Raw genomic sequence first — 57671 nt, forward strand, 5'->3', positions numbered from 1 at the left:
CCGGAGGTCGACTTCTCGCGCTACGACATCGTGTACTTCGTCGCCGACCCCGACGCGCCCGGAGTCGACTCCGACGCCACGAAGGTGGTCAACCTGAGCACCCCGATGCACCTGGACGGCGCGGACGTCCGCCGGGTCGTCACCGTCTTCGAGAAGCATCCGCCGGACCGGCTGGTTCTCGCCCATGAGACCGGTCATCTCTTCGACCTCCCCGACCTCTACCACCGTCCGGAGGACGGGAAGGGCGACTGGGACACGTACGTCGGCGACTGGGATCTGATGGGAAGCCAGTTCGGACTGTCCCCGGATCTGTTCGCCTGGCACAAGTGGAAGCTGGGATGGCTGGATCCGCGCCAGGTGGTGTGCGTACGGGGGGCCGGGCCGACCCGGCTGACCCTGGAGCCGCTGTCGGCCGGGCCCGGGGTGCCGGTGCCGGTGCAGGGCGCCGCGGGCGCCCCGGCCTTCGGGCTCGGCAACGGTACGAAGCTGGCGCTGGTGCGCACCGGTGCGGACACCGTGCTGGCCTTCGAGGCGCGCGGCGCGTCCGGCAACGACAGCACCGCCTGCCGGCAGGGCATCCTGGTCTACCGGGTCCGCGGCGAGGCGGCCTCCGGCGGCGGTCCCATCGAGGTGGTCGACGCCCATCCGCGCACCGAGGCCTGCTGGGAGAACTCGGTCTACCCGCCCCTCGCGGACGCCCCGGTCTCCCTCGGCGAGACCTTCACGGTGCCGGGAGACGGCGTGAAGGTGGAGGTGGAGGGGCGGACGGCGACCGGCGCCTGGAATGTGAAGATCACCCCCGGAGAGCCGGACGACCCGGGAGAGTCGGTTGGGCTGGGCTGAGGCCCTGGAAGCGCAAAAACGGTTGGGCCAAGCTCTCAGGAGCTTGGCCCAACCGTCTACTACTTCGCGTGCGCCGCCAGGGACTCGAACCCCGGACCCGCTGATTAAGAGTCAGCTGCTCTAACCAACTGAGCTAGCGGCGCCTGCTGACGTCGTAGACATTAGCATCCTGATCGGCGGGAGGAAAAATCGATATCCGCACGGTCGAGCGGGCCGCCCGTACCGCCGCCCACAGCAGGATCTCGGGGCCCGGCAGCCACGGGTGCCGGGTGTCCGGGGCGACCAGCCAGCGGGAACCGGCCGGGGCGGGGGCGGACCGGTCGCCGCTCGGCGCCGGCACGGTCACCGCGTCGCCGGTGCCGTGGCACAGCAGCGGCGGCACGCCCTGGCCGCGGCCGCCCCACTCCTCCCAGCCCAGCAGCGAGGGCAGCCGCGCGGCGGTGCCGGGAGCGGTGAACAGGAGCATCCGGCCCTGGAACACCGCGACCGGCCCGGAGCCCGGCCCCTCGCCCCACAACCGGTCCAGCATGCGGCGGCCGAACATCGCCGGGGCGTTCACCACGTCGAAGGCGGTACCGCAGGGCAGGACGACCGGGGCGTCCGGCCGCTCCTCCCAGAACGCGAGCGTGCTCCGCGGATACGTTCCTGCCGAGGCGAGCCAGGCGGCTCCGTCGGCGGTGACCCCGGCGGCGTCGCCGAGGTCACCGAGGCCGCGGAGAGGTGTCTCGTACGGGTTGCTGCTCATGGGGAATTGATACCCCCGGTGAGCATCCGCTCTCTGTGAGTTGCCGGAAAACGGGACAGGGCGGAGCGGAGGGGCGTATCTTGCCCGCCTGGCATATGCCGTCCGCCAGGGCCGGACAGCCGCCCGTGCTAGATCTGCTCGGGTCCCTGCCCTTCCGCACCCCTCAGCAGGTCCCGGCCGAACTCGACCATCTTCTTCGCATAGTCCTCGGTCCACTCGGCCCGCTCGGCGATGTCGGCCGGGGTCAGCCGGTCGAAACGCCGCGGGTCGGCGAGTTGCGCGGCCGCCATGGCCTGGAACTCCACCGCCCGGTCGGTGGCCGCCCGGAACGCCTGGGTCAGCTCGGTCGCGCGCGCCAGCAACGCCCGGGGGTCCTCGATGGACTCCAGGTTGAAGAAGTGCTCCGGGTCGGCGACCGCTTCCACGGGCTCGAAGAGCAGGGGCGCGGGGCGTAGCCGCGGTTCGTTCCGACGCGGCGTGGGCTCCGCCATGTCTGGTCCTCCTCGTACGGTTCTACGGTTCGATGGCCACCGACCATTGTCTCGCGCCCGCGCAAGAGCACCCTGAGGCCGACAGCTGACACAGTGCTCGCCCGGCCGCCGAGGCAGTGCTCAGGGTCGCCAGGTCACCCGGTGTTCGGCCAGATGCGCCAGCACCGCGTGGTTCGCCTCCCAGCCGTCCGGGGCTGTGACCATCGGCCGCCTCCGGCGGCGCGCCGGACTCCGTCCGGCGGATGGGGGCGTGGCAGCCGAGGCCGGTCGGGCGGCCGCCGAGGCAGTGCTCAGGGTCGCCAGGTCACCCGGTGTTCGGCCAGATGCGCCAGCACCGCGTGGTTCGCCTCCCAGCCGTCCGGGGCTGTGACCATCGGCCGCCTCCGGCGGCGCGCCGGACTCCGTCCGGCGGATGGGGGCGTGGCAGCCGAGGCCGGTCGCCCGGCCGCCGAGGCAGTGCTCAGGGTCGCCAGGTCACCCGGTGTTCGGCCAGATGCGCCAGCACCGCGTGGTTCGCCTCCCAGCCGTCCGGGGCTGTGACCATCGGCCGCCTCCGGCGGCGCGCCGGACTCCGTCCGGCGGATGGGGGCGTGGTAGCCGAGGCCGGTCGGGCGGCCGCCGAGGCAGTGCTCAGGGTCGCCAGGTCACCCGGTGTTCGGCCAGATGCGCCAGCACCGCGTGGTTCGCCTCCCAGCCGTCCGGGAACTTCACGAGCGTGCCCAGCTGGACCGGTTCCGTCGACGGGTAGTCGTCCAGGAGGTCGGTCACACCGGCCCGGCAGACCACGATGCAGGCGTGGCGGTGGCGGGAGGCCAGGACGCACAGGCGGCCCGTCTCCAGGTGGAAGGCGGTGGCGTCCGGGCGGCCGGAGAGCGGGTGCAGGACCACCGTGACGTCGTACTCGCGCCCCTGGAGCCGATTCGCCGTGTCGACCGTGACATCGCTCACGCCCAGTTCCGCCAGGGCCGCGCGGACCGCCGCCGCCTGGTCCCGGTGGGCCGTGCCGACCGCGATCCGGTCGGGGGTCAGGGGCGCGGGGTCGGGTGAGCGCTCCGAGGTCGCCGCGCCGCCCCGGTCGAGCAGCCGTCGTACGACCGTCGCCACCGCCCGGACCGCCTCCGGGTCGGTGCGCGGGGTGTGCCGGGCGGGCAGCTCCAGCAGGCCCCAGCCGGACTCCGCCGCCTCGTCGATGACCTGGTCGGGTCCCGAGCCGTCGGAGGGGACGGCGAAGGCGAGACTCCGGTCGCCGTGGCCGGTGCCGCTGCGGAACGGGGTGTACGGGTAGAACGCGCCGGAGACGAGCGGGGCCGCGGAGGCCGGCAGGCGCCAGGAGACCGGGAGGCGGTGCTGGGGGAGGCCCGGGTTGTGGGCCAGGAGCGTGGAGACGGCGGAGGCCGAGGGGTCGTACGACAGGCCCGCCCACTGCTCGCTGCCCACGATCGCGAACGGGTCCAGCTGGCCGGGGTCGCCCACGAACAGCGCCCGCTCGAACAGACCGGCCACGGCCAGCAGCGAGTCCGAGCGCATCTGGTACGCCTCGTCGACGATCGCGTGCCGCCAGGGCTCGTCCACCTGGACGTGCGCCCACTTCGCGGCGGTGGACAGCACGACCGACGCCTCTCCGAGATCGGCCGCCTTCGACGACTTGCGGACGTTCGGCAGGTCGTCCAGCGCCTTGTCGTACGGGTCGGCGTCACTGCTGTGCAGCCGGCCGACGGGGAGCTCGGGGTTCTTCTCGGCGAGCCGCAGGACCAGGTCGTCGACCTGTGCGTTCGTCTGCGCGACCACCATCAGCGGGCGGCCCGCGTCGGCGAGTTCGAGCGCCGCGCGGACCACGAGCGTGGACTTGCCGGCACCCGGCGGGGAGTCGACGACCACGCCACGGTCGGTGCCGTGCAGGGTGTCGTGGAGGATCGCGGCGGTGGCCTGCGCGGCGGCCGTGCCGGGGTCGAAATGGGCTTCCTGGGCGCGATCGGTCACAACTTGTGCCATTCGGGTGACAGTTGGTAACGTTGCTGTGTGCTGAGCGAGAACCAAGCCAGCGCAACAATTCCGATTTCTGGGGCAAACCGGGCTGGTTCCAACCCGGCTGGTGCTGATCGTGGAAGACTCGGTTGTTCGCTGAACGATCGAGCGGCGTGAGCCAGGAATCCCTCTCGTCCGCGAGGGGGAGGGTTCAAAGCAGGTCCTCCTCGGTCATGAGGTCGGCGTTTTCGGGCACGGTGGCCGCCTCGCCCGGCGGCCCGCCGTGTGTCCACGGGGTCGCCTCCGGGTCGGGCAGCTTCGCCCCGCCGCGCTGCTCGTGTTCGAACAGGGTGAAGGTGAGCCGGTCGCCCTTCTCCGGGACCGATCCGGGCTCCGGTTCCTTGCCCCGGCCCATCTTGTCCAGCACCCGCAGGACGACGACCCCCTCGGCCTCGTACCCGGCGAACTCCATGGACTGCGGCTTGCCGCCCAGTGAGCGGTAGGCCTTGGCTCGCTCGCCCAGCTGCGGCCGGTCCTCCGTGCGCACCGTCACCAACGGGCGCGGGCTCGGCCGCTTCCCCTCGCTGTACGCCATGACGACATCGAGGACCTCGCCCGCGAACGCCTCCCCGGTCAGCCGCCGCCCCGCCATCACCAGCGGGTCGTCGAGCGCCTCCTGGGCGTCGAGGCGGGCCTGTTCGCGTTCGCGCGTGGCCAGCTTGTTCGCGGCGGTGACCGCGTCGTCGCGGCGCGGCTGCGGCGGCTCGCCGGCCACGACCCGGTCCCGGTGGCCGGTGAACGACCAGCGGTCGCGGGTCCACCGCTCCTCGGCCCGGGCACCCTCCGGCAGCCGGTGCAGCAGGTCGAGGCCGCGCCAGACCGCGTCCCAGGTGGGCCGGGTCCGGCTCTCGACGAGGTCGCGGATCTCCCGCTCGGCGGCGGTGAGGATCGCCAGCCGGTCGTCGGCCTGGAGGCCGTCCTCGGCGGCGGCCAGGGCGGTGCGGGTCCGGTCGTAGCGCTCGAAGGCGGGGGCCAGCAGCTTGTTGTCGAACGCCGGGTCGGTGGCGGGCCCGGCCGGCGGCCACACCAACTGGCCGTCGGAGTCCCGCGCGAGCTCGGCCGTGCGCGCGGCCGCCGCGCCCGTGCTGCCCTCCGGAGGGTCTATCCAGGCGAGCAGCGCGCCCAGGTGCTGGTCCTCGATGCCGGACTGGCCGGTCGCCCAGTGCCGGGACAGCAGGTCCGTCATGGCGAGCAGCAGGGAGGAGCCGGGCACCCGGGCGCGCTCGCCGAAGTGGGTGAGCCAGCGGCCGAGCAACGGCACCCGGGGCGGTGCCGGGTAGGGCGCCTCGGGGTCCTGCTCGGCCGTGCGCCGGAACCGCATCGAGCGGCCCAGCAGCCGTACGTACTCGATGCCCGCGCGGCCCGGCACGATCAGCTGGGGGGCGTCCGCGCACAGTTCGACCTCGACCTTGACCCGCTTGCCGGTCTCCGGGTCGGTCTCGGTGCGCTCGGCGGCCTCGACGTCGTCGGCGAAGGAGTCCAGGTACGGCAGGACGACGTCGGCGAGTTCGGCGAGGAAGGCGAACCGCAGGTCGCGGTCGCGCGGCTGGGGTACGACGAGCAGGCGCGGCGCGTCCCGGTCGGTGCCGACCAGCGCGCCGAGCGGGGCACCGGCCTCACCGGCGGTGGTGAGCGGCACGAGGACGAGCGGGCGCTCGGACAGATGCCGGTGGCGGACGGTCGCGGCGGGCTGTGCGGTGCCCGTGCTCACGGCTTCGAGACGGGCGAGGGTGGTGATCAGGGACACGCGGCCCCCTGAAGTGCCTCCGCCCGCAGGGCCGCCGCCCTTCTCAGGGCCGCTACCGCCGGGTCGTCGGGGTCGCCGCTCTCGCCGCGCGCCGCCGACAGGACGTCCTCGACCGTGGTCAGTCCGCCCAGCTCGGCGCGGACCGCGCGGCCGAGCGCGGTGACCTCGTCGGCCGCCTGGGAGCGCTGCCGGCAGTGGAAGGCCAGCTCGCAGGTGGACAGGCACTCGGGCGCGTAGGTCGCAGGGACGGCCTCCACGGCCGCCGTGAGCTGTTCGGCCGGCAGGTCCGGGGCGAAGCAGGTGCCCTCGGGGAGGGTGTCGGCGATGTCCTGGATGCGGGTGAGCCGGTCCAGCTGACGGGCGGTGACCGCGCGCTGCTTGCGGACGTCCACCGCGGAGGCGGTGGGCAGGTTGGAGAAGTCCTTGGGGCAGACCAGCAGCACGTCGTGGCGCACCCGCGGGGCCGGGTCGAGCCGGACCGCGACCTTCTCCAGGGCCAGCACATACACGGCCGCCTGCCGCGCGGCGGCGCCCACCTTCGCCGGGTCCGCCGAACCGTCCACCATCGGGAAGGACTTGATCTCCACGACCGTCCAGCTGCCGTCGGGGTGCACGACCACCGCGTCCGGCTCCAGGAACGCGGGGGAGCCGGCCACGTCCAGGGCCAGCATCGGGTGGTCGAACAGCGACCAGCCACCCGCTTCGACGGCCTCGCGCAGTGCGAGCGCCGTACGGGCCGTGCGCCCCTCCGGGCCGGTCGCGGACAGGTCGGGCACGGCGGCCCGCTCGGCCGGCTCGGCGCCCGGATCGAGGTGCCTGCGCACCAGCCGCAGCAACTCGGCCCCGCCGTCCGCCTTCACCTTCGCCTCGAAGGCGTTGCCCCGGGTCAGCGCGAACTGCGACTGGCCGAAGGCCGCCGGCGAGCCGAGGGCGCTCGCCAGCGCGGTCTTGTCCACCCCGGCCCCGTCCAGGATCGCCCGCCTGCGGCACCCCGGGTTCGCGGCGAGCGCCGCGAGGGCGCGCGCGTCGAGGGCCTTGGCGGGGACGTCGGGGCCGCGCAGCTCAGCGAGCTGTTGCCGGAGCGCCGTCCCCCGCGTCTGACGGGGAGGCGTCCGGTTCGGCTCCGGAGGCGAGCCGGGACTCGCGCTGCGATGGAATTCGCTCACCCGCCGAAGTCTGGCATCCGCCACTGACAACGGGGGAATCTGCGCCCTGCGAGCGCGCTGCGACGGGGGAGGCGCCCGGGACGATCCGGACCCGGATCGCGTCCGCGACCCGCATCACGTACGGCGCGAGCAGGAGCCCGGCGCCCATCACGGCGACGCCCGCGACCGCGTCCAGGAAGTAGTGGTTGGCGGTGCCCATCACGACGATCGCGGTCAGCAGCGGGTACGCCACGCCGAGCACCTTGGTCAGCCGGGAGTTGCCGTACCGCCACAGCATCACCCCGCACCAAAGCGCCCAGCCGCAGTGCAGGCTCGGCATCGCCGCGTACTGGTTGGTCATGCCGCCCATCCCGCGCGGGGCGCTGGCCTCGCCGCCCCACCAGCCGTACGAGCTGTACTGGGCCATGGTGTCGACGAAGCCGTACTTCGCCTCCAGCAGCCGGGGCGGGCAGGTGGGCAGCAGGGTGAAGCCGATCAGACCGATGAACGTGGACGTCATCAGCCAGGTGCGGGCCTGCCGGTAGATCTCGGAGCGCTTGCGGAACAGCCAGACCAGGATCACCGGCGTGACGATGTAGTGCAGCGAGGCGTACCAGAAGTCGGCGGGTATGCCGAGCCAGGCCTCGCGGGTGAAGAGGCGGTTGAGCGGGTGCTCGGCGTTGAGGCGCAGGGTCTTCTCGACGCGCAGGATCGCCAGACCGTGGTCGACGGCGCCGGAGGTGTCTGTGCGCGCGAGCAGGCGGCCGGCCAGGTAGCAGCCGTACACCAGCAGGATCAGCGGCAGCTCGGTCCACCAGCGCAGTCGGGTGCCCGAAGTCACCTCGGTGCCTGGTTTCTCGGTCTGCGGCATCCGACTGCCTCCCCCTTCTCGTCCCTTGTCTGTGCCGCCCCCGGCGGGCCGACCGTGACACTTTACGGTGTACGCGTGCCCGCCCATGCGGGGTGCTCAGACCTCAAAGACGCGGGGAGTGCCCGCCGGGTTGCCCGTTCCCGGCGCGTTCCCGGCGCGTTCCCGGCGTGGGCGATGATGGAGGTGTCCCGCTTCCGAATTTCTCCCGAGAGGTTCTCCCGCTCATGGCACCGCGCATCCTGCTGGCCCGGCACGGACAGACGGAGTGGTCGCTGTCCGGCAAGCACACCGGCAGGACCGACGTACCGCTCCTGGAGGAGGGCCGGCGGGGGGCCAAGCTGCTGGGCGAGCGACTGCACCGGCCGCCGTTCGACGGCCTGGCCGATGTCGAGGTGCGCACCAGCCCGCTGGCACGCGCGCGTGAGACGTGCGAACTGGCGGGCTTCGGCGACCGGGCCGTGCGGTGGGACACGCTGATGGAGTGGGACTACGGCAGCTACGAGGGTCTGACCCCCGCCGAGATCCAGTCCGGTCGGCCCGGCTGGCTGATCTGGCGCGACGGCGTGCCCGGCGGCGAGACGCTCGCCGAGGTGACCGCGCGGGCGGACGAGGTGGTGTCCTGGGCGCGGTCGGCGGACCGGGACGTACTGGTGTTCGCCCACGGGCACATCCTGCGGTCGATCGGCGCACGGTGGCTGGGCATGCCGCTGGACTTCGCGGCACGGATCCGGCTGAACCCGACGTCGCTGTCGGTGCTGGGGTGGGCCTACGGAGAGCCGGCGATCGAGAGCTGGAACGATCTGGGGCACCTGGCCGGCTGAACGGCAGGGGGCGGCTGGGGCGGGGGGTTTCGCTTACCGGCGCTGGCAGGGTGCCGCTGCGCCCACCCGTGCCGCCCCAGGCGGCACGCATGCCCGCAGCTGTGTGGCTGACGCGACTGCCGCGCCCCTTCAGGGGCGCTGGGGGTACCCCCGGCCGAAGGCTGGGGGAGGAACTGCGCTACCAGCCCCCACCCACCCGCAGTCGAAACACGTCCTCCGCCACCTCGAACTCCACCCACCCGCAGCCGAGACTCATCCTCTCCCACCGAGGAACTCGGCCCTACACACCCCTCGGCGTGGACGCATGCCGGTCCAGGAACTCCTGGACCCCGCTCGCCCGTCGATGCGGCAGCAGCACCCTCGCCGTGCCCGCCAGCATCCCCTGGATCCGCGACGACTGGACCTGGTCCAGCAGATCGAGCACCCGCATGCCGGCCATCGCCGCCTCGTCCGGCCGCCCGCCCCGCGCGAGGTCGTCGGCCAGTTCCGCCGTGTACAGCGCGATGTTCCGGGTGAAGTGCGGGTCCTGCAGGTCGGCCGCCCGGCGGGCGTGGCGCGCGGCCCGCCGCCAGTCGCCCAGTGTGGACCAGCACTGGGCCTCCAGGCCCTCCAGCTCGGCCTCTCCGTAGAAGCTCATCCACTCGGGGTCGGCGTCCGAGTGGCCTCGCTCGAAGAGGGCCTGCGCCCGGGCCAGCGCCTGCTCGCAGCCGGTGCGGTCGGCGAGCCCCGCCCAGCCGCCCGCCTCGCGCAGCGCGAGCAGCGACATGAGCCGGGCCGAGCCCAGCGGGCGGCCGACCCGTTGCGCGGCCTGGGCCGCCCGCACCGCTTCCCGGGGGCGCCCGGCGTCGCGTGCCAGGAACGCCGTGTTGCAGAAGGCGTGCGCCTCCAGCCCCGGATCCCCGGTCATCCGCGCCGTCGCCAGCGCCTCCGCGTAGTGCGAGCGGGCGTCGTCGAAGCGGCCGGAGTCATGGGCCAGCCAGCCCACCGAGATGGCCAGCTCACCGGCGCCCGAGTGCAACCGCTCCGCGGTCGTCTGCCGGGTCGCGCCCGCGTCCAGCAGCGCGTACGCCGCGCGCAGCGGAGCCGCCGCGCGCCGGTACAGGCCGTCCGCGCCGTGCCGGTCGTCGAGCAGCCGGATCCGGCGTACGGCCTCCTCCAGGGCGGCCGCGTGCGAGGACCCGGCACGGCGCACCGGCCGGTCCGCCGCGACGGCGTCGATCGTGAACCCCAGTGGGCCCAGCGTGGCGGCGGCCACGGTGGCGCCCCCGCCGGTCATGAATAGGCGACGCAGCACGTCGCTCTCCTCGTAGTTGTCGTGCGTCTCGTACGGGTCCTGCGGGTCATACGGCTCCACGGCCCCTTGCGTCTCACCCGTGGTGAGGGCGAGGGGCACGTCCTCCGGCGGCCGCGCCGCTCGTCCGCGTACGGACGAGCGGGGCGCGAAGCCGAGGTCGGCGAGCGTGCGGCCGGGGAACATGTGCAGGAACACCCGTTCGTACGCATAGTTCGGGCAGCGGATCTCACCCGCCTCGACCCGGCCGATGTAGCGCGCGTCACAGCTCACCCGCTCGCCGATCTCGCGGGCGGCACGCCGTACCAGCGCGGCGAACTCGGCCGGCGAGTGCCGGCCGCGCAGCTGCCGGAAGGCCAGGTTCGGCCGTACCGGCCGATCGGGCTGCGACGAGGTCGTGGTTGACGACGTCATGGCCGGGTCCTCTCGTGCGAACCGTCGAACCATGCCGGACTCATGGTGAGTTGTCCGTGTGGACCCTTGATTCCGGCGGGCAAGAACGTACCTGCTGTGTCGGACCCGTGACGCTGTGTTTGGCTACAAACCGGATATCTCATGCACGATCTGCCATGAACTGCCATCCTTTGCGGCTGACTTCCGCCGTAGCCGTTGACGCGGTGGCGCGTTGGACGTCACGGACTGCAAGAGGGCTGCGTGGTGGAGGCCGGGATGGAGACCAGCCAGAGCAACGATCCTTGTACGCCGCCGCCGACTTCGGCGGCAGACGACGCGAGATGCGACCTCGTGACGGTGCCGGCCCGGCACGGTCTGGAGGCGGTCGACATCCTGCGCCGGGGGACCGGGGACGCGGTGGGGCCCGTACTCCACGACGACGGGGGCAGCACCCTCGGCTTCGTGGTGCCGGCCGGCACGGCGGCGGCCTGGGACGTCCCCGGCAGCACGTGCACGGAGACCGACGGGCGCGGGCTGCGGTTCAGCCCCGAGCCGCCGGTCGAGGGCTCCGACTGGCTGCTGCCGCCCGGCGAGGCCGACCTCGCGACGGACCCGGCGGTGCTGCGCCGGGCGCTGGGCGAGGCGGCGCGGCTGATCAAGGCGGCGGACAGCTGCCGCTGAATTTCCCGGGCGCCCGCCGCCTGGGAGAATGGCGGCGTGGGCAAGTCCAGGAACTCACGGCGCCGGTCGGCTGCCGCCGCCGAAGCCGTCGTCGAGGCCGTCGACGGCGGCCTCGCCCAGCTCATACCCGACCCCGACCGCGGCCGGGCCTGGACACTGCTCATCGACGGTGCCCCGCAGTCGCACGTCGACCTGGACGACCCGGCGTACCTCTCCTTCGAGTACCAGCGCCGCCTCGGCCATGTGATCGACCTCGTCGCCCCGCCGGGCCGGCCGGTGCAGGTCGTACACCTCGGGGGCGGTGCGTTCACGCTGGCGCGGTACGTGGCGGCGACCCGGCCCCGGTCCACCCAGCAGATAGTGGAACGCGACGCGGCCCTCGTCCAACTGGTACGGCGGGAGTTGCCGTTGGATCCGAACGCGCGGATACGGGTGCGGTCCGTGGACGCCAGGGACGGGCTGGGGAAAGTCCCGGAGGGCTGGGCGGACCTGGTCATCGCGGATGTGTTCAGCGGGGCGCGCACTCCGGCGCATCTGACGTCCACGGAGTTCCTGGACGAGGTGCGCAGGGTGTTGAAGCCGGGGGGCGCGTATGCGGCGAACCTCGCGGACGGGCCGCCGCTCGCGCATCTGAGGGGGCAGATCGCCACCGCGGGGGCACGGTTCGCGGAGCTCGCGGTGGTGGCGGACGCGGGGGTGTGGCGCGGCAAGCGGTTCGGCAACGCGGTGCTGGTCGCGGCCGACGTACAGCTGCCTGTGGGGGAGTTCACCCGGCGTTGCGCTTCCGACCCTCACCCGGGGCGGGTCGAACACGGGCGCTCGCTGAGGGATTTCACCGGCGGGGCTGTTGCCGTGACCGATGCGGTGGCGGTGGCTTCGCCTTCCCCGCCGCCGTCGGTGTTCCGGTAGGAGCGGACAGCACCTCAGTAGGTCTGCACCTGCACCTGCGGCGGGCTGTCGTGCCATGTGCAGAACACCGATACCCGGTCCGTGCTCCTGGCGAACTCGATGCGGATCCAGGTCTCCGTCTTCCACACCTGCATCGACCAGCCGGTTCCGGGGGTGGCGGACACCAGGGTCGCGCTGGTGTCCCCCAGGTCGAAGACCGCCCGGCCGCCGTTGGTGTCGTAGGCCTTCACCTGGCCCGACGTGGTGGCGGAGGACGGGCTCGGGGTGGTGGTCGGGGTCACGGCCGGCGTGGCGGTGGGCGTCCTCGACGGACGGGGGGACGCCGATGGCGACGGACTCGGCGGGCGGGACGTCGGCGATGCCAGCGGCTTCGAACCCTGGGTCGTCGGGGCGTCGTCCGTCGCCGTGATCGGGAGGGCGCGCGGCGGGTCGTAGGCCGTGCCCGCCATCACCGTGTGGACACCCCACCAGGACAGCGTGGCCGCCGCGCTCGTGGCGAGCAGCCAAGCCAGTACATGTACGAGTCCTCTGCGCATCGCGGGCCATACTGCCTCAGGGGAACCGCCGTGCGCACTCGCCCCGAGTTATCCACAGGCCCCGACCGGCAATGGCCGCATGGCGTACGGTGCGGCGCATGGCAAGTGTGCTCGTGGTCGAGGACGACCAGTTCGTACGCTCGGCGCTGATCCGGCAGCTGGCCGACGCCTCGCACACCGTGCGCAGCGTCGGTACGGCACTGGAGGCGCTGCGCGAGGTCGCCCATTTCCGTTTCGACGTGGTCATCCTGGACCTCGGACTGCCGGACCTGGACGGCTCCGAGGCCCTGAAGATGCTGCGCGGCATCACCGACGTGCCCGTCATCATCGCGACCGCCCGCGACGACGAGACGGAGATCGTCCGGCTGCTCAACGCCGGCGCGGACGACTATCTGACCAAGCCGTTCTCCGTCGAGCACCTGTCGGCGCGGATGGCCGCGGTGCTGCGCCGGGCGCGGTCCGGCGGGGGCGAGCCGACGCCGTCCAGCGTGCTGCGGGTGGGTGGGCTGACCGTCGATCCGCTGCGCCGGCAGGCCGAGTTGGACGGGATGCGGCTCGATCTCACCCGGCGCGAGTTCGATCTGCTGGCCTTTCTGGCCCGGCGCCCCGGGGTGGTCGTGCCGCGCAAGGAGCTGCTGGCGGAGGTGTGGCAGCAGTCCTACGGCGACGACCAGACCATCGATGTGCACCTGTCGTGGCTGCGGCGGAAGTTGGGGGAGACGGCGGCTCGGCCGCGTTATCTGCACACCCTGCGCGGGGTCGGCGTGAAGCTGGAGCCGCCGGGTGCGGAAGGGGGGCCGGTCCGATGAGATGGGCACTGGTCAAGGTCTGTCTGGCGGTGACGGCGATGGTCGTGGTCGCCTTCGCCGTTCCGCTCGGTCTGGTCGTCAAGGAGATGGCCCGCGACCGCGCCTTCTCCAACGCCGAGCGGGAGGCGGCCGCCGTCGCCCCGGCCCTGTCCATCACCACCGACCGGGACAAGCTGGAGCGGGTGGTGGCCTCGGCGGGCGCCGACCGGGGCATGGCCGTGCACATACCCGCGACCGGGGGCAGTCCCGCCGTCGACATCGGGCGGCAGCGCGCCGCCGGCCGGGACATCGCGACCGTACGGAAGCTGGGGCGGGCCTCCACGACCGAGGTCGACGGCGGGTCCACCCTGCTGCAGCCGGTCGCGCTCAGCTCCGGCGCCATCGCGGTCGTCGAGGTGTACGTGCCCGAGTCCGAGGTGACCCACGGCCTCTCCACGGCCTGGGCGGTGCTCGCCGGCGTCGGCCTGGCGCTGATCGTCGGCTCGGTCGCCGTCGCCGACCGGCTGGGCGTCCGGATGGTGCAGCCCGCCCAGCGGCTGGTCGAGGGCGCCCACGAACTGGGGGAGGGCAAGCTGGGGGCGCGGGTGCCCGAGGAGGGGCCCACGGAACTGCGGCTGGCGGCGGTGGCGTTCAACTCCATGGCCGATCAGGTCGTACAACTGCTCGCCAACGAGCGGGAGCTGGCGGCGGATCTCTCGCACCGGCTGCGGACCCCGCTCACCGTGCTGCGGCTGAACGCCGCCTCGCTCGGGGACGGGGCCGCCGCCGAGCAGACCCGGGCCGCCGTCGCGCAGCTGGAGCGCGAGGTCGACACCATCATCCGGACCGCGCGGGAGGCCAAGCCACAGACGGCGGCCGTCGGACCGGGTGCCGGGTGTGACGCGGCCGAGGTGGTGCGGGAGCGGATGGGGTTCTGGTCGGCGCTCGCGGAGGACGAGGGCCGCAAGTGGCGGGTGGCCGGAGCCGACCGGCCGGTCCGCATACCCGTCGCCCGGGCCGACCTGGCCGCCGCGCTCGACGCGCTGCTCGGCAACGTCTTCCGGCACACCGCCGAGGGCACCGCCTTCGCGGTCGACGTGCACAACGCGGAGGACGCGGTGATCGTGCTGGTCTCGGACGCGGGGCAGGGCATCCGGGACCCCGAGGCGGCGATGGCGCGCGGGCGGGGGTCCGGGGCGGCCGGGTCGACCGGGCTCGGGCTGGACATCGTGCGCCGGCTCGCCGAGTCCACGGGCGGGGACGTGCGGATCGGCTCGTCGGTGCTCGGCGGGACCGAGGTGCGGATCTGGATCCAGCTGGACGGCGGGAAGCCCGAGCGGAAGGGGCACCGGGGGGCGGTGCGCCGACGCCGTTCGCGCAGGCAGCCGGGGGAGACGGGCAGGAGCGGAACCGGGGAACCACCGGAAGAAATGGTCTCTACCTTTAATCGGTCCCGATCCCTTCCTTAAGCGCACCCTAAGGTCTGCAACGACCGTCCCTATCAAGCCGTTTGTCCGGTTCCCGATCGCTAGCGTGCTGCCTCCCACCCCCTCTCAGCAGGTGAAGGCAGGCAGCGGATGAGCGCGCACCGGCGCAGGATCAGCAACAGGAGCAAGGCGATCGGCGGTCTGGTCGCGGCGGCCGTCGTCGGCGGCGGCGCGATCATGTTCAGCGGCATCGCACAGGCCGCCGGCGTCGGCGCCGTGTACTCGAAGACCAGCGACTGGTCGAGCGGCTACAGCGCGCAGTACGTCGTGACGAACAACAGCGATGCGACGGAGAAGAGCTGGACCCTGGAGTTCGACCTGCCGGCCGGCGCGAAGCTCAGCTCGCTGTGGAACGCCGAGTCGAGCGTCAGCGGTCAGCACGTCACCGTGAAGCCGGCGAAGTGGGACACGGACGGTCTCGCGGTCGGCAAGTCGGTCACCGTCGGCTTCGTCGTCAACGGCAGCGGGGATCCGACGGGCTGTCGTATCGACAACGCGAGCTGTTCGGCGGGCGGCACGTCGACCCCCACCCCCACCCCGACCCCCACCCCCACCCCGACCCCGACGCCCACCCCCACCCCCACTCCGACCCCGACGCCCACCCCGTCCCAGAGCACCGGCACGGGCACCGGATCCGGGTCGGGGTCCGGCACTGCGACCTCCGCCGCCTTCGCCCCGTACGTCGACACCTCCCTCTACCCGGCGTTCGACCTGCTGGCGGCCGCCGACGCGACCGGTGTGAAGAACTACAACCTCGCCTTCATCACCGACGGCGGCGGCTGTACGCCGAAGTGGGGCGGGGTCTCGGACCTGTCCAGCGACGGCGTGGCCTCCCAGATAGGCGCCCTGCGTGCCAAGGGCGGTGACGTCCGGGTCTCCTTCGGCGGCGCCTCCGGCTCCGAGCTCGCCACCACCTGCTCCTCGGCGGACGCGCTGGCGGCGGCGTACGGCAAGGTCGTGGACGCGTACAACCTGACCAAGGTCGACTTCGACGTGGAGGGCGGCGCGCTGCCCAACACCACGGCGAACACCAACCGCGCGAAGGCCATCGCCAAGCTCCAGGCGAGCCATCCGAACCTGAACGTCTCCTTCACCCTCCCGGTGATGCCCGACGGACTCACCCAGGACGGCGTCAACCTGGTCTCCAACGCCAAGGCCAACGGTGTGAAGATCAGCGCCGTCAACATCATGGCGATGGATTACGGCCCCGCGTTCAGCGGCGACATGGGCACCTACGCCATCCAGGCCGCCACCGCCACCCAGGCCCAGGTCAAGAGCGTCCTCGGCCTCTCCGACTCCGCCGCCTGGAAGACGGTCGCGGTCACCCCGATGATCGGCGTCAACGACGTCTCGTCCGAGGTCTTCAAGGTCGACGATGCCGGCCAGCTGGTCGACTTCGCCAAGTCCAAGGGGATCGGCTGGCTGTCGATGTGGTCCGCCACCCGCGACAAGCAGTGCGCCGGCGGCGCCAAGTCCACCGCGGACGCCACCTGCAGCTCGATCGTCCAGGACAAGAACGCCTTCGCCAACGCCTTCAAGACGATCGGCTGACCGCACCGCGGATGCTCCGATGTCACAACCGGCAGGGCTGTCTCGTCCCAGGTCCCGGAGACGGACTTCGGGACCTGGAGGAGAAGCGGACATGACGACCAAGACCGGCATCATCATCGGCAGCACCCGCCCCGGACGCAACGGCGAGAAGGTGGCGCGGTGGGTCCGGGACCTGGCGGCCGAACACGCCGCCGGCCGCGCGGACTTCGGCCTCGTCGACCTGAAGGACTTCGCGCTGCCCCTGCTCGACGAGCCCGTGCCCGCGCTGCGGACACCGGGCGGGCGGCCGCACACCCGGCGCTTTGCCGAGCGGATCGGCGCGTGCGACGCCTTCATAGTCGTCACCCCCGAGTACAACACCGCCCCGCCCGCGTCCCTGACCAACGCCATCGACTACCTCTACGAGGAGTGGGGCGGCAAACCGGTCGGTTACGTCGGCTACGGCGTCTTCGGCGCGGTCATGGCCGTACAGAAGCTGCGCGCGCAGGCGGGAGTGCTGCGGATGGCGGACATCGGGCCGCAGGTGGCGCTGTCGCTGCGCGAGGACTTCGTGGCCTTCACCGACTTCCGGCCGCGGGAGTCGCAGGCGGCGGAGGTGCACGGGCTGGTCGACGAACTGCTGGCCTGGGCACGGGCCCTCGGGCCGCTGCGCGCGACCGCCGGGGCCGCCGCCTGAACGGGACGCATGAGGCCCGCACGCACGGACACGGCGTACGCGGCACCCGTCGCGTACGCCGCCCTCGTTCCCTGTGTGCTCAGAAGAACCCCGGCCCCCCGAAGCCCCCGAACCCGCCGGGTCCGCCCGGGCCGCCGGGGCCGCCCATCGGCGGGCCGTGGTGGTGGAAGCCGTCGAACAGGGCGTCCGCCAGCAGCATGCCGCCGACGCCCGCCGCGCCCGCGACCAGGGCCGTCTGCCACCACGGCGTGCTGTACCAGCCGCCGGGGAGGGTACGGCCGCCGACCGTACCGCCCGGGTAGTAGTACGGCGTTCCGGCGCCGGGGTGGTCCGAGGACGTGTACGTCTGCCCGCACACCGTCACCTGCTGGCCCGCCGTGGCGGTGCCCGCCGGCGGCAGGGCCGGACCGGGGTCCAGGCCCAGGGCGGTGCGGGCCGCCCGTACGTAGTGCAGGCCCTCCACCGCGGTCTGGGTCACCAGCGCGTACTGCGCCGGCGTGTACGCCGTCGCCAGCTGGGCCTGTGCCGCGCGGTGCCGTTCCGCCGCGTCCGCCAGCGCCTGGCGGGCCGCCCGGTCGTCGCCCCCGTCCAGAGTCGCGATGCCGCCGCCGAGCCGGTCCACCCAGCGGGTGGCCTCCGCCCCGGCGTCGGCGGTGAGGTCCTGCCGCGTCAACCGCCCGGCGCCGCCCGCCTGCTGCTGCCGTCGCGTGACGAGTGCCACCACCCCGCCGATGACCAGCGCCAGCATCACCAGCGCGATGAATCCCATGACGTCCTCCGGTGTCCACGAGGTTCGATCACCTCGTACATCCCATGAGACGCCCCGGAGTTGAGAGGCCGCTGATCGTTGTCTGAGCGGTTTCTGTGAAACAGGAGGGGGCGCGGAACCCCCCGGAACCGCGCCCCCGGTCTACCGCGCCCCCGGTCTCAGGCCGCCCCCGGGTCTCAGGCCGCCGCCGGCCGTGCCGCCGGGAGCGTTCCCGTGCGGGCCGCCTCCGCGTACCAGCGCGCGCTCGACTTCGGGGTACGGGCGAGGGTCGCGTAGTCGACGTACACCGCCCCGAACCGCTTGCCGTAGCCGTACGCCCACTCGAAGTTGTCCATCAGTGACCACAGGTAGTAGCCACGGACGTCCGCGCCGTCGGCGATCGCGCGGCGCACCGCCGAGAGGTGGCCGTGCAGGTAGGCGATGCGCTCCGGGTCGTGGACGTTGCCGTCCGGGTCCGGCTTGTCGTCGTAGGCCGCGCCGTTCTCGGTGATGTAGAGCGGCAGCCCCGGGGCCTCCCGCGAGTAGCGCATGATCAGCTCGTGCAGGCCCGTCGGGTCGATCGACCAGCCCATCTCCGTGCGCTCGCCCGGCGTCTGGTGGAAGGCGACGTCGTCGGCGCCCGGCCAGGGCGAGTGGGCGCTGGCGCCGTGGCCGTCCGCACGCGGACCGCTCGCCGTGCCGGACGCCGACGACACGAGTGCGGGCGTGTAGTAGTTCAGCCCGAGGGCGTCCAGCGGCTGTTGGATCGCGGCCAGGTCGCCGTCCAGGACGTACGACCAGTCCGTCAGCGACGCCGTCGCCGCGAACAGCGACTTGGGGTACGCGCCGTGCAGGATCGGGCCGTGGAACACCCCGTTGGCCAGGTCGTCGATGGTGCGGACCGCCACCAGGTCCGCCGGGTCCTGCGAAAGCGGCCGTACGACCGCGGAGTTGAGGCTGATCGCGATCTGGTTGCGGGCCGGCATCACCGAGCGCAGCGCCGAAGTGCCCAGTCCGTGTGCCAGGTTGAGGTGGTGCGCGGCGCGCAGGGCGGCCGCCGGATCGGTCCGGCCGGGGGCGTGCACCCCGGAGCCGTAGCCCAGGAAGGCGCTGCACCAGGGCTCGTTGAGGGTGATCCAGTGCTCGACCCGGTCGCCGAGCGCCTCGCCGACGATCTGCGCGTACTCGGCGAACCGGTACGCCGTGTCCCGCTCCGGCCAGCCCCCCGCGTCCTCCAGCTCCTGCGGCAGATCCCAGTGGTAGAGCGTGACCGCGGGCTTGATGCCCTTCGCCAGCAGCTCGTCCACAAGACGGCGGTAGAAGTCCAGGCCCACCTGGACGGCGGGGCCCCGGCCGGTCGGCTGGACGCGCGACCAGGAGACCGAGAACCGGTAGGCGTTCAGGCCGAGGTCCGCCATCATCGCCACGTCGTCGCGGTAGCGGTGGTAATGGTCGACAGCGATGTCACCGGTCTCGCCGCCGGCGGTCCTGCCCGGCGTATGGCTGAAGGTGTCCCAGATCGAGGGTGTGCGGCCGCCCTCCCGCACCGCCCCCTCGATCTGGTACGCGGAGGTCGCGGCGCCCCAGAGGAAGGCGGGAGGAAAGGCCTCGGTCGGCGAATCGGGCATGGAAGCGCTCCCATGGTCGGCTTGGCGCCATTATGCATGGGAGCGCTCCCATGGCAAAGGGGGGACGCGGGGCCCCGCGGACGCGTCAAGAGGCGCGGGGTGTCCGGTTGGGAGGCGCTCCGGAAAGCTCATCGTTCACCTCTCGGCGTCCCCGGCGAGCGTGCCGCGTCCTGGTCCCGGAAACCCCGAGCGTGTCGCGGTGCGCGGCGCAACTCCCGGGGCGTCAACCGCCGTCGCGCCTGTGACCTGCGTGATTCCTGGATGAGGCGGGCTGATGTCGGGCCGGTGAAACCCCCCGGTGCGACACATTCCCGTGACGTCCGGAACACGCTTAGGCAACAACGCCGTTTTCAAGTCTTGACAGTCGGCCCGGCAGGAACCAGTCTTCCGGCATGCCGCGTGGGAGCGGTTCCACGGTTAGCCGGGGAATCTCTCCCGGGTGGCCCGAACCACCCCATGGCCTTTCCCTCTGTCGTCACCGCACCTAGTTGACCAGCACCTTTTCACCGCACGTCGAGTGCTGTGGGCCGGCCGCTGCTCGCACCGAGAGGGCAGGTCCGGATCGCCGGTCCCCGGCGGTCTGTTTCCTGAGATCCCGTTCCCCACTGGAACAAGGAGTAGTGGAATGCGCATCACCCGTACCGGTCGTCGCGGCCGCAGAGCGGCGGCCCTGACCACAACGGTCCTGACCGCCTCGGCGCTGCTGCTGACCGGTTGCAGCAGCGACAGCGGCTCGGACGCCTCGGACTCCAACGGGAACATCACTCTCACGGTGGCGGACTTCGGGCAGTTCGGCTACAAGGAGGCCGACCTGTTCGCGAAGTACCACAAGCTGCACCCGAAGATCACGGTGAAGGAAGAGACCACCGCCAACGAGCAGGACTACTACCCCAAGCTCCTTCAGCAGCTGAACACGGGCAGTGGCCTGGCGGACGTCACCGGCATCGAGGTGGGCCGCATCAAGGAGGTCGTCGACACCCAGGCGGCCAAGTTCACCGACCTGAGCAAGACGATCAACGTGAGCGACTGGGTCTCCTGGAAGGAGAAGCAGGCCACCGCCTCGGACGGCACGGTCATCGGCGCCGGCACCGACATCGGCCCGATGTCCCTGTGCTACCGCAAGGACCTCTTCCAGCAGGCGGGTCTGCCCAGCGACCGCGACGCCGTCGCCAAGGCCGTCGCCGGCGGCTGGGAGGACTACCTCAAGCTCGGCGAGCAGTACAAGAAGAAGGCCCCGTCGGGCACCTACTTCATGGACTCCGCGAGCGCCATGTACAACGCGGTCGTCAGCTCCTCCGCGCAGCAGTACTACGACGCCTCCGGCAAGCCGATCTACAAGGACAGCCCCTCCGTGCAGCAGGGCTGGAACCTGGCCGCCGAGGCCGCCTCGAAGAAGCTGACCCATGGACTGGCGCAGTTCACCGACGCCTGGACGGCGGCGCTGCGCAAGGGCAGCGTGGCGACCGTGGCCTGCCCCGCCTGGATGGCCGGTCAGATTTCCACCAACTCCGGTGACGCCTTCAAGGGCAAGTGGGACATAGCCAAGGCCCCCGGCTCGACCGCGGCCAACTGGGGCGGCTCCTTCCTCGCCGTGCCCAAGAGTGGCAAGCACGCCAAGGAGGCCGCCGAGCTCGTCAAGTGGCTGACCGCTCCGGAGCAGCAGGCCGAGGTCTTCAAGGCGATCGGCGTCTTCCCGTCGAACAAGGGCGCCTATGACCTGCCCGGCGTGAAGAACGCGACGCTCCCGTACTTCAACAACGCGCCGATCGGCCAGATCTACGCCGACGAGGCCAAGACCATCCCCGAGGCGGTGCTCGGCCCGAAGGACGCGACGATCAAGGACACCATCTCCACGCAGATCAACAACATGGAACAGCGGGGCACCAAGCCCGCCGACGCGTGGAAGGCCGCGACCGAGGCGATCGACAAGGTGATCGGCTGACGCCCCGCGGTGCGGGCGGCCCCGCCGGCCACCCGCACCGCGCGCCGTGCCGTACGAGGTTCCGGTGCCCGGCGCGTGGGTAGGGCGCGCCGGTCACCGGCGCGCCGCGTCCCCCGGCCGGGTCCGGTGCGGTGGGAGACCCCGACGTCGCTGTCCGGCCCCGCCCTGTCCGCCCCTGTCCCCCGGCCGAATCCCCCCAGGAAGGAAATCCCCCGTGGCAACGACGACACCCACACGGGGTGCCCCCACCCCGCCCGCCGGCGGCTCCGGTGCCGTGCCGAACGGACGCGGTACCTGGCGCAGCCGGCTGTGGCGCCTCGACGACCTCGCGTCCCCGTACGCGTACATCGCTCCGTTCTTCCTCGTCTTCGGTGCCTTCGGGCTCTACCCGCTCCTCTACACGGGCTGGATCGCGCTGCACCGGGTGGAGATGACGAGCCTCAGCACCTCGGAGTGGGTCGGCTTCGACAACTTCACCAAGATCCTCCAGGACTCGGAGTTCTGGACGGCCGTCACGAACACCTTCCTGATCGGCGTCATCTCGACCGTCCCGCAGTTGCTCGTGGCCCTCGGCCTCGCCCACCTGCTCAACTACAAGCTGCGCGCCAGCACGTTCTGGCGGACGGTCGTCCTCACCCCGTACGCCACCTCGGTGGCGACCGCGGCCCTGGTCTTCGCCCTGGTGTTCCGGGCCGACGGCGGCATCCTCAACTGGGTGCTGCACTTCGTCGGGATCGGCAACACCGACTGGGGCAACGGCGAGTGGACCTCCAAGATCGCCATCTCGGTGATCGTGATCTGGCGCTGGACCGGCTACAACGCGCTGATCTACCTGGCGGCCATGCAGGCCGTCCCGACCGACCTGTACGAAGCCGCCTCCATCGACGGTGCGACGCGCTGGCAGCAGTTCCGCAAGGTGACCATTCCCTCGCTGCGGCCGACGATCCTGTTCACCATCGTCATCTCGACGATCGGCTCCATGCAGCTGTTCGGTGAGCCGCTGCTGCTCCAGGGCGGCACGCTCGGCTCCACCGGCGGCAACGAGCACCAGTACGAAACCCTCAGCATCTACCTCTACAACTACGGCTGGAAGCTGGGGCATCTCGGTCCGGCCGCGGCGGTGGCCTGGGCCATGCTCGCCCTGCTGCTGCTCATCGCCCTGATCAACCTGATCGTCGGCCGGTTCCTGCGCAAGAGCGCGGCCTGACGGGAGCGACATCGATGACCACGACCAGCCCCACCAACACCGCGCCGGGCCTCGACCCGGTGCCGCCGGTCGCCTCCCCGGCCAGGAACCGCGTCCGTCTCAAGCTCGGCGCCGGGCAGCAGCTCAAGGGCGGCCCCCTCACCTACCTCGCCCTGGTCGTCGTCGGCCTGGGCTCGATCTTCCCGCTGTACTGGACGCTGGTGGCCGCCTCGCACGACCAGCAGCGGGTCCTCGACAGCCCCCCGCCGCTGCTGCCGGGCGGCAGGCTGTGGAGCAACCTCCAGACCGCCTGGGACCAGGCCCATCTGGGCAAGGCCATCGTCAACAGCGTGATCGTGTCGGGCTGCATCACCGCGGCCACCCTGTTCTTCTGCACCCTGGCCGGCTACGCCTTCGCCAAGATGCGGTTCCGCGGCCGGGGCGCCCTGATGACCGCCGTCATCGCCACCCTGACGATCCCGCCTCAGCTCAGCGTGGTCCCGCTGTTCATGATGATGGCGGACATCGGCTGGGGCGGAAAGCTGGAGTCGGTGATCTTCCCGACCCTGGTCGGCGCCTTCGGTGTGTTCTTCATGCGCCAGTACCTGCTGGAGGCCCTGCCCTACGAACTCATCGAGGCGGCCAAGGTGGACGGTGCGACCAACATCCGCATCGTGTGGAACGTGGTCCTGCCCGCGGCCCGGCCGGCGATGATGGTGCTCGGCATGCTCACCTTCGTCCAGGCCTGGAACGACTTCTTCTGGCCCTTCCTCGCCCTGAGCCAGGACAACCCCACCCTCCAGGTGGCGCTCGGACAGCTGAGCGCCTCCTACACCCCCGACCAGAGCATCGTCATGGCCGGCGCGCTGATCAGCACCCTGCCGCTGCTGCTCGTCTTCGTGGTCTTCGGCAAGCAGATCGTCGGAGGCATCATGGCGGGCGCCGTCAAGGGCTGACACCGGGCGGGCCGTCCAACCCGTTTCCGGCGGTCCGCCCCACCGCGTTCCGGCGGTCCGCCCCCGGGCTTCGCGGCGTCCCGCACAGTCCGCCGTCCCGTACGGGTCCGCCCCAGGTGCGGGCCCGTACCCGGCCGGTGCCAGCCTGCGCCCCTCCGCGGCAGGACCGTGTCCGACCCCCCTCTCCGCTTCTCCTCTTCCCCCCTTCTCCACGCCACTTCGGGAGCGTTCTCAGATGACCGCCGTACGAACCGAGACCACTGCCCAGTCGGCCTCAGCCACCTCCTTCCCGCCCGGCTTCGTCTGGGGGACCGCCACCGCCGCGTACCAGGTGGAGGGCGCCGCCGCCGAGGACGGTCGTACGCCGTCGATCTGGGACACCTTCAGCCACACCCCCGGGAGGGTCCGCAACGGCGACACCGGTGACATCGCCGCCGACCACTACCACCGGTACAAGGACGACGTGGCGCTGATGAAGGACCTCGGCCTCAAGGCCTACCGGTTCTCCGTCTCCTGGTCCCGGGTGCAGCCCACCGGACGGGGGCCCGCCGTCGAGCGCGGCCTGGACTTCTACCGGCGGCTCACCGACGAACTCCTGGAAGCGGGCATCACCCCGGTCGCCACCCTCTACCACTGGGACCTGCCCCAGGAACTGGAGGACGCCGGCGGCTGGCCGCAGCGGGACACCGCGCACCGCTTCGCCGACTACGCCGAGATCATGGCCCGCGCCCTGGGCGACCGGGTCGGCGTGTGGACCACCCTCAACGAGCCCTGGTGCAGCGCCTTCCTGGGCTACGGCTCCGGCGTGCACGCCCCGGGGCGTACCGACCCGGCCGCCACCCTGCGTGCCGCGCACCACCTCAACCTGGCCCACGGGCAGGCGATCGGGGCGCTGCGGGAGAACCTGCCGTCGACCGCGCAGACCTCCATCACCCTCAACCTGCACCAGGTGCGCCCGCTGACCGACAGCGCCGCGGACGCCGAGGCCGCCCGCCGTATCGACGCGGTCGGCAACCGGATCTTCACCGGCCCGATCCTGGACGGCGCCTACCCCGAGGACCTGCTCGCCGACACCGCGCACCTCGTGGACTGGGCGGAGCTGGTGCACGACGGCGACCTGGCCGAGATCTCCCGCCCGATCGACCTGCTCGGCGTCAACTACTACTCGCCGACCGTGGTCTCCGCGGCCGTCGAGGGCGGCGCCGGCACCCGCAACGACGGCCACGGCGCGAGCGACCACTCCCCGTGGACGGGCGCCGACGACGTCACCTTCCATCTGGCCAACGACCAGCTCACCGCGATGAACTGGGCCATCGACGCGAGCGGACTGCACACCCTGCTGACCGGCCTGGCCGCCTCGCACCCGGGGCTGCCGCTGATGGTCACCGAGAACGGCGCCGCCTTCGACGACTACGTCTCGCCCGAGGGCCGGGTGAACGACCCGCAGCGGATCGCCTACCTCCACTCCCACCTGGACGCCGTCCGGCAGGCCGTCGCCGACGGAGCGGACGTGCGCGGCTACTTCCTGTGGTCGCTGCTGGACAACTTCGAGTGGTCCTACGGCTACTCCAAGCGCTTCGGCGCCGTCTACGTCGACTACGGCACCCAGCGCCGCATCCCCAAGGCGAGCGCACACTGGTACGCGGAGGTGATCCGCCGGAACGCGCTGCCGAGCGCCGGTGAACAGGGCTGACCCGGTACGGCCCCGGGGGCGTGACGGGGCCCGGAGCGGCCGGGTCACGGCTGTTACATTTCCTGGCCTGAAGGCTGCGAACGGAAGGCGGCGACCATGACGGTCAAGGGTGAGCGGGGCCGGGGCACTCGGCGGCCGACCCTGGAGGAGGTCGCCGCCCGGGCCGGCGTGGGCCGCGGCACGGTGTCGCGGGTGATCAACGGCTCGCCCCGGGTCAGCGACGCGACCCGCGCGGCGGTGGAGGCGGCCGTCAACGAACTCGGCTACGTCCCCAACACCGCCGCCCGCGCGCTGGCCGCCAACCGTACGGACGCGATCGCGCTGGTCGTTCCCGAGCCGGAGACCCGGTTCTTCGCGGAGCCGTACTTCTCCGACATGCTCAGCGGCGTCGGTGCCGAACTCTCCGAAACCGAGATGCAGTTGCTGCTGATCTTCGCGGGCAGCGACCGCGAGCGGCGCCGGCTCGCCCAGTACCTGGCCGCGCACCGGGTGGACGGGGTGCTGCTGGTGTCCGTGCACGCCGACGACCCGCTGCCCGACCTGCTCGCCCAGCTGGAGATCCCGGCCGTGATCAGCGGCCCGCGCTCGGCGGAGGAGACGCTGACCTCGGTGGACTCCGACAACTACGGCGGCGCCCGGTCGGCCGTGGAGCACCTGCTGACCCGCGGCCGCCGCACGATCGCCCACATCACCGGCCGGCTCGACGTGTACGGTGCCCAGCGTCGCGTCGACGGCTACCGTGACGCCCTGCGCGACGCGGGCCGTGCGGCGGAGGAACTCCTCATCGAGCCGGGCGACTTCACCGAGGAGGGCGGCCGGCGGGCGATGGCCCGGCTGCTGGAGCGCGAGCCCGGCCTCGACGCCGTGTTCGCCGGCTCCGACGTGATGGCGGCGGGCGCCCGCCAGGTGCTGCGGGTGGCGGGCCGTCGTATCCCCGAGGACGTGGCGCTGGTCGGGTACGACGACTCGGCCATCGCCCGCCACATGGACCCGCCGCTCACCAGCGTCCGGCAGCCGATCGAGGAGATGGGCCGCGCGATGATCGACCTGCTGCTGGCCGAGATCGCCGACCGGCGTCCGGCCGCCGCCCGGGGGCTGGAGCGCCGGCACGCGGTGCTGCCGACGGCGCTGGTGGCCCGGGCCTCCTCCTAGTTCTCCGGGTTCTTCGGGTTCTCCGGGAGGCAGGTCACTTGGTGGCGTAGACGGCGGTGTAGCCGCCGATGAGGTGACGGGCCTCGACCTTGGCGAAGCCGGCGGCCCGGAGCCACTGGGTGGCGTCCTCGACCGTGTACTCCGACCCGCCCTCGGTGTCGATGAGCATGTTGAGCGACAGCAGCAGGCCGTAGGTGTTGTGGCGGCGCTCGTCGTCGATCATGGCGTCGTAGACGATGAGGGTGCCGCCCTCGGGCAGGGCGTCGTAGGCCTTCTTGAGCAGGAACCGGCGCTGCTCCAGGTTCCAGTCGTGGAGGATCTGCCCCATGACGTAGACGTCGGCCTCGGGCAGCGGGTCGGAGAAGAAGTCCCCGCTGTGGAAGGTGAGGCGGTCGGTTAGGCCGTGGGCGGCGACGAACTCCTCGAACACCGGGCCTACAGGGGGAAGTTCGAAGACGGCTCCGGTGATGTCCGGGTGGGAGCGCAGGACGGCGGCGGGCACGGCGCCGAGGGCTCCGCCGAGGTCGATGACGTGCCGTCGCCCGGTCCAGTCGAAGTCGGCGGCGAGCGCGGCGGCGAGGGGTGTGCTGACGCCGTTCATGCCGTTGAGGAAGGTGCGCCAGGCGACCGGGTCCTGGCTGAGCGTCGCGAAGAACGGGGCACCGCTGTGCGCGACCTCGTTCTGCAGGGCGCCGGTCCGCAGCGCGTCGGTGAGGTTGTTCCAGAAGCCGAAGAGACGTGCGTCGGCCATCTCCAGGATGCCGCCCACGTACGACGGCTTGGCCCGGTCCAGGAACACGTCCGCGGCGGGGCTGTTGCGGTAGGTGCCGTCCTCGTCGCGGGTCAGCACGTCGAGCGAGACCAGGGCGTCGAGGAAGTCGGCGGAGGACCTGGGGTGCAGGCCCACCTCGGAGGCGAGGGACTCACGGTCGCGGCCGCCGCCGGCCAGCGCCGTGAAGATTCCCAACTTCACTGCGCTCAGGAGCGTCTTGGAGGCCATGAAGCCCAGGCCGAGCTGAAGAAGCGGCTCAGGGGTGATCGTGTCGGTGACCGACATTTCTCTCTCTCCACTTGGATTGAAGGTCGAACTTTGAACAGTGGGTGTCGTGTGCGGGTCTCAGAGCGTCTTGGTCTGGCCGCCGTCGATGAGCGTCTCCGTTCCGGTGATGTTCGCGGCGACGGGGGAGGCGAGGAACAGGGTGAGGTCGGCGACTTCGTGCGCCTCGCTGATGCGGCCGGACGTGATGCCCATGCTCTGCGGTACGACGACGTCCAGCGCTTCCTGTGCGGTGGTCCCGGCGGCCTCGGCGGTGGCGTCGGCGAAGCCGCCCGGCGCGGTCCAGAACGGCGTGCGGACCGGGCCCGGGGCGATGGCGTTGACGCGCACGCCCTGAGGCGCGAACTCCTCGGACAGGGACTTGTTGAGGTTGGTCAGCGCGGCCTTGGCCGCCGAGTAGTCGACCACCATGGGGAAGGGCAGCCTGGCGTTGATCGAGCTGATGTTCACGATGGCTGCGTCACCCGCCGCGATCAGATGCGGTAGGGCGGCGCGGCTCGTGCGCACGGCACTGAAGAAGGTCAGGTCGAAGATCCGCTGCCAGGCGGCGTCGTCGACCTTGAGGAACGACTCGCGGGGTTCGGCGGCGCCGACGTTGTTGACCGGGATGTCCAGGCGCTGGTGGCGCTCCACGGCCTGCTGGATCAGGGCCTCCGCCCCCTCTGTGGTGGACAGGTCGACCGGCACGAACGTGACGTCGTGGCCGGCCGCCAGGGCGTCCAGCTCGGGGGTCGAGGTGCGGCTGCCGGCCACGACCTTGACGCCCTCCCGGGCCAGCTTCTCGACCACGGCCAGGCCGATGCCCTTGCTGGCTCCGGTGACGACGGCGACCTTGTCCTTGAGGTGCAGTTCCATGACGGTTCCTTTCTGGATTGATCAATACATAATTAAGGTATGACGAACCGCGGGTGCGGGCGTTGTGCGGGTTTTCCGCGGTGTTCAGTCCAGTATGCGCACCGCCGTGGACAGGGCGTCCTCCATGAACTCCCTCCCCACGCGTGCTCCGCCGACGACGCGGATCCCCTGGATGAACGTGGTCAGGAACCTGGCCAGTTCACCCGGATTCTTCTCCGGGGAGATCTCCCCGCGTGCCTGTGCCCGCTCCAGGGCGCCGGCGAGCGAGGACTCGACCTGCCGGATCGCGGTGTTGACGCGGTCCGCGGCCAAGGGCCGGTCGCCGCACTCCGTGGCGGTGTTGACCACGAGACAGCCACGCGTGGGGTCGGCCAGGTCCGCCTCGATCAGGGAGGTGAGCACCCTGCGGACCACGGGCCGGATCCCGGGCGTCCCGTCGAGGGTCGCCTCCAGGTCGCCGCCCTGGACGGAGATGTAGCGGTCGAGGGAGCGGATGTAGAGCTGCTCCTTCGAGCCGAAGGTCGCGTAGAAGCTGCCGCTGCCTATCGACAGTTCCTTCAGCAGGTCCTGCAGGGAGGTCTCGGCATAGCCCCGGCGCCAGAACAGGTCCACGGCGCGGTCCACCGCCTGGTCCATGTCGAATTCCCTGATGCGTGCCATGGGGACAGCGCAGCGCGCTTTGTGGATTAGTCAACCCACAATGGACGGCTTGGCTTGCTCGACGGTATCCATGCAGGTGAGGGTGCGTGTGACGGGTGTGCGGGGTGAGTCTTGGTCGGTTGTCGACGCGGCCGGCATCGCCCGCACTGCCCGGCCCGCACGGGGCTGCCGGTTCGGCGGCCTCCCGCCCGTTCGACGTACCCGCCACCACGACCAGGCCTTGACCGGCCGCCGTGCGGCGTGACGGCGGTCGTGTGCTCGCGGTGATCCGCGGCCGCGCGGTCAACGCATCGACGATGTGGCGCACAGGCTCGCCTTGTTGAGGTGGCGTAAAGATCCGCTCATGGTTCTCGGGCGAACAGAGACAGTAATCGTCGAGATCTGATAAGAAATGCGCACACTTCGGTTAAGAGGGATGACTCCTGCGCGCCTTGTGACGTGGATGCACCTGTCGGCCCGAGTGACGCTTCGACCACCGTCACGGCCACAGATGTGATGGTGCGTCAGTTTCTAGGAGATTTCTGCATGGCCAAGAAGGTCCACGCCGCGCCGGGACGTCCCGGGCACGCGACAGCCAAGACCGGCAGACGGGCCAGGGCGATCGTCGCGGCCTCCACCGTCGCCGTCGCCCTCATCGCCGCCACCGGCACCGCCATTGGAGCGGTCGGCCAGGGGGGAGCGGCCGGATCGGGCGCACCCAAGCGAATAGGGGCGGCTCCGCATGTCCCGGCGGGTGCGACGATGACCGGCGCGACCGCGTCGGGGACCAAGCTGCACCTCAGCGTGAACCTGGCTCCGCGCGACCCGCAGTCGCTGGCGGACTTCGTCACCGCGGTGTCCACACCGGGGAACGCCCAGTACCACCATTACCTGGCCAAGGGGCAGTTCGCCTCGGTCTTCGGTCCTACGCGGGCCACCATCGCGGGAGTCTCACGGGCGTTGAAGGCAGCAGGCCTCTCTCCCGGCAAGGTCAGCCCGGACGGCCTGTCCATCCCGGTCACCGCCACCGCCGCGCAGGCGTCGCACGCCTTCGGCACCGGCTTTCGCAACGTCCGGCTCAAGGACGGCACCACCGACTACCTCAACACCTCGGCCCCGTCGTTGCCCGCGAACGTGGCGTCCTCGGTGACCGGGATCGTCGGCCTGAGCAGTGTGAACACCGTCAGCGGTCACCACTCTGCGGTGCGTCGCGCAAGCAGGCACAGCTCTGCCACCGCCTCCGTCTCCGGACGCAGTTCGCGCACGGTGACCGCCCACACGTACACCCCGGCACTCTGCGCCGACTTCACCGGCTCGGGTCTGACCGACGGCACCGACTACTACAGCCCCGGCAAGCTGGCCGGCGCCTACGGGATGAGCAGCTCCGCCACCGCCGGTGCGGGGCAGACCGTGGCCGTGTTCGAGTTGGAGAACGTCGACGCCGGCAGCATCGCCGCGTACCAGTCCTGCGTCGGCACCAGCACCTCGGTGTCCAACGTGTACGTCGACACGACGGCAGGGGCCGGCGCGCCGGCCACCGACGGATCGGTCGGCGTGGAATCGGCGCTCGACATCGAGGACCTGATAGGTCTGGTGCCCGGCGCCGCCATCATCGACTACCAAGGGCCGGACGCCGCGTCCGCGACCGACCAGAACGTGCTCGACGTCTACCAGCGGATGGTCACCGACGACCAGGCGCAGGTCATCTCCACCAGCTGGGGCGAATGCGAGGCGGTCGAGAGCAGCGCGACCGCGAATGCCGAGAACACCGTCTTCGCGGAGGCCGCCGCGCAGGGCCAGAGCGTCGTCGCCGCCTCGGGCGACGACGGCTCCAGCGACTGCTACCGCGCGACCGGCTCCACGGCCAAGGCCGTCGACGACCCCGCGAGCCAGCCCTACGTCACCGGTGTCGGTGGCACCACGATGACCACCTCGGGCAGCACCACGACCCAGACGACGTGGGGCAACGCCAACGGTGGTACCGGTGGCGGCGTCTCCTCGCGATGGGCTCCCGTCGTCTACCAGGGCGGTGTCGCCACCACCAGCAAGCGTGCCGTTCCGGATGTCTCCGCTCTGGCGGACCCGGCCGACGGCTATCCGATCTACTTCCAGGACGACAGCCAGTCCGCCACCCCCGTCCCCGGCCTCGTCGGCGGCACCAGCGGTGCGGCTCCGACCTGGGCCGCCGCGATCGTCCAGGCCAACGCCGGCACGGCCTGCCAGGCCAACGGCCAGGTCGGCTTCCTCAACAACGCCCTCTACAAGGCCGCACGGAGCAGCTACCCGACGAACTTCTGGGACGTCACCAGCGGCGACAACTCCGTCTACGCCACCGGCTACACGGCGGCGGCCGGCTACGACGAGGTGACCGGCCTGGGTTCGCCCAAGGAGGCCGGTCTGACCACCGCGCTGTGCGCGGCCAAGGGCACAGCCGCCACGGGCGCCTCCACCTTCCACCCGCTCAGCAGCCCCAAGCGGCTGTTGGACACCCGCAACGGCACCGGCTGGGGCCTCAGTTCCATCCCGACCAAGAAGCCCCTGGTCGCGGGCGGCACCGCCCCGGTCAAGATCGAGGGAGCCGGGGGGATCCCCAGCAGCGGCGTGACCGCTGTCGTGCTCAACCTCACGGTCACCGGCACCACCGGCGCGGGTTCGTTGATCGCCTGGGCCGACGGCACCGCCAAGCCGTCGACCAGCAACCTCAACTGGACCGGCGCGAGCCAGACCATCGCCGCCTCGGCGACCGTCAAGGTGGCAGGCGACGGCGTGGTGGACCTCTACACGAGCAGCACCACCCACCTGATCGCCGATGTCCAGGGCTACTACACCAGCGACACCACCGGCTCGAAGTACACGGCGCTGGCCCCGGCCCGCCTGCTGGACACCCGTTCCAAGGTCGGCATCTCCACCACCAGCAAGATCTCCAACGCGGTGATCAGCCTCAAGGTCCGCGGCCATGGGGGCGTGCCCACCGGCGCCACCTCCGTGGTGCTCAACCTGACGGCCACCCAGACCGTCGGCGGGGGCTACCTGGAGGCCTACCCCGAAGGCGCCACCCGCCCGACCGCGTCCAACGTCAACTGGTCGGCCACCGGGACCACCATCCCCAACCTGGTGGTCGTGCCGATCGGCAGCGACGGCAACGTCAGCATCTACGTCCACGGCACCAGCCATGTGATCGCCGACGTCTCCGGCTACTTCTCCGCCAGCGGCTCGGCCTTCGACACGGTCACCCCGCTGCGCCTGCTGGACACCCGGCAGACGACGGCGCTGGGCGCCGGCAAGACGCTGGCCGTGCAGATCTCGGGGCGCGACACCATCCCGTCCACCGGCGTCAAGGCCGTTGTGCTGACCGTCACCGTCACCGGCACCACCGGCAGCGGATACCTCTCCGCCTGGGCCGACGGCGGCAGCCGTCCGACGGCCTCCAACCTGAACTGGGCGCAGGGCAAGACGATCGCCAACCAGGTCATCGTGCCCGTCGGCTCCGACGGCAAGGTGGACTTCTACGCGAGCAGCACCACCCACGTGATCGCGGACGTCGCCGGCTACATCGGCTGACGCCCGCCGACGACACGACCACGATGCCCCGCCGACCACACCGGACGGCGGGGCATCGTCGCGTTCAGGGATGCGTGTGCCGCGCTCTTCGAGCAGTACCGGGACGACGACTGCGGTCGACCACAGCGCCCCACGGAGGCGTCGGGGAGGGACGGTGGATCGCGCACGCCGTGCACCTGGTGAGCACGTGCGGGTTCACGCCGGTGGTCTCGGTGCGCTGTGCCGCAGTCGGCTTCGCAGTCGGCGGGCGAGCTGCGCCGGCGCCTGGGTGGCAAAGGAGGCGGCCCGTCGGACTCGACCACAAGGAGAGGTGCAGGCGCGGGCTGTCGGCTGTCGCTGTCTCGTAGGGTGAGTGACGGGACTCGAACCTGTTTCGTATCCCTATCGTGACCTGCGCCTTTGCTGTACATGTGGGGAAATCCGGGCATGCGGGTGACGGGTGATGACGCTGGATGACACTGTGCGGCCTCCGGTTCGGCCATGGCCGAACGCTCCAGTCGGGGACGATGGATGCGCATGAGCGTGGAGGTCGTGCCCGTGCGCACCACGTGCCGGATGGAGATCCGGACTCACCCGTGAGCAGGCGGTCCGCAGTCAGGCCGCGGCGGACCTGGCATGGCTGATGTCGCTACGGAACGCGTGACTGAGGCTTCCGGCCGCCGACCTCGCCCGGTAGACGGGCGGCCCGCTCAACGGCCGGCGCTGCCGGGCGGTACGACCCATTCGGCGGGTTGTCGCTGGTCGGGGTACGGCAGACTGGTGCGGATCCGGTGGTGTCCGGCCGGACGTGCACCGGCCGAAACAGGGGAAAAGGGAAGCCTGCGGATCCGTGAGTGACGAGTTCGACGCCTCGGAGCCCGTTGACGAGGGCGCGTTCGGCATCGACGCGTTCTCCGTCGACGACCGGCTGCGGCTGTTCCACTTCGCCGCCGCCGTGGAGTCCCAGTGCGCGACAAACGCAGGCTGTCAGTCGTCATCCTCGTCGTAGTAGGCGGACGCCGCTTTGCGTCCGGCCCACCACGCATAGCCCTCGTACACGCCCGGCGGGGCAGGGTCATCTCGCCGGCCGGCCCCGTGGTCAACTGGTTGACGACGAGGGTGCCGGTCTCGGACTCGATGCTGATCGGGACGTGGCCTTCGGCGTCGGCGGGAGGCCTGGGGGGCAGATGCGGACGGTGACCCGTACGTCGATGTCGGTTGGCGACTGAGCAGGTGCAGGTGGTAGCCGTTGCCTGCTACCACCTGCACCTCCGCGGCTGTCATGGCTGCTTGGTCACCGAGGTAGGCGTCGGTGTCGTAGACCTCGACGACTCGACGGCCGGGGGTTGCGGTGACGCTGCATTCGGCGAGGAGCGGAGCTGACGGTCCATGTCGGCTCCGTCCCGGCACCCAGGGACCGCACTCCGGTGGTTGACGCTGGTCAGGCTGGAAGCGGTCTCGGCGGACGGCAAGAGCTCGGACCCCTCGCACCGGGAGGGCCGAGCCCTGCGGCACCTACCGGGCATGGCCGGCTCCGGCCAGGCGCACCAGTTCCGTCCTGCTGGTCACCCCCAGCGTGCGGCCGACTCGCTCCAGCATGCCGGTCACGTCCTGCGGAGTCAGCAGCAGAGCCTGGGCGACCTGACGGTCACTGTGACCGGCGCCGACCAGTTCCACCACCCGGTGCTCGGTCAGCGACAGGCTCGGATCCACCGCCGGCGCGGCTTTCGGACGCACCCCCAGCTCGGCCAGCATCCGGCGTACCCGGCCGGCCAGGAGGACACTGCCGCAGGTCTCGGCGAGGTCCAGGGCCTGGGTGAGAACTTGGCGGCCCTGGTCGGCCTCTCCCTTGCGCGACAGCGCGGCGCCCAGCTCGTACTGGGCCCGGGCCAGTTCCAGGCGGGCCGGAGACCGCTCCAGCATGGCGACGGCCTCGCGCAGGAGAGCCTCCCCCTCGGAGCCGCCCATGACGACACCCAAGCAACACGACGCCAGGCCGATCACTCGCTCGGTGCCCCAGCGATGAGCCAACTCCAGTTCCTCAGTGGCCAGCTGGAGCGCGTCGGTCCGCTGTCCGAGCGCCAGGTGCAGCCGCGCCGCCTGCGATCGCCAGGGCGCCCCGGCCAGGTTCGCGACCTGCGTCCGCTTCTCCTGTGCACCGTACTCCAGCAGGACCGTGAGGGCAGCGGCCGGATTGCCCCGCCCGGCATACAGCCGGCTGCGTGCGAGGACCACCGGCCCCTGCCACAGCCAGCCGGCCCGATCGGTGTCGGCGTCCGGCGTCAGTACCCGTGCTGCCGCGGCCGGGTCGCACCGCTCGATCAGCGATTCGCCCACCTGGGCCATCAACGCCAGCCGTGCCCGATGCTCCAGGCCTTCGCCGCTCGTGGCGGCGGGATGTCCGAAGTCCGTGGTGAGCGCCAGCTGTTGGCCCCGACGCGCGCGGACCCTGAGCTGCCAGATCATCGCCGACGACACCATGAGGAAGATGCCCCAGCGCGCACCGATGTCGGCGATCTGGTCGAACCGCGCCGCTGCGTCGTCGAGGCGGTCGGTGGTCATGTAGGCCATTCCGGCCAGGCTCACGAGCATCTGTGACTGGTCCATGGCCGCCAGTCCGCCGCGCAGGGCCCGGTCGAGGAGGCTGTTGGTGACCTCGGCACTGGCGGCCGAGGCGGCCAGCGCGGCCAGGACCGCGCACTCACCCGGGGTGTCACCGGCCAGCTTGTGATCCCACAGCCGGCTTGCGAGTCGCCGGGCAGCGGGGAGGGTGGACAGCTGGTCATAACCGATCAGGAGCATCTGGGCCTGTAGAAACCATGACACCTCACGGGCCGTCCCGGTGCCGTCGTCGGCGTGCCGCAAGTCCTCCACCGCTCGGGCGAGCACCTCGACGGCGTCCGCGTGCTCATGGCCGAGGAACAGCGCGTTGGCGAGCAGGTAGGCCGCATGGGCGCGGGAGTACGGGTCCGTCAACACGGCGGAGGCCTGCGTCAGATGATGCCGCGCGGCGCCGATATCGAGCTGTAACTCGTCCTCGCCCAGCTCCAGCAGCAGCGGACCGCGTTCTTTGCCGGTCATCGGCTCCCGCAGGGCCCGGCGGAGGTAGGCCGCGGTGATCTCCGGGGCACCTCGGCCGCGCGTGGCCCGCGCCGCCTGCCGCAGGGTGTCGACCCGCCAGGCCTCACCGCTCGGTTCGGCCAGCAGCAGGTGGGCGGCTACCAGGTCGCCGGCCGCCCCCTCGCGCCGCAGCAGTTCGGCCGCCCGTGCGTGTCCGGCGGCCAGCTCCACCGGTCCGACGACGGTCTCGGCGATCGCGGCGCGGACCAGGGGATGCTCGAACCGTGCGACCTCACCAGGTGCCAGCACACCGATCCGCTGCAACCGGCGGCCGTGCTCCCGGGCCTGCGCCTCGCCCAACTCCGCCAGTTCGGCCGCGAGATGCCAGTCGGCCCCGTCCCCCAGCACCGCCAGGGCCTCGACCAGACGCCGGGTCGGCTCCGGCTGGCCCGTCAGCCGCTTGACCACGGTGTCCGCCAGAATCCGGCCGCGGAACTCCTCGACCAGATGTACCTGGGCGCCGACGGGCCTGACCCCGTTGTCGGCGAGCGTGCGCAGCAACTCGCGCAGCAGCAGGGGGTTGCCCTGGCTCGCCTCTGCGCAGGCGGCGGCGAACCGCGGTTCGGTGCCCTGGCCCAGACTCGCCCGCGTCAGCCCGGTCACGCTGTCGGCGCCCAGCGCCGGCAGCCCGACCGTCAGGCAGTCCGGCTGGGCGGCGATCCGCTCCAGCAACGGCTCGGCCCGGGTCCCGCTGTCCGGCCGTGCCGCCAGCACCAGCAGCACCGGCAGACCGCGCAGACGCCGCGCCAGGTACTCCAGCCACCGTAAGGACGGGCCGTCCGCCCAGTGCGCGTCGTCGACCACCAGAGCGACCGGCCCGTCATCGGTGACATGCACCATCAGCCAGTACAGGCTGTGCAGCAGGCCCTGTGACGCCTCGGGGGACAGCCCTCCGCCCTCGTCGGCTCCGGCCACGAGCAGGGCGTGCGACGCCAGCTCCGCCGGGCCCGACAACAGCCGCTCCCGTCCGGCACTACCGGCTCGACCGAGCAGCGGCTCGACCAGCTGCCGGAGCACGGAGAAGGCGAAGCCCTGTTCCAGCTCTCCCCCGCTGCCCCGCACCACCCTTATGCCCCGCGACTGCTCGGCCGCCGCCCAGGTGTCCACCAGGGAGGTCTTCCCCATCCCCGCGCTCGCCCGCACCAGCACCACCGCGCCCCGGCCGGCCCGAGCCTCGCCGGCCGCGCGCGCGAGTACCGCCAGCTGGCTGCGACGATCGAGCAGACCTGGTCCCGTCGCAGCGTCATCGGCCGGAGGAACGCCCTGCCGGCCGGAACGGCCGGCGGCCAGCAGCGCGGCAGCGTCGGCGTCGGCCAGCCCCAGTGCCGACACCAGCAGCTCCACCGTGCGCCGCTGCGGCCGCTCCCGGCGGCCCCGCTCCAGGTCCCTGATCGACCTGGCCGACAGCCCGGCGGCCTCGGCGAGCGCCTCCTGCGTCAGCCCCGCGGTCCGGCGTAAATCCCGCAACATCTCACCGAACACCACCACACGCCCCCACGGCAGCCCAGGACGCCGACCACCGAGAAAAACGTGACGGTATGTCGTCGTGCCACTACTGATCATCAGTACCGGGTCAGGACCCTACCGGGGGAACGCACAGCGACTACCGCAAGGCCCTGGCGAAGGGCCGGCCTATCGCCAGTGGCGTTGTCGAGGGCACCTGCCGCCACCAGTAGGCGGAGTGTCCCCGGCGCCGAGGCCGTCCTCCTCCTGCGGGCCATGATCAGCAACAACCACGTCGAGGAGTATGGGGCCCTACCACTTTGCACGGGAGATCGAACGCATCCGCGCAGGCAGCCGACCACCTCACCGCATGACCGAGGATCTCACTGCGACAGAGCTGCACGAGCTACACCCGTGCGGGTTGAGTTGGAGATGAGGCGCTGGCCGAGGTGGGTGAGGCTGTGCCGAGCGGTGCCGTGGGGGCGCACGGTGGTGATCAGGCCGCTCGCGCGCAGGGCGTTGAGGTGGTGGCTGGCAGTCGCGGTGGAGATGCCGACGCAGGTGGCGAGTTCGGTGGTGCTGCGGACGGTGGTGAGGGCGGCGAGGGCGGCGGCCCGGGTACGGCCCAACAGGCGGGTGAGGCTGGGATCAGGATGCAGGCCGTCCTCGGGAAGGAGGGCGTGCTTGTGGTGCACTGGAAAGAAGAGCTCGACGGGAGCCTGCTCGTCGTAGTTGTCGAGGCGGGTCGTGGGGGCGCCGAGGAAGAACACGGGTACCAGCAGCAGGCCCCGGCCGGCCAGGTGTAAGTCCACGTTGTGCGGGATGCGGCAGGGGACGGTCAGGACGGGAAACTCCCAGCTGATCGACGGGTGCAGGCCGTTCAGCATGCTCCCGGCCGTAGCCACCGCGCCGCCGGATACGGCCTGGACGGCGCGCTGCACATGCTGCCAGGTCGGCGCGATGGCCAGCCGGTGGTAGGCACCCAGCAGACGGGCCAGCCGGTTGGTGGCCTCCGGTCGCCCGTGGTGGACATCGACGATCCATCGCGCCAGGTCGGGGCGAAGGCTGCGCGTCACGGCCAGATCTGCGGTCGCCTCGGCCGCCGGCTTCGACCGCACTGCTTCCAGCCCGTCGCTCAGGCTTGCGGCGCCCGTCGGGGCGACGAGGAACTCGGGCAGCGTGCCGTGGTCGGGGGTCACCAGGTCGAACACCGGCTGCTCGCGCAGGCCGACAGCTTCGCGGGCGCGGGAGGACCAGCGGACGAACGGCCGGCTGTACGCCTGTGGCTGTTGTAGGAACTGGAGGCTGAACACGGTCTCCATCAGCGGCTCCGGGTGTGTGACCCAGCGGATCCGCTGCACGTCGGCCTCGGTGAAATGGATACGAAGCATCAGCCCCCCAGATGCACGCACAGTCGGCACGATCGGCCCACCCCGGCCATGCCCGGCGAACGGTAAAGGTCATGTTCTGAACATGAATGACCGGCTCGGACGGCCGACCGCACACAGGCCCCGGCGATCGAACCGGATACGCCGGGAACCCGCCGCGAAGGGCCGTTCCTTCCGGTTGCGAGCACGGTCGAAGCCGATGGCGCCCGATTCCGTCGCTGTGCACGATGAGTCATGTCAGCCCCGCGGGGATGGCGCTCAACTCCGCCAAGGGATCGACATCCTTGGCGGGACGCACTGTCGCAGTCTGTCCGTTCCAGTGCGCACCAGGTCGCCATGACCGGCACCGGCGAGCCACAGGCTCGTCCCGGCGGTCGCCCGGCGGGGCGCCGGGTCCGGCGGATCAGTGCGTTACGCAATGACATGCCCATGCTCATTTCGGGAAAAGGAGTGTCTTCAAATGACGCGAACCAAGCGGGTTTCTCGCGGCCGGCGCCGCCTCGGCCTCGCCACGGCCGGTCTCGCGACGGTCCTGCTCACCGGGCTGCCCGTGGCTTCGGCCTCGGCCGCCCCACACGCCTCCGGGGCTGTGATGATCGAGAGCGGCCCGTTCCACGGCTTCGTGCTGTGTGCCAGCCCCAACGACGAGTCGGTCTGGCTCAAGCAGATCAACACCGCTGATGCCTACTGCAAGTGGAAGGTGTTCGGCTCCTCCTCCGAGTTCACGCTGTACAACGCGGCCAAGGACCAGGTGATGGCCTACACCGGTGGCAACGAGGGCGCTGTGGTGATGGAGGACGAGGGGACCTCGCCCCTGGGTGCGCACGGCGAGCTGTGGTCTTGGGGCGGGGCCGAGGACTGGGGGGCCTCGGCGCTGCAGTCCTTCTACGACAGCGGTCAGAACGTCGACGCCGGGATCGACAGCCCCCGCACTGACCCGGTCCACACCCGCGGCTGGCGCCACGGCCACCAGAGGGAACTGACCTGGAACGCGATCACCGCGGGCTGAGCTTCACCCCGACCAGCCCGAGCCGGACGCCACGCCCGGCTCGGGCTGCGGTCCGAGTACAAGCAGGGGGCCGGTGAGAGATGACGAGCGGGTGACACGTGAGCGCAGGGCGCCGGCATGTGCGCCATCCCGCACCCGCCAGGGAAGCGGTCAGGCCTGTTGCGACGGGCGGCTGTCCCCCCGTGGTCAGCACCGCTCGCGCGTCACCACAGATCCGTCAACTCACCGGCCCGGTAGGCATGTCAGCCGACGGCGCCGTGTGGGGCGGGTGCCCCGTCCAAGGGCTGCATGCGCGGGTCGAACGCCGCTTTCATGGGCGGACCCACGGGGCCGTCGTCCAGGACGCACTCCCCGCTGATGGGCTCGGAGAACGTGCAACCGGATTTCGGGTTGCCCCACCGGCCGGTGTAGTTCAGCCAGGACCATTCGCCGGTGAAGCTGCCCACGGGCTGCCACGCGAACACTTTCAGGGCCTGCTGGGTGTCCCACAGCGTGCTGGCGCCCGTGTCGTCGTTGAGGCTGTCCCCGTTGGGCAGGTGCTTGTAGGTGTGGCGTCCCGCGTCGGCATACAGGCCATGGGACCCTTGGGCCGCGTAGACCACCGGGTGCTCGCCGGCCAGAGCGACGTCCTTGCCACCGTAGGGGAATGTCTGCCCACCGTCGTGCTGGCTCAGGGAGATCTGCTGAGGCGTCCCGTCGACGAAGCGGAGGGTGACGTTCTCCCAGTCGCCGACGTGGTTGCCGAAGGTGGAGTAGCCCCCGACGCACCCCCAGGGGGAGTACCAGCCGATGCAGACACGTTTGCCGTTGTTATAGGGATAGAACGTCCAGTAGATGACGTCGGTGACGTTGGTCGGGAGCCCGTTGTCCGTGCGGTGGACCACCTCGGCGTAGGCCGGCACCGCGCTCCGGTCGGGGCGCTGTCCGGCCAGGAACGCGGGGCCGGTGCAGGAATCGCAGCCCAGCGGCTGGTTGGTCACGAGGAACTGCTGGTTGGGCTTGTCGCCGTCCGGATGTGTCTCCACGTGGGTGTTGTTCAGGAGCGACTCCACGTTGGACGGGAAGTAGGACTCGTCCTGCTGGAGCCAGATCCGTGGAGCGAAGCGGCGCGCCAGGGCGTCATCGGACGCCGACACCGAGGCGGTGTGGACGGATCGGGCGCCGGCCGCGGCCAGTGACGGCGTGGACAGCGGCAGCGCCAGGAGAGCGGCGGTGGAGACCGTGGTGATCAGACCGGCCCCCCAACACCGCACGGAGGCCGACCAGCCTTTCGCTAAACCGGTCACGAATGTCCCTTTCGCGGGGAGTCCTGTAGGAAAGTGATTCTCAACGTGCAGGCAGAGCGGGGCACACGGCCGTGCGAGCGGTACGGGTGAGGGCGTCGCGGTGGTCTCCGGGGCATAGGGAAGACCTCCTGTGGGGTTCGGGAGCTGAGGTCGTTCACGGGCGACACCTTCCTGTACTCGACGGGGAGTGGTGACTACTTGACCGTGTACAGCAGAACATCGAGGCGGACAGGGCACCAGGAAGAAGAACGGGACGGACTACCGGAACAAACCAGGAACGCTGGGCAGGGCCCCACACTTCTGCTCGCGCGCCGCAGGCCGGCTCAGTGCGCGCTCGACCACCCAGCGGCGGGCCAGGAAGGTGAAGCCGCGCTGCCCATCGGGCGGCGCACCACCTCGACGCGCACGCCGTCGCGGGCGAACGCCTCGGCTGGCGCCCGGCCCTGGTAGGCGCTGTCCACCCACACCAGCCTCAGCATCCGGCCCGGCTCGGTCATGAACTTCTCCATCAGCTCCGGCGCGGCCTTGGAGTCGTGCACGTCGGCCGGGGTGACGGTCGCCGCCAGCGCGGGCCCTCGCTGTCGGTCAGGACGTGGCGATTGCGCCCGTCGCGCCTCTTGCCGCCGTCGTATCCGCGGCTGTCCTCGCCGACGGTCTCGGAGTCGTCGACCGGCTGGGAGTCGATGGTCCCCGCACTCGGCTCCGCGTTCCGGCCGCGCCGCGTGCGCGCTGCAGCGAAGACGTTCGTACAGTTCGCGGATGCGGTCGTGGCCCCGCCAGTGGCGGAAGCCAGCAGGCCGTGATCGAGCCGGTGTTGCGGCAAGTTCCGGACCGGACGCCGATGGAGCCTCGCCGACCGCTCATGGGCTGTGGAACCCCGCGCGTCGGTGCCGCTGGGGTCAGGTGCTGGATGCCTCGAAGGTTTCGATCGTGCAGCGTGCTACTCCGCTGCGCTCGATCCTGGCGTCGCTGGTGATCAGCGGGACACCGAGGCTTTCGGCGAGGGCCACGTAATGCGCGTCGTAGACGGAGAGGTTGTTCGACAGCTCGCGTACGCGCTGCCACAGGACCAGCGTGGGGTGCAGGTCGAGAGCGAGGGTCTGGTAGTCGGTAATTGCCTTCTGGGCCTCCTTTTCCGTGATCTTCGGCTTGTCCCCTCGTCGGCCGCGGGCCAGCCCGAAGGCGGCCGAGGTGATCTCGTAGTCCAGCAGGCCCGGCGCTGCGAGGATGTCGGCGCGGCTCAGCCGCTCACGGATCGCGGTTCCGGTCCTGCCGTGGTCGAGGAGGAAGTGTACGAGGCTGGAGCAGTCAATGACGATCAACGACGGTCCCGCCCGTCCTCGATGGCGTCGAGGATGTCGGTCGTGCTGAGCTCGGTGCGTGTTTCACGTTCCAGGCGTGTGGCCATCTCCGCGAGGGTGGGCTTGGCGGCCTCCCGGGCGAGAAGGTCCAGGGTGTACGCCTGGAGCGACTTGCCCGCCTGTGCGGCGCGGACCTTCAGGGCGTTGAGTGTGTCGTCCGGGACGTCCCGGATGGTGATCGCGGGCATGCCGTCATTTTAGCAGCATTGCAGGCGATATGCAGTCATCGAGGGTGGTTGCCCCGACCCGACCGGTCGCGAGGTCCGGGAAAGCCGGAATGAGGGCGAAGGGGCACAGGCAGTCGGGAAGTTCGGACAGGGGATGCGCAACGCAGCGGGAGAGGAGAAAGAAACCACTGGTGGCCCGCTTCGGCGGGATCCCTGCCGGGCAGTGCGCGATATGCGAAGTACGCACGGGACTCCAGCTCCACCACGTCCGTAATCTCGAGGATCCCAACAAGCGAAGACGGCCGGAACGGCCGAGGTGGGTGCGTCTGATGGCCACGCTCGACGGCTCCGGTGCCCGTTCAAAACAGTTCCAGATCCTCGCCGTTGGTGTCCGCGATGACTGGCCGGAACTGGGCAGGGAGGCCATCCAGTCGGTCAGGACCGGCCGCGGCGGCCACGGCGGGCGCCGTCTCGGCCAACCAGACACGAAACCGCTCGACGGCTTCGCGGTAGGGGACTTGGGCCAGGACGCGGTGCTCGCCGGAGGGGCAGAAGTCGACGGTGACAGTGAGCAGGCAGGAGCGGGGCGTGTTCTGACTGCCCGTCCAGGACACGCGCAGGACACCGCAGGGCTTGCGCCCGCGGGGGGCGCGGTGGGTGGGGCGCAGCGATCGGCAGGCTATGTGGGCGGTCCATGCGGCGAGGTGCGGCAGGGGCAGGGTGGTGCGTGCGCGGCATCCGGGGCAGCGGTGCCAGTGGCGGAGCCAGTGGTCGGTGTCGGTGTGGAAGAGGCGTGTGTAGTGGTTCGCCACGCGCACGTCGTTGCTGTAGAGGTGGTCGGGGCGTTCCTGTGTGTTGCAGGACTGGCAGACGGGGGCGCGGACGTAGCCGTGTTCGTGGCAGTGGTCGAGCACGGTGGCGGGCGCGGTGCGGCAGACGGCGCACGCCCATCCGGCCACCCTGCGGGAGGTGCCGGGCTTCCTGCTGAGCACCGAGTACAACTGGCCTTCCAGCTCCTTGTCGTACGGGCGCAGTGAGGCGGCGGGGCCCTCGGGGCTCGTCGTCTGCCGATCGTCGGCGTCTCGGGCCTGCCGGGGGTGGGAGGGCGGCTCGGTGACGGCTGCGCAGGCCTGGCGGGTCCGCGCGGCCTGCACCCACTGCGTTTCGGCGTGCTCGGCCGCGTCGAGCAGCCTGACCACGGCGCGCGGCAGCCACCACGTCCGATGCGTCCCGTCGCGGGTCTGCTCCACGAGTATCCGTCGCCAGTCGATCCCCGCCAGATGGGAGGTCCTGCCGTCTTCACGTCGTGCCGCCGGCCCGGGGCCGCCCGACTCCTGCAGTTCCTCCGCGATGCGCCGGCGCCAACGCAGCGGCGTTTCCTCGTTGCATCCCTGCCTCGGCGCTCCACGAAACGGGCCGACGCGGACCAGGTCGTGTCGGTCCATCCCCACCGCGTTGAGTTCCGTGGCCGCCCGGCGCACCTCATCCTCCGGGACGTTCCACTGGCCGCCGCTCGTCCTCACCGTCGCCACCGCATGGTCGCCGAGCAGGACGTACCCCACCCAGGCGCGGGCAGGAGAGCAGGTGAATGCCCCGGAAGCCGTCGGCACGGCACTGTCGGCCGTCAGGCCGACCCACAGAGCGTCCGCGGCAGCCAGGGTGACCAGGCCGTCCGCGCGACCTGGCTTGACACGCTCTGACATACCGACAGGCTAACGGCCTGCAACGAGCCAAGGAGCCTCCAAGCGCCTCGGTTGGCGCGGGCCGCCGACATTCCTGTCGAGCGCAGCTTTGGTGGCTTGGCTGCCAGCCCCCGACAATGCGGCGCACTTCTCAACCATGCACGGACGGGCGCGGACGCGGGAACAACTGCAGGCCGGCTTCGGCGTCAGTGCGCGACGGTTCACTCCGCATCCGCAGCACCACTGCCCTCCTCGCGTCCTTCGTCCCTGATCAGGATCCCGTCATTCACCGGCGGATCGATGCACGGAAACCGCACAGTCTGCGACTGGATGCATGCGTTAGGTGAGATTCCATACGGACTTACGACTATCGCCCCTTCCCGGGCGACTCGAATCCCGGGTGTATGGGCCGTAGTTCGGCCGTGGCCAAACGACAGAAAGGCCCCTGACTCGCGTTTCCGCGGGCCAGGGGCCTCTCTTGCAAGGGTGAGTGACGGGACTCGAACCCGCGACATCCTGGACCACAACCAGGTGCTCTACCAGCTGAGCTACACCCACCATGACCGGTGGTGACTTTGTGGTCTTTCCGACCGGCCGAGAAAAAGTGTACAGGGTCCGAAGGGGTGCTCGCGCACAGCTTTCCCGAGCCCCTCCGGAGACCTCCTGAACGCCTACTCCGCAGGCAGGACGTGCCTGGCCGCGATCGTCCTCGCGGTGTCCGAGTCCGGGCCGGGCTGCGGTACGAAGATGGCCTCGCGGTAGTAGCGAAGCTCGGCGATCGACTCGCGGATGTCGGCCAGGGCGCGGTGGTTGCCGTTCTTCTCCGGGCTGTTGAAGTACGCCCGTGGGTACCAGCGCCGGGCGAGCTCCTTGACGCTGGAGACGTCGACGATCCGGTAGTGGAGGTATCCCTCCAGGGCCGCCATGTCCCGGGCGAGGAAGCCGCGGTCGGTGCCGACGGAGTTCCCGCACAGCGGGGCCTTGCCGGGTTCCTTCACGTGTTCCCGGACATAGGCCAGGACCTGCTCCTCGGCTTCGGCGAGCGTCGTGCCGCCGGCGAGTTCGTCGAGCAGGCCGGACGTGGTGTGCATCTGCCGCACCACCTCCGGCATCGTCTCCAGTGCCTTGGCCGGCGGACGGATGACGATGTCCACGCCCTCGCCGAGCACGTTCAGCTCGGAGTCGGTGACCAGTGCGGCCACCTCGATGAGCGCGTCGTCGGACAGCGAGAGGCCGGTCATCTCGCAGTCGATCCACACCATGCGATCGTTCATGCGACCACCCTAAAGCTGACGTCCGCGTTTGGGTCCCCCGCGGTCGATGCGGGCGCCGTTTCCAGGAGCTGCCGCCCCCCGGAACCCCCGCCGCCCCCCGGAACCCCCTCCGGCCTCCGGCCTCGCCTCAAACACCGGGCGGGCTGAGATGTGGCCGAGCGCCGTCGTCCTCAAACGCCGGACAGGACGGAATACGACTGAGCCTCGGCGTCCGCGGACGCCGGACGGGCTGAGATGTGGCCGAGCGCCGTCGTCCTCAAACGCCGGACAGGACGGAATACGACTGAGCCTCGGCGTCCGCGGACGCCGGACGGGCTGAGATGTGGCCGAGCGCCGTCGTCCTCAAACGCCGGACAGGACGGAATGCGGCTGAGCCCTGGCGTCCGCGGACGCCGGACGGGCTGAGATGTGGCCGAGCGCCGTCGTCCTCAAACGCCGGACAGGACGGAATGCGGCTGAGCCCTGGCGTCCGCGGACGCCGGACGGGCTGGGTGCGTACCGGCCGTCGGCCTCGGTTCTCGGGGCGGTCGGGATGTGTGGCCGGGGGCGCCGTCGTCGCTTTCTGCCTCGACTCTTGGCCTGCCGAGTCGGGTGGTGGGTGGGCGAAGGCGTGAGGCCTCGCCCACCCCCGAGTCAGGCGGGTGGGCGAGGCCTCATGTCAGCTGCCCGTGCGGGGCCCCGGCAGGCTGGCCGACAGGCCTACCGCTGCTGACCTGCGGGTCTGCATCGGCAGTACGCCCTCGGGGTACTGGACCGGCAGGGGGCCCGTGGGGGACAGCGAGGGCGGCTCCGGGGCCTCGGGGCGCTCGGACTGCGGCCGGCGTGCCCGGTAGGCCGCCCGGTACGCCGCCGGGGACGAACCCAGCTGGCGCCGGAAGTGGCCGCGCAGGGCGACGGGGGAGCGGAAGCCGCAGCGGCCCGCCACCTCGTCCACCGAGTAGTCCGACGTCTCCAGCAGGCGCTGCGCCTGCAGCACACGCTGGGTGATCAGCCACTGCAGGGGCGCGCTGCCCGTCAGTGAGCGGAAGCGGCGGTCGAACGTGCGGCGGCTCATGTACGCGCGTGCCGCCAGCGTCTCCACGTCGAACTGCTCGTGGAGGTGTTCCAGCGCCCAGGCGACGACCTCGGCGAGCGGGTCGGCGCCGATCTCCTCTGGTAAAGAACGATCGAGGTAGCGCTCCTGACCGCCCGAGCGGCGCGGCGGGACCACCAGGCGGCGGGCGAGCGCACCGGCCGCCTCGTTGCCGTGGTCCGTCCGCACGATGTGGAGACAGAGATCGATTCCGGCCGCCGTACCGGCTGATGTGAGTACGTCGCCGTCGTCCACGAAGAGTTCTCGCGGGTCGACGTGCACCGACGGGTAGCGCTTGGCCAGCGTCGGCGCGTACATCCAGTGGGTGGTGGCCGGGCGTCCGTCCAGCAGCCCGGCGGCTGCCAGTACGAACGCGCCGGTGCACAGCCCGACGATGCGGGCCCCTTCCTCATGGGCGCGGCGCAGCGCGTCCAGTGCCTCTTCGGGCGGCGGCGCGGTGATCGAGCGCCAGGCCGGTACGACGACCGTGCCGGCGCGTGAGATCGCCTCCAGGCCATGTGGCGCGGTGAGTTCCAGGCCCCCTGTGGTCCGCAGTGGGCCTTCCTCGCCGCCGCACACCAGCAGTCGGTAGCGCGGCACGCCGGCGTCCTGGCGGTCTATCCCGAACACCGACAGCGGTATGGAACTCTCGAAAATGGGGCCGCCGCTGAACAGCAGCACCGCGACGATCTCCTTGCGGCGTCGCCCGGACAGTTTCCGGGCCGCGGCTTCCGGCGCGGCAGTGGAGTCGTGGCTCATCCTGCTAAGCCCCCCTCGGTGGTCGCGGCTCCTCGGTTGTGTCGCTCCTGCACGTTTCCCCTCGGTCCTGCACGAGTCCCCCGCCGTAAGACGTCAAGATCGAATCTACTGGTTCCTGCGGTTCGCGTTGACCAGTTCGACACGCCGTCGATTGTCGACATGACAACTTGGCGTGAAGCATTCGATCACGAAGCGTTGCACTCACGGGCCGTGCAGGGAAGTGCGCCTCGTCGCAGTGGCCAAAGCACGTAGGGTGCGGAGGGTCTCCTGGCCCCTTTTCGTGCAGGTGGAACGGGGGTTGGGGGGTAGTGGGGGCCCCTCTTGGACAGGGTCGGGAAGTTGGCTGAAAAGAGTCGTTCGAGGGTGTCGAAACCGGTCAGTCGACCGGTGTAGTTCCCTTGGTGTGACGTCCGCCTCCTCGGGGCGGCCGGCGCTCGGAGCGGCGCAGCAGGAACCGGCATGCGGCGGTGACCGCGGCGAGGCCGAGGGCGGTGCCGGCCGCACCGGCCAGGGAGGTGCCGAACCAGACGAGCACCACGGGGACTAGGACGCAGGAGAACACGGCCCAGCGGACCACGTCGCCCGCGGCGTCCGTGGTGTTCGCGGCGTCCGGGGCGGGGTGTGGTTCGCGGGTGGTGGGGCGCGGTCCGGACATGGTCGTACTCCCTGTCGTACTCCGGCGTACTCCTTTGTGGTGCACTCGTCCCGTGATCAACGCGTGTTCGAGCGGTCGGTCACCGTGCGTGGGGCCTCGCACCTGTCCGAATTCTGTGCAAACCGCCTGTACGGGGCAGCAACCATTGCGTTACGGGCGCGGCTCGTGCATGCTCCGGGGAACCCCTAACCGACTCCGGGGAAGGGCCCCTACGGAGAGTGCGCGGGATCTGGGCTGAGGAGGCGTGCCGCCGTACCCTTGGGGGTATGGGGTTGGGAAGATGTTTCCCGGACACAGCTCCGCCGCACACTGTCGGCCCTCCCATACATAAGGATCACAACGCCGAGACAGCCATGGCCGGTCACGAATTCTTCGATCCAGCGGACCGCAAGCGGCCGGTCGCCGACCCCACGGCGGCCGATGCGCTGGCGGCGGAAGAGGCGCGCCCTTCCTGCGATCCCGCCTTCAAGCACGGGGTGGTCGTCGGCTTCGACGGTTCCACCTCCAGTGAGCGAGCCCTCGCCTATGCGATCGGGATGGCCCACCGTTCCCGCGCGGGGCTGATCATCGTCCACGTCGCCAACCGACTGCCGACCACCGTGTGGGCCGGCTGCGAGCCACCCGTCTTCGTCGACGTACCGGACCACCGCACCGAGGTGCTCGGTCTCGAACTCGCCTGTGCCGAGTATCTGGCCGAAGTGCCCTGGATCCTGGTGGAGCGTGGCGGAGACATCTGCCACGAACTCGAAGAGGTGGGGCGGGAGTACGAAGCCGACGCGATCGTCGTGGGGTCGACCCACGGGATCGTCGGCCGGATCTTCGGCTCCGTCGCCGGGCGGCTCGCCAAGCGGGCCAAGCGGCCCGTCGTTGTCATTCCGTAACTCCACGTTCTCCCAGGTGAGATGCGCCGTGGGAACGGTCCGGCTCTCTTTGTGCCGTGCGTAAATCTACTCGTGCGTAGAGGTGTTTGTGCCCTTGTGAAGGGCATATATCGGTCACCGCGCACAACTGCACAAAGCATGAAGGGAGCCCGCCGTGGACAACGACGTCTCTGCGGGAAGCGGAACCACTACCGTGGCCGGCCGACTCGCCCTGGGAATCACCCTGTTGGCGTTCGGCCTCGGCACCACCGGCGTGATCGACAACGTCACCACATCCGACGCCGTGTCAGTCGCCCACTACGTGGGCGGAGTCGCCCTCTTCCTCGTCGGCCTGTTGGCCTTCCGTGACCGTGACACCGCGAACGGCACGGGCTATGTGGCCCTCGGAGCCCTCTGGTTCACCTGGGCCGTCTCGGCCGACGGCCACGCCACGGCCAACGGGGCCGGGCTCTTCCTGCTCCTCTTCGCCCTCGTGGCCCTGTCGTTGACCCTCGCGGGCGGGGACCAGCTCGGACAGGCCATGCACGGGCTGCTGTTCCTGGCGATGCTCGTTCTCGCCGTCGCCCAGTTCGCCGACAGTTCGTCACTGACCAAGGTCGGAGGCTGGGTTGCGGTGGCCGCGGGGGCGGTGGCCTGGTACGCGGCGACCGCGGCGCTCGCGCACTGGCCGACGGTGCTGCCCAGGCGGGCTGCCGGCCGTGGGGTGACGGCCCACGGCTGAAACGGCAGCCGACGCCGGGGAGTTGGGCGGCCCCGGCGATCCAATGAGCGGACCCCTCCGTTGCCGATGGCACACGTGAGGGGTCCGTTCGGTTGTCCGGCCCGTGCGGGTGGGCGGGGCCGTTCGCGCCGTTCCCCGCGCCCCTAAAAGAAGGGGTGTTGCACAAGCGCCCCTCAGGGGCGCGGGGAACTGCGCGACCAGCCCCCGCCGGCCCGCACATTCAAACGGTCCTACTCCACCGTCACCGACTTCGCGAGGTTCCGCGGCTTGTCGATGTCGCGGCCCAGGGCCTTCGCCGTGTGGTAGGCGAGGAGCTGGAGGGGGATGCCCATCAGGATCGCGTCGAGCTCGTCCTCGTTCTTCGGGACGACGATCGTGTGGTCCGCCTTCTCCTGGTGCTGGTGGGCCACCGCCAGGATCTTGCCGCTGCGGGCCTTGATCTCCTCCAGGGCCGCGCGGTTCTTCTCCAGGAGGTCGTCGTCGGGGACGATCGCCACCGTCGGCAGGGCGGGCTCGATGAGGGCCAGGGGGCCGTGCTTGAGCTCGGACGCCGGGTAGGCCTCCGCGTGGATGTAGGAGACCTCCTTCAGCTTCAGGGAGGCCTCGCGGGCCACCGGGTAGCCCCGGACGCGGCCGATGAACAGCATCGAGCGGGCCTCGGCGAACTCCGCCGCCAGCTTCTCGATCTCCGCCTCCTGGGCGAGGATCTCCGAGATCTGGGCGGGCAGCTTGCGCAGGCCCTCGATGATCCGCTTGCCGTCGCGGACCGAGAGGTCGCGGATCCGGCCCAGGTGCAGGGCGAGGAGCGCGAAGGCGACCGTGGTGTTGGTGAAGCACTTGGTGGAGACCACACAGACCTCGGGGCCCGCGTGGACGTACGTGCCGCCGTCCGCCTCCCGCGCGATCGCCGAACCCACCACGTTCACCACGCCCAGCACCCGCGCGCCCTTGCGCTTCAGCTCCTGGACGGCGGCGAGGACGTCGTACGTCTCACCGGACTGGGAGACCGCGATGTACAGGGTGTCGGGGTCGACCACCGGGTTGCGGTAGCGGAACTCGGAGGCCGGCTCGGCGTCCGCGGGGATACGGGCCAGCTCCTCGATCAGCTGGGCGCCGATCATGCCCGCGTGGTACGACGTGCCGCAGCCGAGGATCTTCACCCGGCGCACGGCGCGCGCGTCACGGGCGTCCAGGTTGAGGCCGCCGAGGTGCACCGTGGAGAAGCGGTCGTCGATCCGGCCGCGCAGCACGCGGTCGACCGCGTCGGGCTGCTCGAAGATCTCCTTGTGCATGTAGGTGTCGTGGCCGCCCATGTCGTACGACTCGGCCTCCCACTCCACGGTGGTCGGCTCGGCCGTCGTCCGGGTGCCCTCGGTGGTGTAGGTCCGGAAGTCGTCGGCCTTGAGGGTGGCCATCTCGCCGTCGTCGAGGGTCACTATCTGGCGGGTGTGGGTGACCAGGGCCGCGATGTCCGAGGCGACGAACATCTCCTTGTCGCCGATGCCGAGGACCACCGGGGAGCCGTTGCGGGCGACCACGATGCGCTCGGGGAAGTCCGCGTGCATGACCGCGATGCCGTACGTGCCCTCGATCAGGCGCAGCGCCTGGCGGACCCGCTCCTCCAGGGTCTCCGCCGAGGCACGGGCGATGAGGTGGGTGAGGACCTCGGTGTCGGTCTCGGAGAGGAACTCGACGCCGTCCGCCTCCAGCTTGCGGCGCAGCTCCGAGGCGTTGTCGATGATGCCGTTGTGGACGACGGCGACCTTCTGGTCGGCCGACATGTGCGGGTGGGCGTTCACGTCGGACGGCGCGCCGTGGGTGGCCCAGCGGGTGTGGGCGATACCGGTCGTGCCCTTGAAACGCGCCGGGACCTTCGCCTCCAGGTCGCGGACCCGGCCCTTGGCCTTCACCATCTTCAGGCCGCCGGTCTTCGGCGTGGTCACGACGATGCCCGCCGAGTCGTAACCGCGGTATTCCAGCCGCTGGAGACCTTCGAGGAGAAGGGGGGCGACATCGCGCTTACCGATGTATCCGACAATTCCGCACATATATAGGTGTTCCGTATTCCTCAGCCGTAGACGATGCGGCGCAGCTGCCGGAGGGTGAGCTCCGGCGGTGCGACCGCCCTGTACTGCAGATCCGCCGCGATCCGGTCGAAGATCTCCGCGTTCACCAGGCCTTCCGCCTGCAGCTCGCGGTGGCGGCGCCGGACGTAGTCGCCGGCCGTCTCGTCGAAGTAGGCGAGCACGTCCTGGATCACCCGCAGCGCCTCGCCCCGGCTCAGGGGCGTGGACCGCGTCAGATGATCAACGAGTTCGTCGTGCACCCGGTAGATCCTGAAGTACCGGCGTCGGTTTCGCAAGAATCCTGCCCGATTCCGGGCAACGGTCTGTTGAATCTCTTATGGGGCTCTGTTCGCAGCCTGTCCATCCTGTGTCTTGCGCCACGTTGCTTGTGGAGACGATTTTCAGACGCCATGGACATTCCTCGTATGGGCGTACCCGACAAGCTCGCCGACCGCATGAGCATGGCCGAGCAGCACGAGTACCTCCGCGCCAAGTTCTCCCGGCGCTCCATGATCAGAGGCGGCGCCGTCACCCTCGGCGCTGTCACGGGCGGCTCCTTCGTCATGGGCGGCACCGCCCAGGCCGCCGTCCCCACGCAGTCCACCGCCCCCGCCACCGAGCAGGTCGACGGCGCCCTCGTCGCCCCGTTCGGCCGCCACCTCGCCTTCGGCAACGACCCGAGCTCGGAGATGACGATCTCCTGGCAGGTCCCCGTCGCCGTCAAGAAGCCCTTCGTGCGCATAGGCGCCCACCCCTGGGACCTCTCGCGCAAGATCGAGGCCGAGGTCCGCACCCTCTACACGCCGGCCGGCGTCGGCGCCAGCGGCGACCACACCCAGTACTACCTGCACGCGCAGCTGGCCAACCTGCGCCCCGGCAGGACCTACTACTACGGCGTCGGCCACGAGGGCTTCGACCCGGCCGAGTCCCACCTCCTCGGCACCCTGGGCACCTTCACCACCGCGCCCGACTGCAAGACGCCGTTCACCTTCACGGCCTTCGGCGACCAGGGCGTCAGCTACCACGCCCTCGCCAACGACAGCCTGATCCTCGGCCAGAACCCCAGCTTCCACCTGCACGCCGGTGACATCGCCTACGGCGACCCGGCCGGCCAGGGCAAGTCCACCGACACGGGCTTCGACTCGCGCACCTGGGACCAGTTCCTCTACCAGACCGAGTCCGTCGCCAAGTCCGTGCCGTGGATGGTGTCGTACGGCAACCACGACATGGAGGCCTGGTACTCGCCCAACGGCTACGGCGGCGAGGAGGCCCGCTTCACCCTGCCCGACAACGGACCGGACAAGGCGCACCTGCCCGGCGTCTACTCCTTCGTCTACGGCAACACGGCGATCATCTCGCTCGACCCGAACGACGTCTCCTTCGAGATCCCGGCCAACCTCGGCATCTCGGGCGGCACGCAGACCACGTGGTTCGAGGGCCAGCTGAAGAAGTTCCGCGCCTCGAAGGACATCGACTTCATCATCGTGTTCTTCCACCACTGCGCCTACTGCACCTCCACGGCGCACGCCTCGGAGGGGGGCGTGCGACAGGAGTGGGTGCCGCTGTTCGACAAGTACACGGTGGACCTGGTCATCAACGGCCACAACCACCAGTACGAGCGCACCGACGTCATCAAGGGCAACACCGTCGTCAAGAAGCTCCCGATCGGCGAGACGGCCTACTCCGACACCGAGGGCGTCGTCTACGTCACCGCGGGCGCGGCCGGCCGCAGCCTCTACGCGTTCACCGCCCCCGACTCCTACGAGGGCCACCTCAACGAGGTCGACTCCGTCGCCTCCTTCATCAACACCAAGGACGGCAAGGTCAACGAGACCGTCGCCTGGTCCCGGGTGCGCTACCTCAACTACTCCTTCCTGCGCGTCGACGTGGAGCCCGCCCCGCGCGGCCGCTACGCCAAGCTGAAGGTGTCGGGCATCGCCGAGACCGGCGACCGCATCGACCACTTCACGGTGGCCCGCAAGGCCAAGTAAGCAGTCACCGGCAGGGCGGTACGGGCAGTACCGGCTGTACCGGCAGGCGGTCCTCACATGCGCTTGAGGACCGCCTGTTTGGCCCTCGTGAACTCCTCGTCCGTGAGCACCCCCTCGCGACGCAGTTCCCCGAGTTCACGCAGGCGGCGCAGCAGCGCGTCGTGATCGGCCTCGGGCGCGTCCGGTACCCGGGGCGTTTCCGGTAGGGCGGCCGACGGATGCGGCAGCCGCGCCTGCACCGCCGCCGCGACCAGCGCCATCAGCGGATCCCGCTTGAACCCCCACAGCTCCACCGCGTTGGGGTCGTACTTGGCCCGCGTCCTGACCGGGGCGCCGCGCATCAGGAACCGCAGATGGCCGTTCTCCAGCCCGGCCGACGGCTGCCACTCCACGCCCAGGATGTCCGCGAGAGCCAGCGTCCGCGGACCGGCGGCGGCCTTCGCGTCCTCCGTCTTCCAGTTCCACTCCAGCCGCACCTGCTCCCCGTCGAACGACGCGGTGCCGTCCCCGGCGGAGACCGTCAGCGGCAGCGGCGGCCCCGGCAGCAGGTACTCGCTCACGGGCGTGCCCGGCACCTGTTCGAGGAGCAGTGCGTCCCGCACCTCGTCCGTGAAGTACTCGGCCACCCCGTACCGGTCCGCGTCCACGGTCAGCTGATAGGGGTCGTGGGGCTCGGTCAGCCGCCCGCCGGTGGCGTGCAGCAGCGGATCGGCGCCGTCCCGCAGCCGCAGCCTCAGCCGCCCGGACTTCCGGCCCTGCTCGAACGACACCCCCGCCAACGCGCCCAGCGGGACCACCAGTTCACCCAGTGTCCGGCGCAGCACACTGACGTTCTTGTCCCGCCCGGGGGTCAGCCGCAGGGCGTCTCCGTCGAAAACCCAGATGCCGTCCTTCTGGATGATTTCCGCCATGGAGGGATTGTTCCACCGGATCTGCGGGAGAGTGGTCTCGACCAATCCCGGTCAGTCCTGACCACTACCGACGGGAGCGCATGTGAGACCGCACCACAGAACGACTCCCCGTACCCCCCGTACCGCCCGTACCCCCCGCATGGCCCGCGTCCTCGGGTCCCTGCTGCTCGTCGCGGCGGCCGGCGCCTTCACGGTCGGCGCGACCCCGGCGGCACCGCGGGCCGCCCCGAACCCGCTCGCCCGGATCGTCCCCGCGCCCGCCTCGGTCACCCCGGGCGGATCGCCGTACCGCATCACCCGCTCCACCGCCATCGGCGTCGACGGCTCACGGGAGGCCCGTGGAGTCGCCGAGTACCTCGCGGACCTCCTCCGCCCGTCGACCGGCTACCGGCTGCCCGTCACCACCCAGCGCCACGAGGGCATCCGACTCCGCCTCGCCGACGGTCCGTTCGGCGCCGAGGGCTACCGCCTCGACAGCGGCCGTGACGGCGTCACCATCACCGCCGCCGCACCCGCCGGCCTCTTCCACGGCGTCCAGACCCTGCGCCAGCTGCTCCCGGCGGCCGTCGAGAAGGACTCCGTACAGCCCGGCCCCTGGCTGGTCGCCGGCGGCACCGTCACCGACCGCCCGCGCTACGCCTACCGCGGCGCGATGCTCGACGTCTCCCGCCACTTCTTCACCGTGGCCCAGGTCAAGCGCTACATCGACCAGTTGGCCCTCTACAAGATCAACGAACTGCACCTCCACCTCAGCGACGACCAGGGCTGGCGCATCGCCGTCGACTCCTGGCCGCGGCTCGCGGCCTACGGCGGCTCCGCCCAGGTCGGCGGCGGTACGGGCGGCCACTACACCAAGGCCGACTACCGGGAGATCGTCCGCTACGCCGCCTCCCGCTACCTGGAGGTCGTCCCCGAGATCGACATGCCCGGCCACACCAACGCGGCCCTCGCCTCCTACGCCGGCCTCAACTGCGACGGCACCGCACCGCCGCTCTACACCGGCACGGACGTCGGCTTCAGCTCCCTGTGCGTGTCGAAGCAGGTGACGTACGACTTCGTGGACGACGTCATCCGCGAACTGGCCGCCCTCACCCCCGGCCGCTACCTCCACATCGGCGGCGACGAGGCGCACTCCACCAGCCACGCGGACTACGTGACGTTCATGGACCGGGTGCAGCCCCTCGTCGCGAAGTACGGCAAGACGGTGATCGGCTGGCACCAGCTGACCGGCGCCCACCCGGTGAAGGGGGCGCTGGCCCAGTACTGGGGTCTGGACGACACCAGTGCCGACGAGAAGGCCCAGGTGGTCAAGGCCGCCCAGAACGGCACCGGCCTGATCCTCTCGCCCGCCGACCGGGTCTACCTCGACATGAAGTACACGGAGGACACCCCGCTGGGCCAGGACTGGGCGGGACTGGTGGAGGTGAAACGGTCGTACGACTGGGACCCGGGCAACTACCTCGCCGGAGCCCCGAGTTCCTCGATCAGGGGCGTGGAGGCGCCGCTGTGGACCGAGACCATCGTGACGAACGCCGACATCGACTACATGGCCTTTCCGCGGCTGCCGGGAGTGGCGGAGCTGGGCTGGTCACCGGCCGCCACCCACGACTGGAACGCCTACAAGGTCCGGCTCGCGGCCCAGGCCCCACGCTGGGACGCCCTCGGGATCGACTACTACCGCTCGCCGCAGGTCCCGTGGCCTGCTAAGTAGGCTGAAACCGACCGACGGGCTCCCCCGAGGACCGTACTCGGGGGAGCCCGTCTGCCTTGGTCAGAACCCCGCGACGGGATTTTCCAGGGTTCCGACCAGCTGGAGGGCGCCCGACGGGTCCGCCAGGTCCACCATCTGCCTGTTGTTGCGCAGCTGGAGCCGGTTGAGGCAGGACAGCGCGAACTCGGGCGCGAACACGTCGTACCGCGCGAACTTCTCGGCGAGTTCGGGCGCCGACTCCTGGTACTCACGGGTGACCTCGGCGACCGTCCGCCAGAAGTCGTCCTCCTCCAGGACCCCTTCGGCCGCGAGGTTCGCGGCGAGGAAGCGGAAGAAGCAGTCGAAGACGTCCGTGAAGACGGACAGGAGCTTCATGTCCTCCGGGACCTCCACGGCGATCCGCCGGACCTCCGGCGGCAGCACCGCGTCCGGGTCCATGACGGCGATCTCCTCGGCGATGTCCTTGTAGACCGCCCGCCGTACGACCCCGTCCTTCAGCACCAGGATGACGTTCTCGCCGTGCGGCATGAAGACCAGGTCGTAGGCGTAGAAGCTGTGCAGGAGGGGCGTGAAGTAGGCGCGGAGGTACGACCGCAGCCAGTCCACGGCCGGCAGCCCGCTCTGCTCGACCAGCGCCGCCGCGAAGGACGCCCCCTCGTGGTCCACGTGCAGCAGCGAGGCCATGGTCGCGAGCGACTCGCCCTCCTGGAGGGACGGCACCGGGCTCTCCCGCCACAGCGCGGCCAGCATCTTCCGGTACGGCGAGTAGCGGTCGGTCGCCTGCTCGTACTCCAGGTGCCGGTAGCCCACGGCCGCCCGCTCCCGGATGATCGACAGACCGGTGGACTTGAGCACCGGGTCGTTGTCGATGAGCTGGGCCAGCCAGTCGTTGATCGCCGGGGTGGCCTCCATGTAGGCGGCCGAAAGCCCGCGCATGAAGCCCATGTTGAGGACCGAGAGCGCGGTCTTCACGTAGTGCTTCTCGGGGTGGGAGCGGTTGAAGAAGGTCCGGATCGACTGCTGGGCCAGGTATTCGTCGTCGCCCTCGCCCAGGCAGACCAGATAGCCGCGGGCGACCTCGGCGGCGAAGGTGACGGTGAGCTTGTTCCACCACTGCCAGGGGTGGACCGGGATGAGGAGGTAGTCGGCGGGGTCCAGACCCCGGTCGGTGAGCTGCCGTGCGAAGCGTTCGACGGTCTCCTCGCCCAACTCGTCCCGCACGAAGGACTCGTACTCGATCCCGACGCCCGCCGTGAACGCGGCGCGCGACCTGTGCGCCGCCAGCCACACCAGCCGGACCGGGCTCGCGGTCTCGGGGGCGTACGACAGGTACTCGTGGATGCCGAAGCCGAGCCGGCCGTTGTTGGCGACGAAGCAGGGGTGGCCCTCGGTCATCCCGGTCTCGACGGCCTGGAAGCCGGAGCGCACCAGCTCGGCCACCGGGATCTGGGGCTTGGTGAGCTTGTAGCAGGTGCCGGAGAGGGTGGAGGAGATCTCCTCCAGGTAGACCGGCAGGATCTCGTCGCCGATCCCCAGGGAGCCCTTCAGCTCGATGAAGAAGTCCAGAGCGGCGAGGGGGAGTTCGGAGCCGTCGCGGGTACGGGTGATGGACTCCGGTGCCACCTGCCAGTGGTCCAGCGCGCGGCGGACGGCGGTGAAGCGGTAGCGGGTGAGCCCGTCGTCGCTGCGGACGACATATGACTCCCCCTCCTCCTCCGGGGTGATCAGGCGCTCGTGGGCGAACTCGGCGAGCGCCTTGCGTATGAGCAGCCGGTTGG

At 70.9% G+C, this 57671-nt stretch carries 46 protein-coding genes, 2 tRNA genes and 1 pseudogene (2 of these 49 only partly in view); 20 read left to right on the forward strand and 29 right to left on the reverse strand.

The features are described 5' to 3' along the window. Positions 1–843, forward strand: the 3' portion of a protein-coding gene (locus tag EDD90_RS34160; RefSeq protein ID WP_123981947.1) for a M6 family metalloprotease domain-containing protein. 405 nt of this gene lie to the left of the window's left edge; only the last 843 of its 1248 coding nucleotides appear in the window; its start codon lies beyond the left edge, outside the window; it ends in the stop codon at positions 841–843. 69 nt (positions 844–912) lie between these two features. Here EDD90_RS34160 and EDD90_RS34165 read toward each other — a convergent pair. The 7 genes and pseudogenes from EDD90_RS34165 to EDD90_RS34195 form a co-directional block, all read right to left on the reverse strand. After that, positions 913–986: transfer RNA gene (locus tag EDD90_RS34165), tRNA-Lys, on the reverse strand. Then, positions 977–1675, reverse strand: a pseudogene (locus EDD90_RS34170) (bifunctional DNA primase/polymerase); the annotation flags it as partial. The pseudogene EDD90_RS34170 and the gene EDD90_RS34165, both read right to left, overlap by 10 nt. 41 nt (positions 1676–1716) lie before the next feature. Next, on the reverse strand, positions 1717–2079 hold the full coding sequence (locus EDD90_RS34175; RefSeq protein ID WP_123976735.1) for a hypothetical protein: 363 nt from the start codon (positions 2077–2079) through the stop codon (positions 1717–1719). 630 nt (positions 2080–2709) lie between these two features. Next, positions 2710–4071 (reverse strand): AAA family ATPase, encoded by a 1362-nt coding sequence (locus tag EDD90_RS34180; protein WP_185149318.1) that lies wholly within the window; start codon positions 4069–4071, stop codon positions 2710–2712. Between the two features lie 184 nt (positions 4072–4255). Beyond that, positions 4256–5851 carry a hypothetical protein gene (locus EDD90_RS34185; protein ID WP_123976736.1) on the reverse strand — a complete coding sequence of 532 codons (1596 nt, stop codon included), beginning with the start codon at positions 5849–5851 and terminating at the stop codon, positions 4256–4258. After that, positions 5842–7017, reverse strand: coding sequence for a hypothetical protein (locus EDD90_RS34190; protein WP_260328289.1), 1176 nt, complete (start codon positions 7015–7017; stop codon positions 5842–5844). The genes EDD90_RS34185 and EDD90_RS34190 overlap by 10 nt, the downstream gene beginning before the upstream one ends. Continuing rightward, positions 6914–7867, reverse strand: coding sequence for a phosphatase PAP2 family protein (locus EDD90_RS34195; protein ID WP_123976737.1), 954 nt, complete (start codon positions 7865–7867; stop codon positions 6914–6916). The genes EDD90_RS34190 and EDD90_RS34195 overlap by 104 nt, the downstream gene beginning before the upstream one ends. 224 nt (positions 7868–8091) lie before the next feature. On the opposite strand from EDD90_RS34195, the gene EDD90_RS34200 reads away from it, so the two are divergent. Next, positions 8092–8688: a histidine phosphatase family protein gene (locus tag EDD90_RS34200; protein ID WP_123976738.1), complete on the forward strand. Its 597-nt coding sequence runs from the start codon at positions 8092–8094 to the stop codon at positions 8686–8688. Positions 8689–8968: 280 nt separating this feature from the next. Here EDD90_RS34200 and EDD90_RS34205 read toward each other — a convergent pair whose 3' ends face one another. Then, positions 8969–10393, reverse strand: a complete 1425-nt coding sequence (locus tag EDD90_RS34205) for a hypothetical protein (RefSeq protein WP_123976739.1) — start codon at positions 10391–10393, stop codon at positions 8969–8971. 255 nt (positions 10394–10648) lie between these two features. On the opposite strand from EDD90_RS34205, the gene EDD90_RS34210 reads away from it, so the two are divergent. After that, entirely contained in the window at positions 10649–11053 is a 405-nt protein-coding gene (locus EDD90_RS34210; RefSeq protein WP_123976740.1) for a hypothetical protein, read from the forward strand. Between the two features lie 36 nt (positions 11054–11089). Continuing rightward, positions 11090–11962: a spermidine synthase gene (locus EDD90_RS34215; RefSeq protein ID WP_123976741.1), complete on the forward strand. Its 873-nt coding sequence runs from the start codon at positions 11090–11092 to the stop codon at positions 11960–11962. Positions 11963–11976: 14 nt separating this feature from the next. Here the strand turns inward: EDD90_RS34215 and EDD90_RS34220 are convergent, their stop codons facing one another. Then, positions 11977–12498, reverse strand: coding sequence for a hypothetical protein (locus EDD90_RS34220; RefSeq protein WP_123976742.1), 522 nt, complete (start codon positions 12496–12498; stop codon positions 11977–11979). A gap of 98 nt (positions 12499–12596) precedes the next feature. Between EDD90_RS34220 and EDD90_RS34225 the strand changes: the two genes are divergently transcribed. The 4 genes from EDD90_RS34225 to EDD90_RS34240 all read left to right on the forward strand — a co-directional run bounded on the left by EDD90_RS34225 (position 12597) and on the right by EDD90_RS34240 (position 17000). Then, complete coding sequence (locus EDD90_RS34225) at positions 12597–13307, forward strand: response regulator transcription factor (protein ID WP_123976743.1); 711 nt, start codon at positions 12597–12599, stop codon at positions 13305–13307. Further along, positions 13304–14755 (forward strand): HAMP domain-containing sensor histidine kinase, encoded by a 1452-nt coding sequence (locus EDD90_RS34230; protein ID WP_260328292.1) that lies wholly within the window; start codon positions 13304–13306, stop codon positions 14753–14755. The genes EDD90_RS34225 and EDD90_RS34230 overlap by 4 nt, the downstream gene beginning before the upstream one ends. 108 nt (positions 14756–14863) lie before the next feature. Next, entirely contained in the window at positions 14864–16324 is a 1461-nt protein-coding gene (locus EDD90_RS34235) for a cellulose binding domain-containing protein (RefSeq protein WP_123976744.1), read from the forward strand. A gap of 91 nt (positions 16325–16415) precedes the next feature. Beyond that, on the forward strand, positions 16416–17000 hold the full coding sequence (locus tag EDD90_RS34240; RefSeq protein WP_123976745.1) for an NADPH-dependent FMN reductase: 585 nt from the start codon (positions 16416–16418) through the stop codon (positions 16998–17000). A 79-nt stretch (positions 17001–17079) separates the two neighbouring features. Here EDD90_RS34240 and EDD90_RS34245 read toward each other — a convergent pair whose 3' ends face one another. Further along, positions 17080–17769, reverse strand: coding sequence for a hypothetical protein (locus EDD90_RS34245; protein WP_123976746.1), 690 nt, complete (start codon positions 17767–17769; stop codon positions 17080–17082). Between the two features lie 176 nt (positions 17770–17945). After that, the gene (locus tag EDD90_RS34250; protein ID WP_123976747.1) at positions 17946–19376 is read right to left on the reverse strand and encodes a GH1 family beta-glucosidase; all 1431 of its coding nucleotides are present in this window, start codon (positions 19374–19376) and stop codon (positions 17946–17948) included. Between the two features lie 625 nt (positions 19377–20001). On the opposite strand from EDD90_RS34250, the gene EDD90_RS34255 reads away from it, so the two are divergent. From EDD90_RS34255 to EDD90_RS34275, 5 genes are all read left to right on the forward strand, one after another. Further along, positions 20002–21318 carry an ABC transporter substrate-binding protein gene (locus EDD90_RS34255; protein WP_123976748.1) on the forward strand — a complete coding sequence of 439 codons (1317 nt, stop codon included), beginning with the start codon at positions 20002–20004 and terminating at the stop codon, positions 21316–21318. A 214-nt stretch (positions 21319–21532) separates the two neighbouring features. Further along, positions 21533–22525, forward strand: coding sequence for a carbohydrate ABC transporter permease (locus EDD90_RS34260; RefSeq protein ID WP_123976749.1), 993 nt, complete (start codon positions 21533–21535; stop codon positions 22523–22525). Between the two features lie 14 nt (positions 22526–22539). Next, positions 22540–23460: a carbohydrate ABC transporter permease gene (locus EDD90_RS34265; RefSeq protein ID WP_123976750.1), complete on the forward strand. Its 921-nt coding sequence runs from the start codon at positions 22540–22542 to the stop codon at positions 23458–23460. A gap of 235 nt (positions 23461–23695) precedes the next feature. Further along, positions 23696–25153, forward strand: coding sequence for a GH1 family beta-glucosidase (locus EDD90_RS34270; RefSeq protein WP_123976751.1), 1458 nt, complete (start codon positions 23696–23698; stop codon positions 25151–25153). A gap of 96 nt (positions 25154–25249) precedes the next feature. Beyond that, positions 25250–26305: a LacI family DNA-binding transcriptional regulator gene (locus EDD90_RS34275; RefSeq protein WP_123976752.1), complete on the forward strand. Its 1056-nt coding sequence runs from the start codon at positions 25250–25252 to the stop codon at positions 26303–26305. A gap of 34 nt (positions 26306–26339) precedes the next feature. Here EDD90_RS34275 and EDD90_RS34280 read toward each other — a convergent pair whose 3' ends face one another. The 3 genes from EDD90_RS34280 to EDD90_RS34290 all read right to left on the reverse strand — a co-directional run bounded on the left by EDD90_RS34280 (position 26340) and on the right by EDD90_RS34290 (position 28877). Then, complete coding sequence (locus tag EDD90_RS34280) at positions 26340–27362, reverse strand: methyltransferase (protein WP_123976753.1); 1023 nt, start codon at positions 27360–27362, stop codon at positions 26340–26342. A 60-nt stretch (positions 27363–27422) separates the two neighbouring features. Further along, complete coding sequence (locus tag EDD90_RS34285) at positions 27423–28217, reverse strand: SDR family NAD(P)-dependent oxidoreductase (RefSeq protein WP_123976754.1); 795 nt, start codon at positions 28215–28217, stop codon at positions 27423–27425. Positions 28218–28301: 84 nt separating this feature from the next. Beyond that, positions 28302–28877 carry a TetR/AcrR family transcriptional regulator gene (locus EDD90_RS34290; RefSeq protein ID WP_123976755.1) on the reverse strand — a complete coding sequence of 192 codons (576 nt, stop codon included), beginning with the start codon at positions 28875–28877 and terminating at the stop codon, positions 28302–28304. A 525-nt stretch (positions 28878–29402) separates the two neighbouring features. Between EDD90_RS34290 and EDD90_RS34295 the strand changes: the two genes are divergently transcribed. Further along, entirely contained in the window at positions 29403–32417 is a 3015-nt protein-coding gene (locus tag EDD90_RS34295; protein ID WP_123976756.1) for a protease pro-enzyme activation domain-containing protein, read from the forward strand. An 829-nt stretch (positions 32418–33246) separates the two neighbouring features. Further along, on the forward strand, positions 33247–33405 hold the full coding sequence (locus EDD90_RS55785) for a hypothetical protein (protein ID WP_185149707.1): 159 nt from the start codon (positions 33247–33249) through the stop codon (positions 33403–33405). Positions 33406–33911: 506 nt separating this feature from the next. Here the strand turns inward: EDD90_RS55785 and EDD90_RS34305 are convergent. Beyond that, positions 33912–37004, reverse strand: a complete 3093-nt coding sequence (locus EDD90_RS34305; RefSeq protein ID WP_185149319.1) for an AAA family ATPase — start codon at positions 37002–37004, stop codon at positions 33912–33914. A gap of 338 nt (positions 37005–37342) precedes the next feature. Further along, positions 37343–38350: a winged helix-turn-helix domain-containing protein gene (locus EDD90_RS34310; protein WP_123976758.1), complete on the reverse strand. Its 1008-nt coding sequence runs from the start codon at positions 38348–38350 to the stop codon at positions 37343–37345. Positions 38351–38807: 457 nt separating this feature from the next. Here EDD90_RS34310 and EDD90_RS34315 point away from each other — a divergent pair, with 457 nt between their 5' ends. After that, a complete protein-coding gene (locus tag EDD90_RS34315; RefSeq protein WP_123976759.1) occupies positions 38808–39356 on the forward strand; it encodes a hypothetical protein in 549 nt (182 codons plus the stop codon). A 242-nt stretch (positions 39357–39598) separates the two neighbouring features. Here EDD90_RS34315 and EDD90_RS34320 read toward each other — a convergent pair whose 3' ends face one another. From EDD90_RS34320 to EDD90_RS34360, 9 genes are all read right to left on the reverse strand, one after another. Next, the gene (locus EDD90_RS34320) at positions 39599–40642 is read right to left on the reverse strand and encodes a Vps62-related protein (RefSeq protein ID WP_221305143.1); all 1044 of its coding nucleotides are present in this window, start codon (positions 40640–40642) and stop codon (positions 39599–39601) included. Positions 40643–40965: 323 nt separating this feature from the next. Next, positions 40966–41181, reverse strand: coding sequence for a hypothetical protein (locus tag EDD90_RS56455; protein WP_221305144.1), 216 nt, complete (start codon positions 41179–41181; stop codon positions 40966–40968). 360 nt (positions 41182–41541) lie between these two features. Beyond that, complete coding sequence (locus EDD90_RS34330; RefSeq protein WP_123976761.1) at positions 41542–41964, reverse strand: type II toxin-antitoxin system VapC family toxin; 423 nt, start codon at positions 41962–41964, stop codon at positions 41542–41544. Then, entirely contained in the window at positions 41961–42191 is a 231-nt protein-coding gene (locus EDD90_RS34335; protein WP_123976762.1) for a FitA-like ribbon-helix-helix domain-containing protein, read from the reverse strand. The genes EDD90_RS34330 and EDD90_RS34335 overlap by 4 nt, the downstream gene beginning before the upstream one ends. A gap of 338 nt (positions 42192–42529) precedes the next feature. Continuing rightward, positions 42530–43873: an endonuclease domain-containing protein gene (locus EDD90_RS34340; RefSeq protein ID WP_123976763.1), complete on the reverse strand. Its 1344-nt coding sequence runs from the start codon at positions 43871–43873 to the stop codon at positions 42530–42532. A 464-nt stretch (positions 43874–44337) separates the two neighbouring features. Beyond that, positions 44338–44410: transfer RNA gene (locus EDD90_RS34345), tRNA-His, on the reverse strand. Between the two features lie 113 nt (positions 44411–44523). Further along, a complete protein-coding gene (gene orn, locus EDD90_RS34350) occupies positions 44524–45126 on the reverse strand; it encodes an oligoribonuclease (protein WP_123976764.1) in 603 nt (200 codons plus the stop codon). A gap of 658 nt (positions 45127–45784) precedes the next feature. Further along, positions 45785–46957, reverse strand: coding sequence for a helix-turn-helix domain-containing protein (locus EDD90_RS34355; protein ID WP_123976765.1), 1173 nt, complete (start codon positions 46955–46957; stop codon positions 45785–45787). 376 nt (positions 46958–47333) lie between these two features. Beyond that, a complete protein-coding gene (locus EDD90_RS34360) occupies positions 47334–47612 on the reverse strand; it encodes a hypothetical protein (protein ID WP_260328294.1) in 279 nt (92 codons plus the stop codon). A 353-nt stretch (positions 47613–47965) separates the two neighbouring features. Here EDD90_RS34360 and EDD90_RS34365 point away from each other — a divergent pair, with 353 nt between their 5' ends. Both EDD90_RS34365 and EDD90_RS34370 read left to right on the forward strand, forming a co-directional pair. Continuing rightward, positions 47966–48493 (forward strand): universal stress protein, encoded by a 528-nt coding sequence (locus EDD90_RS34365; protein ID WP_123976766.1) that lies wholly within the window; start codon positions 47966–47968, stop codon positions 48491–48493. 154 nt (positions 48494–48647) lie between these two features. Beyond that, positions 48648–49214: a GPR1/FUN34/YaaH family transporter gene (locus EDD90_RS34370; RefSeq protein ID WP_123976767.1), complete on the forward strand. Its 567-nt coding sequence runs from the start codon at positions 48648–48650 to the stop codon at positions 49212–49214. A 230-nt stretch (positions 49215–49444) separates the two neighbouring features. Here EDD90_RS34370 and glmS read toward each other — a convergent pair whose 3' ends face one another. Continuing rightward, positions 49445–51262, reverse strand: a complete 1818-nt coding sequence (glmS, locus tag EDD90_RS34375) for a glutamine--fructose-6-phosphate transaminase (isomerizing) (RefSeq protein ID WP_123976768.1) — start codon at positions 51260–51262, stop codon at positions 49445–49447. A 20-nt stretch (positions 51263–51282) separates the two neighbouring features. Next, positions 51283–51540 (reverse strand): hypothetical protein, encoded by a 258-nt coding sequence (locus EDD90_RS34380; protein WP_123981954.1) that lies wholly within the window; start codon positions 51538–51540, stop codon positions 51283–51285. A 165-nt stretch (positions 51541–51705) separates the two neighbouring features. On the opposite strand from EDD90_RS34380, the gene EDD90_RS34385 reads away from it, so the two are divergent. Then, positions 51706–53271 (forward strand): metallophosphoesterase family protein, encoded by a 1566-nt coding sequence (locus EDD90_RS34385; RefSeq protein ID WP_123976769.1) that lies wholly within the window; start codon positions 51706–51708, stop codon positions 53269–53271. A 53-nt stretch (positions 53272–53324) separates the two neighbouring features. Here the strand turns inward: EDD90_RS34385 and EDD90_RS34390 are convergent, their stop codons facing one another. Continuing rightward, positions 53325–54182, reverse strand: coding sequence for a DUF4429 domain-containing protein (locus EDD90_RS34390; protein WP_123976770.1), 858 nt, complete (start codon positions 54180–54182; stop codon positions 53325–53327). A 139-nt stretch (positions 54183–54321) separates the two neighbouring features. On the opposite strand from EDD90_RS34390, the gene EDD90_RS34395 reads away from it, so the two are divergent. Next, positions 54322–55893, forward strand: coding sequence for a beta-N-acetylhexosaminidase (locus EDD90_RS34395; RefSeq protein ID WP_123976771.1), 1572 nt, complete (start codon positions 54322–54324; stop codon positions 55891–55893). 60 nt (positions 55894–55953) lie between these two features. Here EDD90_RS34395 and EDD90_RS34400 read toward each other — a convergent pair whose 3' ends face one another. Continuing rightward, on the reverse strand, positions 55954–57671 hold the 3' portion of the coding sequence (locus tag EDD90_RS34400) for an IucA/IucC family siderophore biosynthesis protein (RefSeq protein ID WP_123976772.1). 52 nt of this gene lie beyond the right edge of the window; 1718 of the gene's 1770 nt are visible here — the last part of the coding sequence; its start codon lies off the right edge, out of view — the gene reads right to left on this strand; it ends in the stop codon at positions 55954–55956.

Source organism: Streptomyces sp. Ag109_O5-1 (genome assembly GCF_003814875.1).
Lineage (GTDB): Bacteria > Actinomycetota > Actinomycetes > Streptomycetales > Streptomycetaceae > Streptomyces > Streptomyces sasae.

What these genes read in the sequence shown, in the direction of transcription:
- EDD90_RS34240 (WP_123976745.1), top strand. Translation starts at nt 16,416, where the DNA reads ATGACGACCAAGACCGGCATCATCATCGGCAGCACCCGCCCCGGACGC.
- EDD90_RS34230 (WP_260328292.1), top strand. Translation starts at nt 13,304, where the DNA reads ATGAGATGGGCACTGGTCAAGGTCTGTCTGGCGGTGACGGCGATGGTC.
- EDD90_RS34290 (WP_123976755.1), bottom strand. Translation starts at nt 28,877, where the DNA reads ATGGCACGCATCAGGGAATTCGACATGGACCAGGCGGTGGACCGCGCC.
- EDD90_RS34235 (WP_123976744.1), top strand. Translation starts at nt 14,864, where the DNA reads ATGAGCGCGCACCGGCGCAGGATCAGCAACAGGAGCAAGGCGATCGGC.
- EDD90_RS34250 (WP_123976747.1), bottom strand. Translation starts at nt 19,376, where the DNA reads ATGCCCGATTCGCCGACCGAGGCCTTTCCTCCCGCCTTCCTCTGGGGC.
- EDD90_RS34210 (WP_123976740.1), top strand. Translation starts at nt 10,649, where the DNA reads ATGGAGACCAGCCAGAGCAACGATCCTTGTACGCCGCCGCCGACTTCG.
- glmS (WP_123976768.1), bottom strand. Translation starts at nt 51,262, where the DNA reads ATGTGCGGAATTGTCGGATACATCGGTAAGCGCGATGTCGCCCCCCTT.
- EDD90_RS34180 (WP_185149318.1), bottom strand. Translation starts at nt 4,071, where the DNA reads ATGGCACAAGTTGTGACCGATCGCGCCCAGGAAGCCCATTTCGACCCC.
- EDD90_RS34200 (WP_123976738.1), top strand. Translation starts at nt 8,092, where the DNA reads ATGGCACCGCGCATCCTGCTGGCCCGGCACGGACAGACGGAGTGGTCG.
- EDD90_RS34355 (WP_123976765.1), bottom strand. Translation starts at nt 46,957, where the DNA reads ATGAGCCACGACTCCACTGCCGCGCCGGAAGCCGCGGCCCGGAAACTG.
- EDD90_RS34280 (WP_123976753.1), bottom strand. Translation starts at nt 27,362, where the DNA reads ATGTCGGTCACCGACACGATCACCCCTGAGCCGCTTCTTCAGCTCGGC.
- EDD90_RS34315 (WP_123976759.1), top strand. Translation starts at nt 38,808, where the DNA reads ATGACGCGAACCAAGCGGGTTTCTCGCGGCCGGCGCCGCCTCGGCCTC.
- EDD90_RS34365 (WP_123976766.1), top strand. Translation starts at nt 47,966, where the DNA reads ATGGCCGGTCACGAATTCTTCGATCCAGCGGACCGCAAGCGGCCGGTC.
- EDD90_RS34205 (WP_123976739.1), bottom strand. Translation starts at nt 10,393, where the DNA reads ATGACGTCGTCAACCACGACCTCGTCGCAGCCCGATCGGCCGGTACGG.
- EDD90_RS34385 (WP_123976769.1), top strand. Translation starts at nt 51,706, where the DNA reads ATGGGCGTACCCGACAAGCTCGCCGACCGCATGAGCATGGCCGAGCAG.
- EDD90_RS34225 (WP_123976743.1), top strand. Translation starts at nt 12,597, where the DNA reads ATGGCAAGTGTGCTCGTGGTCGAGGACGACCAGTTCGTACGCTCGGCG.
- EDD90_RS34310 (WP_123976758.1), bottom strand. Translation starts at nt 38,350, where the DNA reads ATGCTTCGTATCCATTTCACCGAGGCCGACGTGCAGCGGATCCGCTGG.
- EDD90_RS34335 (WP_123976762.1), bottom strand. Translation starts at nt 42,191, where the DNA reads ATGCCCGCGATCACCATCCGGGACGTCCCGGACGACACACTCAACGCC.
- EDD90_RS34175 (WP_123976735.1), bottom strand. Translation starts at nt 2,079, where the DNA reads ATGGCGGAGCCCACGCCGCGTCGGAACGAACCGCGGCTACGCCCCGCG.
- EDD90_RS34245 (WP_123976746.1), bottom strand. Translation starts at nt 17,769, where the DNA reads ATGGGATTCATCGCGCTGGTGATGCTGGCGCTGGTCATCGGCGGGGTG.
- EDD90_RS34270 (WP_123976751.1), top strand. Translation starts at nt 23,696, where the DNA reads ATGACCGCCGTACGAACCGAGACCACTGCCCAGTCGGCCTCAGCCACC.
- EDD90_RS34255 (WP_123976748.1), top strand. Translation starts at nt 20,002, where the DNA reads ATGCGCATCACCCGTACCGGTCGTCGCGGCCGCAGAGCGGCGGCCCTG.
- EDD90_RS34390 (WP_123976770.1), bottom strand. Translation starts at nt 54,182, where the DNA reads ATGGCGGAAATCATCCAGAAGGACGGCATCTGGGTTTTCGACGGAGAC.
- EDD90_RS34360 (WP_260328294.1), bottom strand. Translation starts at nt 47,612, where the DNA reads ATGTCCGGACCGCGCCCCACCACCCGCGAACCACACCCCGCCCCGGAC.
- EDD90_RS34275 (WP_123976752.1), top strand. Translation starts at nt 25,250, where the DNA reads ATGACGGTCAAGGGTGAGCGGGGCCGGGGCACTCGGCGGCCGACCCTG.
- EDD90_RS34265 (WP_123976750.1), top strand. Translation starts at nt 22,540, where the DNA reads ATGACCACGACCAGCCCCACCAACACCGCGCCGGGCCTCGACCCGGTG.
- EDD90_RS34220 (WP_123976742.1), bottom strand. Translation starts at nt 12,498, where the DNA reads ATGCGCAGAGGACTCGTACATGTACTGGCTTGGCTGCTCGCCACGAGC.
- orn (WP_123976764.1), bottom strand. Translation starts at nt 45,126, where the DNA reads ATGAACGATCGCATGGTGTGGATCGACTGCGAGATGACCGGCCTCTCG.
- EDD90_RS34395 (WP_123976771.1), top strand. Translation starts at nt 54,322, where the DNA reads ATGGCCCGCGTCCTCGGGTCCCTGCTGCTCGTCGCGGCGGCCGGCGCC.
- EDD90_RS34195 (WP_123976737.1), bottom strand. Translation starts at nt 7,867, where the DNA reads ATGCCGCAGACCGAGAAACCAGGCACCGAGGTGACTTCGGGCACCCGA.
- EDD90_RS34340 (WP_123976763.1), bottom strand. Translation starts at nt 43,873, where the DNA reads ATGTCAGAGCGTGTCAAGCCAGGTCGCGCGGACGGCCTGGTCACCCTG.
- EDD90_RS34295 (WP_123976756.1), top strand. Translation starts at nt 29,403, where the DNA reads ATGGCCAAGAAGGTCCACGCCGCGCCGGGACGTCCCGGGCACGCGACA.
- EDD90_RS34285 (WP_123976754.1), bottom strand. Translation starts at nt 28,217, where the DNA reads ATGGAACTGCACCTCAAGGACAAGGTCGCCGTCGTCACCGGAGCCAGC.